Origin of the sequence: Saccharopolyspora griseoalba, from assembly GCF_042665275.1 — a bacterium.
Taxonomy (GTDB): domain Bacteria; phylum Actinomycetota; class Actinomycetes; order Mycobacteriales; family Pseudonocardiaceae; genus Saccharopolyspora; species Saccharopolyspora griseoalba.
Genome location: NZ_JBHTCJ010000001.1, coordinates 455,648 through 510,552, shown reverse-complemented (window position 1 = coordinate 510,552; position 54,905 = coordinate 455,648). Strand labels below are relative to the sequence as shown.

The 54,905-nt window shown below is 71.8% G+C and carries 55 protein-coding genes and 1 pseudogene (2 of these 56 running past the window's edge); 21 read left to right on the top strand and 35 right to left on the bottom strand.

Going from position 1 to position 54,905, the window contains the following annotated elements:
• Both ACFQRI_RS02325 and ACFQRI_RS02320 read left to right on the top strand, forming a co-directional pair.
• Window positions 1–190, top strand: the 3' end of a protein-coding gene (locus ACFQRI_RS02325) for a MarR family winged helix-turn-helix transcriptional regulator (protein WP_380663780.1). The gene continues 248 nt to the left of window position 1, outside the view; the window shows 190 of its 438 coding nt (coding positions 249–438); its start codon lies off the left edge, out of view; its stop codon occupies window positions 188–190.
• A gap of 11 nt (window positions 191–201) precedes the next feature.
• The gene (locus ACFQRI_RS02320) at window positions 202–1,608 is read left to right on the top strand and encodes an MFS transporter (RefSeq protein WP_380663776.1); all 1,407 of its coding nucleotides are present in this window, start codon (window positions 202–204) and stop codon (window positions 1,606–1,608) included.
• Window positions 1,609–1,759: 151 nt separating this feature from the next.
• Here ACFQRI_RS02320 and ACFQRI_RS02315 read toward each other — a convergent pair whose 3' ends face one another.
• Window positions 1,760–1,963 carry a cold-shock protein gene (locus ACFQRI_RS02315; RefSeq protein ID WP_380663772.1) on the bottom strand — a complete coding sequence of 68 codons (204 nt, stop codon included), beginning with the start codon at window positions 1,961–1,963 and terminating at the stop codon, window positions 1,760–1,762.
• 377 nt (window positions 1,964–2,340) lie between these two features.
• Here ACFQRI_RS02315 and ACFQRI_RS02310 point away from each other — a divergent pair, with 377 nt between their 5' ends.
• A complete protein-coding gene (locus ACFQRI_RS02310) occupies window positions 2,341–3,444 on the top strand; it encodes an LLM class flavin-dependent oxidoreductase (RefSeq protein WP_380663769.1) in 1,104 nt (367 codons plus the stop codon).
• Here ACFQRI_RS02310 and ACFQRI_RS02305 read toward each other — a convergent pair whose 3' ends face one another.
• From ACFQRI_RS02305 to ACFQRI_RS02295, 3 genes are all read right to left on the bottom strand, one after another.
• On the bottom strand, window positions 3,445–4,134 hold the full coding sequence (locus tag ACFQRI_RS02305; RefSeq protein WP_380663766.1) for a FadR/GntR family transcriptional regulator: 690 nt from the start codon (window positions 4,132–4,134) through the stop codon (window positions 3,445–3,447).
• A 100-nt stretch (window positions 4,135–4,234) separates the two neighbouring features.
• A complete protein-coding gene (locus ACFQRI_RS02300) occupies window positions 4,235–4,855 on the bottom strand; it encodes an L-threonylcarbamoyladenylate synthase (protein WP_380663762.1) in 621 nt (206 codons plus the stop codon).
• A 78-nt stretch (window positions 4,856–4,933) separates the two neighbouring features.
• Entirely contained in the window at window positions 4,934–5,575 is a 642-nt protein-coding gene (locus tag ACFQRI_RS02295; RefSeq protein ID WP_380663759.1) for an HNH endonuclease family protein, read from the bottom strand.
• Window positions 5,576–5,822: 247 nt separating this feature from the next.
• Between ACFQRI_RS02295 and ACFQRI_RS02290 the strand changes: the two genes are divergently transcribed.
• The 4 genes from ACFQRI_RS02290 (at window position 5,823) to ACFQRI_RS02275 (ending at window position 8,785) form a co-directional block, all read left to right on the top strand.
• Window positions 5,823–6,731, top strand: coding sequence for an alpha/beta fold hydrolase (locus ACFQRI_RS02290; protein WP_380663756.1), 909 nt, complete (start codon window positions 5,823–5,825; stop codon window positions 6,729–6,731).
• 93 nt (window positions 6,732–6,824) lie between these two features.
• Window positions 6,825–7,799 carry an NAD(P)H-dependent flavin oxidoreductase gene (locus tag ACFQRI_RS02285; RefSeq protein ID WP_380663753.1) on the top strand — a complete coding sequence of 325 codons (975 nt, stop codon included), beginning with the start codon at window positions 6,825–6,827 and terminating at the stop codon, window positions 7,797–7,799.
• Window positions 7,800–7,820: 21 nt separating this feature from the next.
• Window positions 7,821–8,375 carry a PadR family transcriptional regulator gene (locus ACFQRI_RS02280; RefSeq protein ID WP_380663751.1) on the top strand — a complete coding sequence of 185 codons (555 nt, stop codon included), beginning with the start codon at window positions 7,821–7,823 and terminating at the stop codon, window positions 8,373–8,375.
• Window positions 8,372–8,785: a nuclear transport factor 2 family protein gene (locus tag ACFQRI_RS02275; protein WP_380663748.1), complete on the top strand. Its 414-nt coding sequence runs from the start codon at window positions 8,372–8,374 to the stop codon at window positions 8,783–8,785. The genes ACFQRI_RS02280 and ACFQRI_RS02275 overlap by 4 nt, the downstream gene beginning before the upstream one ends.
• A gap of 6 nt (window positions 8,786–8,791) precedes the next feature.
• Here ACFQRI_RS02275 and ACFQRI_RS02270 read toward each other — a convergent pair whose 3' ends face one another.
• From ACFQRI_RS02270 to ACFQRI_RS02190, 17 genes and pseudogenes are all read right to left on the bottom strand, one after another.
• Window positions 8,792–9,577, bottom strand: coding sequence for an endonuclease I family protein (locus tag ACFQRI_RS02270; protein WP_380663745.1), 786 nt, complete (start codon window positions 9,575–9,577; stop codon window positions 8,792–8,794).
• Window positions 9,578–9,721: 144 nt separating this feature from the next.
• The gene (locus tag ACFQRI_RS02265; protein ID WP_380663742.1) at window positions 9,722–10,879 is read right to left on the bottom strand and encodes an MFS transporter; all 1,158 of its coding nucleotides are present in this window, start codon (window positions 10,877–10,879) and stop codon (window positions 9,722–9,724) included.
• 129 nt (window positions 10,880–11,008) lie between these two features.
• A complete protein-coding gene (locus ACFQRI_RS02260) occupies window positions 11,009–11,791 on the bottom strand; it encodes a DeoR/GlpR family DNA-binding transcription regulator (protein WP_380663739.1) in 783 nt (260 codons plus the stop codon).
• 30 nt (window positions 11,792–11,821) lie between these two features.
• Window positions 11,822–12,814, bottom strand: a complete 993-nt coding sequence (pdxA, locus tag ACFQRI_RS02255; RefSeq protein ID WP_380663736.1) for a 4-hydroxythreonine-4-phosphate dehydrogenase PdxA — start codon at window positions 12,812–12,814, stop codon at window positions 11,822–11,824.
• The gene (locus tag ACFQRI_RS02250; RefSeq protein WP_380663733.1) at window positions 12,811–14,007 is read right to left on the bottom strand and encodes a four-carbon acid sugar kinase family protein; all 1,197 of its coding nucleotides are present in this window, start codon (window positions 14,005–14,007) and stop codon (window positions 12,811–12,813) included. The genes pdxA and ACFQRI_RS02250 overlap by 4 nt, the downstream gene beginning before the upstream one ends.
• A 139-nt stretch (window positions 14,008–14,146) precedes the next feature.
• Window positions 14,147–17,218 (bottom strand): annotated as a pseudogene (locus ACFQRI_RS02245) (hybrid sensor histidine kinase/response regulator); the annotation flags it as partial.
• A 282-nt stretch (window positions 17,219–17,500) separates the two neighbouring features.
• Complete coding sequence (locus tag ACFQRI_RS02240) at window positions 17,501–18,154, bottom strand: response regulator (protein WP_380663732.1); 654 nt, start codon at window positions 18,152–18,154, stop codon at window positions 17,501–17,503.
• 70 nt (window positions 18,155–18,224) lie between these two features.
• On the bottom strand, window positions 18,225–18,644 hold the full coding sequence (locus tag ACFQRI_RS02235; RefSeq protein ID WP_380663730.1) for a CBS domain-containing protein: 420 nt from the start codon (window positions 18,642–18,644) through the stop codon (window positions 18,225–18,227).
• Window positions 18,645–18,733: 89 nt separating this feature from the next.
• A complete protein-coding gene (locus tag ACFQRI_RS02230) occupies window positions 18,734–18,994 on the bottom strand; it encodes a hypothetical protein (RefSeq protein WP_380663727.1) in 261 nt (86 codons plus the stop codon).
• Window positions 18,995–19,057: 63 nt separating this feature from the next.
• Window positions 19,058–19,780 carry an ABC transporter permease gene (locus tag ACFQRI_RS02225; protein ID WP_380663724.1) on the bottom strand — a complete coding sequence of 241 codons (723 nt, stop codon included), beginning with the start codon at window positions 19,778–19,780 and terminating at the stop codon, window positions 19,058–19,060.
• Window positions 19,777–20,490, bottom strand: coding sequence for a fluoroquinolone export ABC transporter permease subunit (locus tag ACFQRI_RS02220; protein WP_380663721.1), 714 nt, complete (start codon window positions 20,488–20,490; stop codon window positions 19,777–19,779). The genes ACFQRI_RS02225 and ACFQRI_RS02220 overlap by 4 nt, the downstream gene beginning before the upstream one ends.
• Window positions 20,487–21,350, bottom strand: a complete 864-nt coding sequence (locus tag ACFQRI_RS02215) for an ABC transporter ATP-binding protein (RefSeq protein ID WP_380663718.1) — start codon at window positions 21,348–21,350, stop codon at window positions 20,487–20,489. Before ACFQRI_RS02215 ends, ACFQRI_RS02220 begins: the two co-directional genes overlap by 4 nt.
• Window positions 21,347–21,955 carry a TetR/AcrR family transcriptional regulator gene (locus tag ACFQRI_RS02210; protein ID WP_380663715.1) on the bottom strand — a complete coding sequence of 203 codons (609 nt, stop codon included), beginning with the start codon at window positions 21,953–21,955 and terminating at the stop codon, window positions 21,347–21,349. The genes ACFQRI_RS02215 and ACFQRI_RS02210 overlap by 4 nt, the downstream gene beginning before the upstream one ends.
• A gap of 137 nt (window positions 21,956–22,092) precedes the next feature.
• Window positions 22,093–24,342, bottom strand: coding sequence for a heavy metal translocating P-type ATPase (locus ACFQRI_RS02205; protein WP_380663712.1), 2,250 nt, complete (start codon window positions 24,340–24,342; stop codon window positions 22,093–22,095).
• Between the two features lie 142 nt (window positions 24,343–24,484).
• The gene (locus tag ACFQRI_RS02200; protein ID WP_380663709.1) at window positions 24,485–24,691 is read right to left on the bottom strand and encodes a heavy-metal-associated domain-containing protein; all 207 of its coding nucleotides are present in this window, start codon (window positions 24,689–24,691) and stop codon (window positions 24,485–24,487) included.
• Window positions 24,692–24,879: 188 nt separating this feature from the next.
• Window positions 24,880–25,629, bottom strand: coding sequence for a lipoate--protein ligase family protein (locus ACFQRI_RS02195; RefSeq protein ID WP_380663706.1), 750 nt, complete (start codon window positions 25,627–25,629; stop codon window positions 24,880–24,882).
• Window positions 25,630–25,680: 51 nt separating this feature from the next.
• Complete coding sequence (locus ACFQRI_RS02190) at window positions 25,681–26,202, bottom strand: VOC family protein (protein WP_380663703.1); 522 nt, start codon at window positions 26,200–26,202, stop codon at window positions 25,681–25,683.
• Between the two features lie 173 nt (window positions 26,203–26,375).
• Here ACFQRI_RS02190 and ligD point away from each other — a divergent pair, with 173 nt between their 5' ends.
• The 3 genes from ligD (at window position 26,376) to ACFQRI_RS02175 (ending at window position 29,517) form a co-directional block, all read left to right on the top strand.
• Window positions 26,376–27,944, top strand: coding sequence for a non-homologous end-joining DNA ligase (gene ligD, locus ACFQRI_RS02185; protein ID WP_380663701.1), 1,569 nt, complete (start codon window positions 26,376–26,378; stop codon window positions 27,942–27,944).
• 169 nt (window positions 27,945–28,113) lie between these two features.
• A complete protein-coding gene (locus ACFQRI_RS02180) occupies window positions 28,114–28,620 on the top strand; it encodes a YbaK/EbsC family protein (protein ID WP_380663699.1) in 507 nt (168 codons plus the stop codon).
• Window positions 28,621–28,689: 69 nt separating this feature from the next.
• Window positions 28,690–29,517, top strand: a complete 828-nt coding sequence (locus ACFQRI_RS02175; RefSeq protein WP_380663697.1) for a class I SAM-dependent methyltransferase — start codon at window positions 28,690–28,692, stop codon at window positions 29,515–29,517.
• A gap of 98 nt (window positions 29,518–29,615) precedes the next feature.
• On the opposite strand, the gene ACFQRI_RS02170 is transcribed toward ACFQRI_RS02175, so the two are convergent.
• Both ACFQRI_RS02170 and ACFQRI_RS02165 read right to left on the bottom strand, forming a co-directional pair.
• Complete coding sequence (locus ACFQRI_RS02170) at window positions 29,616–30,008, bottom strand: cold-shock protein (protein ID WP_380663695.1); 393 nt, start codon at window positions 30,006–30,008, stop codon at window positions 29,616–29,618.
• Between the two features lie 91 nt (window positions 30,009–30,099).
• The gene (locus ACFQRI_RS02165; RefSeq protein ID WP_380663693.1) at window positions 30,100–30,312 is read right to left on the bottom strand and encodes a hypothetical protein; all 213 of its coding nucleotides are present in this window, start codon (window positions 30,310–30,312) and stop codon (window positions 30,100–30,102) included.
• A gap of 282 nt (window positions 30,313–30,594) precedes the next feature.
• Between ACFQRI_RS02165 and ACFQRI_RS02160 the strand changes: the two genes are divergently transcribed.
• Window positions 30,595–31,737 (top strand): alkaline phosphatase PhoX, encoded by a 1,143-nt coding sequence (locus tag ACFQRI_RS02160; protein WP_380663691.1) that lies wholly within the window; start codon window positions 30,595–30,597, stop codon window positions 31,735–31,737.
• A 19-nt stretch (window positions 31,738–31,756) separates the two neighbouring features.
• Here the strand turns inward: ACFQRI_RS02160 and ACFQRI_RS02155 are convergent, their stop codons facing one another.
• Entirely contained in the window at window positions 31,757–32,218 is a 462-nt protein-coding gene (locus ACFQRI_RS02155) for a MarR family winged helix-turn-helix transcriptional regulator (RefSeq protein WP_380663688.1), read from the bottom strand.
• A 96-nt stretch (window positions 32,219–32,314) separates the two neighbouring features.
• Here ACFQRI_RS02155 and ACFQRI_RS02150 point away from each other — a divergent pair, with 96 nt between their 5' ends.
• Both ACFQRI_RS02150 and ACFQRI_RS02145 read left to right on the top strand, forming a co-directional pair.
• A complete protein-coding gene (locus tag ACFQRI_RS02150) occupies window positions 32,315–32,710 on the top strand; it encodes a DUF5313 family protein (protein ID WP_380663685.1) in 396 nt (131 codons plus the stop codon).
• A gap of 33 nt (window positions 32,711–32,743) precedes the next feature.
• Entirely contained in the window at window positions 32,744–33,328 is a 585-nt protein-coding gene (locus ACFQRI_RS02145) for a helix-turn-helix domain-containing protein (RefSeq protein ID WP_380663682.1), read from the top strand.
• Between the two features lie 64 nt (window positions 33,329–33,392).
• Here ACFQRI_RS02145 and ACFQRI_RS02140 read toward each other — a convergent pair whose 3' ends face one another.
• Complete coding sequence (locus ACFQRI_RS02140) at window positions 33,393–34,355, bottom strand: threonine ammonia-lyase (RefSeq protein WP_380663679.1); 963 nt, start codon at window positions 34,353–34,355, stop codon at window positions 33,393–33,395.
• Between the two features lie 155 nt (window positions 34,356–34,510).
• Here ACFQRI_RS02140 and ACFQRI_RS02135 point away from each other — a divergent pair, with 155 nt between their 5' ends.
• Both ACFQRI_RS02135 and ACFQRI_RS02130 read left to right on the top strand, forming a co-directional pair.
• Window positions 34,511–35,206: a gamma-glutamylcyclotransferase family protein gene (locus tag ACFQRI_RS02135; protein WP_380663676.1), complete on the top strand. Its 696-nt coding sequence runs from the start codon at window positions 34,511–34,513 to the stop codon at window positions 35,204–35,206.
• Between the two features lie 37 nt (window positions 35,207–35,243).
• The gene (locus tag ACFQRI_RS02130) at window positions 35,244–36,221 is read left to right on the top strand and encodes an adenosine deaminase (protein ID WP_380663672.1); all 978 of its coding nucleotides are present in this window, start codon (window positions 35,244–35,246) and stop codon (window positions 36,219–36,221) included.
• On the opposite strand, the gene ACFQRI_RS02125 is transcribed toward ACFQRI_RS02130, so the two are convergent.
• Complete coding sequence (locus tag ACFQRI_RS02125; protein WP_380663669.1) at window positions 36,222–36,845, bottom strand: class I SAM-dependent methyltransferase; 624 nt, start codon at window positions 36,843–36,845, stop codon at window positions 36,222–36,224.
• Between the two features lie 40 nt (window positions 36,846–36,885).
• Window positions 36,886–38,004: a DivIVA domain-containing protein gene (locus tag ACFQRI_RS02120; protein ID WP_380663665.1), complete on the bottom strand. Its 1,119-nt coding sequence runs from the start codon at window positions 38,002–38,004 to the stop codon at window positions 36,886–36,888.
• Window positions 38,005–38,339: 335 nt separating this feature from the next.
• Here ACFQRI_RS02120 and ACFQRI_RS02115 point away from each other — a divergent pair, with 335 nt between their 5' ends.
• Window positions 38,340–39,536: a phosphodiester glycosidase family protein gene (locus tag ACFQRI_RS02115; protein ID WP_380663661.1), complete on the top strand. Its 1,197-nt coding sequence runs from the start codon at window positions 38,340–38,342 to the stop codon at window positions 39,534–39,536.
• On the opposite strand, the gene ACFQRI_RS02110 is transcribed toward ACFQRI_RS02115, so the two are convergent.
• Together ACFQRI_RS02110 and hisD are read right to left on the bottom strand one after the other, a co-directional pair.
• Window positions 39,533–40,855 carry an MFS transporter gene (locus tag ACFQRI_RS02110; protein ID WP_380663657.1) on the bottom strand — a complete coding sequence of 441 codons (1,323 nt, stop codon included), beginning with the start codon at window positions 40,853–40,855 and terminating at the stop codon, window positions 39,533–39,535. The two genes, ACFQRI_RS02115 and ACFQRI_RS02110, sit on opposite strands and share 4 nt — an antisense overlap.
• A 29-nt stretch (window positions 40,856–40,884) precedes the next feature.
• Window positions 40,885–42,204: a histidinol dehydrogenase gene (hisD, locus tag ACFQRI_RS02105; RefSeq protein ID WP_380663654.1), complete on the bottom strand. Its 1,320-nt coding sequence runs from the start codon at window positions 42,202–42,204 to the stop codon at window positions 40,885–40,887.
• Window positions 42,205–42,313: 109 nt separating this feature from the next.
• Here hisD and ACFQRI_RS02100 point away from each other — a divergent pair, with 109 nt between their 5' ends.
• The gene (locus tag ACFQRI_RS02100; RefSeq protein ID WP_380663652.1) at window positions 42,314–43,309 is read left to right on the top strand and encodes a LacI family DNA-binding transcriptional regulator; all 996 of its coding nucleotides are present in this window, start codon (window positions 42,314–42,316) and stop codon (window positions 43,307–43,309) included.
• Between the two features lie 154 nt (window positions 43,310–43,463).
• Here the strand turns inward: ACFQRI_RS02100 and ahcY are convergent, their stop codons facing one another.
• Window positions 43,464–44,924 (bottom strand): adenosylhomocysteinase, encoded by a 1,461-nt coding sequence (gene ahcY, locus ACFQRI_RS02095; RefSeq protein ID WP_380663352.1) that lies wholly within the window; start codon window positions 44,922–44,924, stop codon window positions 43,464–43,466.
• Window positions 44,925–45,417: 493 nt separating this feature from the next.
• On the bottom strand, window positions 45,418–45,885 hold the full coding sequence (locus tag ACFQRI_RS02090) for an SRPBCC family protein (protein WP_380663649.1): 468 nt from the start codon (window positions 45,883–45,885) through the stop codon (window positions 45,418–45,420).
• Window positions 45,886–46,779: 894 nt separating this feature from the next.
• Here ACFQRI_RS02090 and ACFQRI_RS02085 point away from each other — a divergent pair.
• Window positions 46,780–48,873, top strand: coding sequence for a sensor histidine kinase (locus ACFQRI_RS02085; protein WP_380663646.1), 2,094 nt, complete (start codon window positions 46,780–46,782; stop codon window positions 48,871–48,873).
• A gap of 330 nt (window positions 48,874–49,203) precedes the next feature.
• The gene (rpiA, locus tag ACFQRI_RS02080; protein WP_380663644.1) at window positions 49,204–49,956 is read left to right on the top strand and encodes a ribose-5-phosphate isomerase RpiA; all 753 of its coding nucleotides are present in this window, start codon (window positions 49,204–49,206) and stop codon (window positions 49,954–49,956) included.
• 52 nt (window positions 49,957–50,008) lie between these two features.
• Here the strand turns inward: rpiA and ACFQRI_RS02075 are convergent, their stop codons facing one another.
• The 4 genes from ACFQRI_RS02075 to ACFQRI_RS02060 form a co-directional block, all read right to left on the bottom strand.
• Complete coding sequence (locus ACFQRI_RS02075; RefSeq protein ID WP_380663641.1) at window positions 50,009–50,587, bottom strand: DinB family protein; 579 nt, start codon at window positions 50,585–50,587, stop codon at window positions 50,009–50,011.
• Window positions 50,588–50,600: 13 nt separating this feature from the next.
• Window positions 50,601–52,007, bottom strand: coding sequence for a selenium-binding protein SBP56-related protein (locus tag ACFQRI_RS02070; protein WP_380663638.1), 1,407 nt, complete (start codon window positions 52,005–52,007; stop codon window positions 50,601–50,603).
• Between the two features lie 100 nt (window positions 52,008–52,107).
• Entirely contained in the window at window positions 52,108–53,163 is a 1,056-nt protein-coding gene (locus tag ACFQRI_RS02065) for a nucleotide sugar dehydrogenase (RefSeq protein ID WP_380664567.1), read from the bottom strand.
• Window positions 53,160–53,585 carry a hypothetical protein gene (locus ACFQRI_RS02060; protein ID WP_380663635.1) on the bottom strand — a complete coding sequence of 142 codons (426 nt, stop codon included), beginning with the start codon at window positions 53,583–53,585 and terminating at the stop codon, window positions 53,160–53,162. Before ACFQRI_RS02060 ends, ACFQRI_RS02065 begins: the two co-directional genes overlap by 4 nt.
• Before the next feature lie 396 nt (window positions 53,586–53,981).
• Between ACFQRI_RS02060 and ACFQRI_RS02055 the strand changes: the two genes are divergently transcribed.
• Window positions 53,982–54,239, top strand: coding sequence for a WbqC family protein (locus ACFQRI_RS02055; protein ID WP_380663632.1), 258 nt, complete (start codon window positions 53,982–53,984; stop codon window positions 54,237–54,239).
• An 85-nt stretch (window positions 54,240–54,324) separates the two neighbouring features.
• On the top strand, window positions 54,325–54,905 hold the 5' portion of the coding sequence (locus ACFQRI_RS02050; protein ID WP_380663628.1) for a LysR family transcriptional regulator. It continues 388 nt past the right edge of the window; 581 of the gene's 969 nt are visible here — the first part of the coding sequence; it begins with the start codon at window positions 54,325–54,327; the stop codon falls past the right edge of the window.

Below are 54,905 nucleotides of genomic sequence, written 5' to 3'. Positions count from 1 at the left end.
ACCCGACCCGGTGGACCGCCGCGCCACCCTGATCCGGATCACCGAGGCGGGCAGCAGCCGCGTGCTGGCCGACCGCAGCCGGCGCGAGGCCTGGCTGGCGCAGGCGATGGACGAGCTCACCGACGTCGAGCGGGAGCTGCTCGTGCTTGCCGCGCGCCTGCTGGACCGGCTCGCCGACGCGCCGAGCTGACGGACGGCGACATGTCGACAACTCCCGAGCAGAAGGACAGCAATGCTGCCGGATCGACGGGATCGCGAGAGCTCCCGTCGGCCTTCATCACGCCGATCGCCTTCGGCACGATCCTGCAGCCGCTGAACTCCTCGATGATCGCGGTCGCCCTGGTGGGCATCCGCAGCTCCTTCGACGCCGGCTCCTCGGTGACCTGGCTGGTCTCCGCGCTCTACCTGGCCACCGCGGTGTCCGCTCCGGCGATGGGGCGCATCGCCGACGTCTTCGGCGCGCGGCGCGCGAGCCTGGCCGGGTTCGCGCTGGTCGGCCTCGCCTCGGTGGCCGCGCCGTTCGCGCCGGACATCCCGCTGCTGGTGGTCTGCCGCGTGCTGATCGGCATCGGCACCGCGGCGCAGTACCCGTGCGGGGTGGCGATGGTGCGCCGGGCGGCCGACGAGCTGCGCGCCAAGCCCGGCAACGCGTTGGCCACCCTGGCGGTGTGCTCGCAGGTCAGCGTGGCGCTCGGCCCGACGCTGGGCGGCCTGCTGGTCGGCGGGCTGGGCTGGCCGGGGGTGTTCTGGATCAACGTGCCGCTGGCGCTGGTCGGCGCCGCCGTGATGCTGCGGTGGGGCCCGGCCGATCCTCCGCTGGAGCGCACCGGGCGGGCTGCGGCGCTGCTGCGGGTCGACCCGGTCGGGATGCTGCTGTTCACCGTCGCGCTGACCGCGCTGATGTTCTGGTTGCTGTCGCTGGCCGGGAGCGTCCGGTGGTGGTGGCTGGTGATCGCGGTGCCCGCGGGTGCGGCCACCGCGTGGTGGAGCCTGCGCCGCGAGGAGCCCTTCCTGGACATGCGCCTGCTCGGGCACCGCTCGCTGTCGCTGACCTACCTGCGCACGATCGTGACCTACACGGCGTTCTACTGCGTGTTCTACGGGATCCCGCAGTGGCTGGAGGAGGCGCGCGACCTGGGACCGGTGGGCGCCGGGCTGGTCATGCTCCCGATCCCGCTGGTCGGCGTGCTCTCCACGATCCTGTCGAACCGGTTGCACCGCACCCGCAGCCCGTGGGCCTCGCTGGTGATCGGCAGCGCCGCGCTGTGCGCGGGAGGCCTGCTGCTGCTGGTGCCCGACGCCGACACGCCGATCCCGCTGCTGCTGGTCATCGCCGGGGTACTCGGACTGCCCAACGGCTTCAACAACATGGGCAACCAGCGGGCGATGTACGCGGTGGCCCCGGCCGAGCACGTGGGCGCGGCATCGGGGCTCTACCGCACGTCGCAGTACGTCGGCGCGAACCTGGCCGCGGCGGTGCTGGTGCTGTCGCTGGGCGCCACCCCGACCGACCCCGGACTGCACCTGATGGGCCTGGCGGTGACCGCCATCGCGGCGTTCTTGCTGGTCACGGCTCTCTTGGGCGGTGCGCGCGCCCGCAGGGGCTGACGACCGAGCACCCGCGCACGCGGAAGGGCCCCGCATCCTCGGATGCGGGGCCCTCCATCGAGGCGAATCGGGTCCGCCTCGCGATCTACTGCTTGTCCTCGAGCTCGCGCCTACCGGCAGGAGTCCCTCAGACAGGAGTGGACGCCGTGTCTCAGATGACGCGAACCTCGGCAGCCTGCGGGCCCTTCGGGCCCTGGCTGACCTCGTAGGTCACCTTCTGGTCCTCGTCGAGGCTGCGGAAGCCGCGGGCGTCGATGGCGGAGTAGTGGACGAACACGTCCGGACCACCGTCATCCGGGGCGATGAAGCCGAAGCCCTTTTCCGAGTTGAACCACTTCACGGTTCCCTGTGCCATTCTTGCTCTCTCCTTCTGGGAGCCGGTACTACATCGAGCGGTCACACTGCGTAACCACTCGGGCCGCTGATCGAACGGCTACTTGTCCAGCTACAACCAGAAAAGCGCACGCCCGCATCAACATCCTGCGAGTGTGCGCGAACACGACCCCAGAAAAATACGACCACCACGAACACTACACGCCCCCACGGCCCGCTGTCCCCGAGCATCACCCGGGAGTGTTGTGATCGGCGTCACATTTCGTGCCGCGGTCGCTGGTCGGCGCCGGCTGGCCCCCGGCTCCACTGTGGAATTGATCTTGGCCTGGTTGCGCCAGGGATCTTGTCGACTCCCACCCGCGGCGGTGAACTGTTCTCACGAGCTCAGATGGGAGGCCCATGTCCAGCACCTCGCTCGACGGTCACGACTTCAAGCTCGGTCTGTTCTCCCCCAACTGCTCCGGCGGTCTCGCGATGACCACCGTCGCCGAGAGGTGGGACGCGAGCTGGTCCGCCAACCTCCGGCTGGCGCGACTCGCCGACGACGCCGGGATCGACTTCGTCCTGCCGATCGCGCGCTGGATCGGCTACGACGGCGCGTCAGACTTCCACCGCAACGTCCTCGAACCGATCCCCTGGGCCGCCGCGCTGCTGGCGGCGACCAGGCGGATCACGATCTTCGCCACCGTGCACACCGCGTTCAACCACCCGGTGGTCAGCGCCAAGCAGCTGGCCACCCTCGACCAGGTCGGTGGTGGCCGCGCGGGCCTGAACATCGTGGCGGGCTGGAACGAGCCGGAGTACCGGGCCATGGGGCTGCGGTTGCCCGAATCCCACGACGAGCGCTACGCCCTGGCCCAGGAGTGGTGGGACCACGTGCACGCGCTGTGGACCCGCGAGGGCACCTTCGACCTGCCCGGGCGGTTCTTCGACCTCGAAGGGGTGGAATCCGCGCCGAAACCCGTCCGCGGAACGCTGCCGGTGATCAACGCCGGATCCAGCCCGCAGGGCCGCGCGTTCGCCGCGCGCAACGCCGATTTCGTGTTCACCGGCCTGCGAGACCCCGACGACGGGGCCGACGTGGTCGAGCAGATCCGCACCGCCGCGAAGCGGGAGCACGGCCGCGACGTCGGCGTGATGACCCCGGCGTTCGCGGTCTGCCGGCCCACGCGCCGGGAGGCCGAGGAGTACCTGCGCCACTACGCCGAGGACAACGCCGACTGGGCAGCGGTCGACCAGTTGATGAAGCTGCAGGGCGCCCACACCGAGTCCTTCGCCACCGAAGCGCTGCGCACCTTCCGTCCCCGCTTCGCCGCCGGGCACGGGGCCTGTCCCCTGATCGGATCCCCCGACGACGTGGCCGAGCAGATCGCCCGCTACGCGGACGCGGGGTTGGCGGGCATGACGCTGTCGTTCGTGGACTACCTCGGCGAGCTGGAGCACTTCGCCGCCGAGGTGCTCCCGCGGTTGCAGCGCAGGGGGATTCGGCTGCCGCGCGCCTGATCAGGCCAGCCGGGTGGCCGCGTAGCGCAGGTGCGCGCTCATCGCGTCCGCCGCCGCGTCGTGATCGCCCTGCTCGATGGCCTGCAGGACGTCGCGGTGTCCGGCCTGCGAGCGCCTGCGGGTCGCGACCTTGCGGTGCGCCCGGCCGCGCGCCTCCCGGATGCGCTCCGCGCTGGCGGTCACCAGCCCGGCCAGCAGCGGATTGCGCGCGGCGCGGGCGACCCCGGCGTGGAAGCGCTCGTCGAGCTCGGCCGCGCGCCGGCCGGTTCGGCCCTCGGCCTCGTCGACGATGTCGCGCAGCAGCTCGACGTCGGCGCGCGTCGCGCGCAGGGCCGCGCGGGAGGCGATCGCGGGTTCCACGGTGGCGCGCAGGTCCTGCACGTCGTGCAGCTCGCCCAGTTCGGTCTCCTGCGCGCCGAGCAGCCCGGTGGCCCCGGCGTCCGGGGTGATCACGGTTCCGCGACCGCGGCGGCGGTCCACCACGCCCTTGAGCTCCAGCTCGTGGATCGCCTCGCGCACCGTGGCGCGGCTGGTTCCGAGCAGCTCGGCGAAGTCGCGCTCGGAGGGAAGCCGGTCACCGGCGCGCAGCTCACCGCGCACGAGCAGACCGCTGATCAGCGCGGCCAGCCCGGCAGGGCCGGAACGCGCATCGGCGGCCAGCGCCGTCCAGTCGATCACCCGAAGTGCCATCAGGGCTCCTTGGCTAGACCTCGCAGGTCCGCCAAGCTAGACCCTCGGTTGCCCGCCGCGCGGGGGTTTTCGGCGAGTTTTTGCAAACGTGCACGCGCGCTCATTCGAAGCGGGCGGTGTCCCCGGCGCCGTGGCGCACGATCTCCGGTTCGGAGCCGGAGAAGTCGATGACGGTGGTCGGTTCCACCCCGCAGTCGCCGGAGTCGATCACCGCGTCCAGGGAGTGGTCGAGCTCGTCCTTGATCTGCCAGCCCTGGGTCAGCGGCTCCTCCTCCCCGGGCAGCAGCAGCGTGCTCGACAGCATCGGCTCGCCGAGCTCGGCGAGCAGCGCCTGCGCGGCCACGTGGTCGGGGATGCGCACGCCGACGGTCTTCTTCTTCGGGTGCATCAGCCGCCGCGGGACCTCCTTGGTGGCAGGCAGGATGAAGGTGTACTTGCCCGGGGTGGCGGCCTTGATCGCGCGGAACACGGCGTTGTTGATGATCACGAACTGGCCGAGCTGCGCGAAGTTCTGGCACACCAGCGTGAAGTGGTGCCGGTCGTCGAGCTCCCGGATGGTGCGGATGCGCTCCATGCCGTCCTTGTTGCCCAGCTGGGTGCCGAGCGCGAAGCACGAGTCGGTCGGGTAGGCGATCAGCCCGTCGTTGCGCACGATGTCGACGACCTTGCCGATCAACCGGGGCTGCGGGTTGTCCGGGTGCACGTCGAAGTACTTCGCCATACCGGCAGCATAGGAGTCCTGGCCACCCCCGCCCGGCACGACCGCGCCCGGCGAGTCGCCGGGCGCGTGACCGCCGGTTCAGCCGCAGGTCGCCAACATCCGGCCCAGCGCCTTCTTCTCGGCGTCGGTGACGGTGAGCCGGTAGGTGCTCTTCACCTGGATCCAGTCGCCGGCGTACTCGCACCAGCGGTCCTGGGCCGAGGGCTTCCAGGTCGACGGGTCCTGGTCGCCCTTGCTGCGGTTGGAGCTGGAGTCCACCGCGACCAGCTGCGGGTTGGTCATGTCGTTGGCGAACTTCTCGCGCTCGGCGTCGGTCCACGCGGCGGCCCCGCTGCGCCAGGCGTTGGCCAGCGGAACCATGTGATCGATGTCGATGTCCGAATCGTCGGTGATCTTCTCGCCGGTGTAGGCGCTGGTCCAGGTCCCGGAGGTGGCCTCGCAGCGGTTGTCCCTCCTGGTCCCGGACCCGTCGCGCAGCAGCACCGCCTCCCGGGTGTTGCAGTTCTTGCCCGCCGAGGGCTGCGCGACCCAGTGCTCGAAGCGGTCGCGCGAGTAGCCGTCCATCGACCCGGCGGGCGCGACCTGCAGCTGCTCCAGCTGCTCGGCGGCCGGCCCGCTGGCCGAGCTGACGTTGTCGTCGAAAAGCCCGGATTCGAACACCAGCCACATCGCGCCGAGCAGCACCGCGGCCACCAGCGACGACCAGGTCTTCTTTCCCATCGCCCGAAATCCCCTTCCTGCCTTGCACTCGAGACGAGTCGATCATCTGGTCGAACCGGGATCACGCGACACGCGGGTGTGTGGTGCGAGCAACACCGCAGGCGCCCGAGCGCGATCCCGAGCGTGATTCGCCGCTCGGCGGGAACTCGGCCGCTCCACCGGTTTCCCGCCCGCGCTGGTGCGATGTTCGGGTGACGGTCGCTGTTTCCGCTGGTCGCGCGGATTCGCCTTCGAGCACGCTCGGGCGATGGAGATCGGCACCGCGGACTACGCGCACTTCCTGCCCGCTGAGCACCGGGAGAGGTGCACCGAACCGCGATCGGACTGGTGGGATTGGCGCGGCAGGCGCGTCCACCTGCTGCGCTCGGCACCGTCGGACGCACCGGTCCGCCTGCTGGGCGTGCACGGCGCGGGCGGCCGGGCAGCAGCGTTGTGGCCCGCGATCTCGGCTGTGGCGGGCGAGCTCGCCGAGATCGTCGTCCCGGACCTGCCGCTCTTCGGCGACACGGTCGAGCCGGATCCGACCGGGGTCCGCTACTCGACGTGGATCGAGATGCTCGCCGACCTGGTGCTCGCGGAGTCCGGCGATCGGCGCCCGTTGGTGCTCTTCGGCGCCAGCATGGGTGGCCTGCTGGCCTACCAGACGGCCGCGCGCACGCGGCTGGCCGCCGCGGTGGTGGCCACCTGCCTGCTCGATCCGAGCGATCCCGAGGCGATGCGCAGCGCGGCCCGCATCGGCGCGCTGGGCGCGCACGCCCGCGCCCTGCTCGCGCCGCTCGCGCGGGTGGCCGGTCGCGCGCGGCTGCCGCTCTCCTGGGTGGACGACCTGGGCAGCATGAGTCGCGATCCGCGGTTGTCCCGGCTGTGCGCGCGGGACCGCAAGGGCGGAGCGACGCGGGTGCCGATCGCCTTCCTGTCGGACTTCGCGCACTTCGAGCACACCCGACCCGAGCAGTTCGACGCCGCGCCGCTCACGCTCGCGCACCCGGCCGAGGACGGCTGGACCCCGCCCGCCAACAGCATCCGGTTCCTCGAGCGGGTGGCCGCACCCGCGCGGTTGGTGCTCCTGGAGGGGTGCGGCCACTTCCCGATCGAGGAGCCCGGTCTCGGCCAGCTCCGCAGCACCGCGCGCCGAGTCCTGCGCGAGGCGACCTGAACGCCCACTATGCAACCAGTTGCATTGCAACTTGGTGCATAGTAGCGTTCCGCGGCGTCGGAACCGCGTTCGTCGAGGAAGGTTGTGAGCAGCGTGCTGCGAACCAGGTTCACCGAGGAATTCGGCGTCGAGCACCCGATCGTGCAGGGCGGGATGCAGTGGGTCGGGCGGGCCGAGCTGGTCGCCGCGGTGGCCAACTCCGGAGCCCTGGGCATGCTCACCGCGCTGACCCAGCCCACGCCCGAGGACCTGGTCAAGGAGATCGCGCGCTGCCGCGACCTGACCGACAAGCCCTTCGGGGTCAACCTGACGATCCTGCCGACGATCACTCCCCCGCCCTACGCGGAGTACCGGCAGGCGATCGTCGAATCCGGCATCCGGGTGGTCGAGACCGCCGGTTCCAACCCCGCCGAGCAGCTGGCCGCCTTCCAGCCCGCCGGGGTCAAGGTCATCCACAAGTGCACCAGCGTCCGGCACGCGCTCAAGGCGCAGCAGCTCGGCGTGGACGCGGTCAGCATCGACGGCTTCGAGTGCGCGGGGCACCCCGGCGAGGACGACATCCCCGGGCTGGTGCTCATCCCCCGCGCCGCCGACGAGCTGGACATCCCGATCATCGCCTCGGGCGGTATCGCCGACGCCCGGGGCCTGGTCGCCGCGCTCGCGCTCGGCGCCGACGGCGTGAACATGGGCACCCGGTTCATGTGCACCGCCGAATCGCCGATCCACGACGCGGTCAAGCAGCGCCTCACCGAGGCCGACGAGCGCGAGACCGAGCTGATCTTCCGGCCGCTGCGCAACACCGCGCGGGTGGCCAGCAACTCGGTGAGCCGCGAGGTCGTCGAGAAGCTCGACGCGGGCGCCGGTTTCGAGGACGTGCGCGAGCTGGTCGCCGGCGCGCGGGGCCGCGAGGTCTACGAGCGGGGAGACACCGAACTGGGCATCTGGAGCGCGGGTATGGTCCAGGGGCTGATCGACGACGTGCCCACCGTCGACGAGCTGGTCACCCGCATCGTCGGGCAGGCGCGCGAGCTCATCGAGGGCAGGCTGGCGCGGACCATCGGCGGCTGAGCCGGGAAGGGGATCGGGACGGTGTCGCTGGAGTACGCGATCCTGGTGTCGCTGCGCGAGCGCGCGGGCTCGGGCTACGAGCTGGCGCGGCGCTTCGACAAGTCCATCGGGTACTTCTGGGCGGCCAGCCACCAGCAGATCTACCGAAGCCTCAAGCGGATGGTCGACGCGGGCTGGATCGACTGCGACCAGATCGCGCAGGACAAGCGGCCGGACAAGAAGGTCTACCGCGTCAGCGAGGACGGCGCGGCCGAGCTGGCCCGCTGGATCGGGGAACCCGCCGCGCCCTCGTCGACCACGCGCAACGACCTGTCGGTCAAGCTGCGCGGCGCCTCCTTCGGCGACACCGCCTCGGTCATCGCCGAGCTGACCCGGCACCGCGACATGCACGCGGAGCGGCTGGAGCTCTACCGCAGCATCCAGCGCCGAGACTTCCCCGATCCGTCCGCGCTCACCGGCCGGGAGCTGCACCAGCACCTGGTGCTGCTCGGCGGGATCCGGGTCGAGGAGGCGTTCCTGGCCTGGTGCCAGGAGTCCATCGAGGCATTGCAGAGCGACCGAGGAGGTCGGAGATGAACGCTGCCGCGCGGTTCCGGGAAGCCGTCGAGGCGGGTGATTTCGAGGCGGCCGTCGAGCTGTTCAGCCAGGACGTCCGCTTCTACAGCCCGGTGAAGTTCACCCCGTTCGAGGGCATCGACGCGGTGCGCGCGCTGTTCCGCGTGCTGCAGCGCACCTTCACCGATTTCCGCTACGTCGGCGACTTCCCCGGCCGGGGGCAGGATTCCGGTGGCGCGGAGCGCGGGGCGCACGTGCTGCACTTCCGCGCGGTCGTCGACGGCAAGCAGGTGGAGGGCATCGACCTGCTGCACCTCGACGACGAGGACCGGATCGCGACCTTCACCGTGATGCTCCGCCCGATGTCGGCGGTGCAGGTCGTCAGCGACGCGGTCTACGCGGGCCTGACCGCCGACGGCGCGCTCGGCTGACGCCTGTCACCAGATGTCTTCGACCCACTCCGGGTGGTCGATGAACGGGTTCCGGTTGTGCTGGAAGTCGGTGTGGATGACCTCGTTGCGGTGCTGCTCGAAGGCGTCCGGCGGGTCCTGCTCGTGCCACTGCTTGAGCACCGAGAGCTTGCCGATGTTCGGCGCGCTGCCGTTGCCCACCCGGTCGTTGACCTCCAGGTCGGCGAAGCCGTCGTCGCCCTCGTAGCGCACCGACATGTAGAAGATCATCCGGGCGACGTCGCCCTTGACCTCGTCGCGCGGCTCCCAGGAGTCGTCGTCGGTGAAGTTGCCCGGGGCCTCGGCGTTCTCGGTTCCGCCCGCGTCGAAGTCCTTGCTGCCGCGGTCGGCGTTGACCGTGACGTCGGTGGGCCGCAGGTGGTGCACGTCGGTGCCCGGCCCGGGGACGGTGTCGAAGTCGCCGTGCGACTTGGCCCAGACGTGCTCGCGGTTCCACTGGTCGGCGTCGCCGCCGTGGTCGTCCTTGCTCTGCGAGCGGCCCGAGTACAGCAGCACGACGTTGCCGGTGTCGTTCGGGTCCTCGTCGGTGACCTGCAGCGCGTCCCAGACCTGGGAGTAGCTCAGCGTCGTGACGTCGCGGCTGATGATGCCGTGCAGCGCGGCTTCCAGCTCCGGCCCGGTCTTGCCGATCGCGTCCTGGTAGTAGTCCTCGGCGCTGGGCTGCGCCGGCGCCCCCACCGCGACCGCGGTCGGCGCGGCCACCAGCACGGCGCCGCACAACAGCGCCACGGGCTTCCATCGGGTGATGCGCATGGGCTCGTCCTCTCCCCTCGTGCGGACGGGGAAAGACTGCCACAGAATCGTTCACCAGTTGGTTAATCAATTCTGTTGAGGCGATGAACGGATCGGCGGAATTCGACCCGGCAACGACGTCGAATTCACCACCCGCACAGGCCTTCACCTGCGCTGACGTCCCGCCTGCGCGGGTTCTGACCTTTTCCCGCGGGGCCAGAAAACGGCAACAACGGGAATGGTGAGCACCAGCAGCGACGCGGGAATGCCGAATCCCAGCGCCGCGTCGTGCCGGTAGGCCGCGGTGAACGCCGCCGGCGCGGCGGCCATGCCGAGGAAGCGCCACGCGGTCACCACCGAGATGGCCCCACCGCCGCCCCCGGCGCCACCGAGCACCGTGGAGTTGATGCCCACCAGGATCAGCTGCCCGCACACCCCGGCGATCGCCCACGCCACCAGCACCAGCGGGAGGTGGGGCAGCACGCCGATCGAGCCCACCACGACCGCGGCCAGCAGCAGTCCGGTGATGAGCACGGCGCGCTCGCCGAGCCGGTCGACGGCGCTGCCGGTCAGCCGGGCGGCCAACGCCCCCGCGATCCCGTAACCGGTGAGCACGAGCCCCCTGGCACCCGAGGACAGCTCGAAGGCGTCGCCCAGGCGCAACGACACCAGGAACGGCAGCCCGGCCGAGGACATCCAGGCCACGAAGCACACCCCGCCGGCCAGCAGCACCACGGGTCGCCAGGCGTCGCCCAGCGCCGAGGGCCGTCGCGAGCTCTCCGCCGCGGTCCCGGGGTCGGCGGGCAGCGGGCTCAGCGCGAGCGCCGCGGCCACGGCGGCCAGCCCGACGAAGGCCAGCTGCCAGGCGCTCTCCGCGGCGAGACCGCCGACCAGCGGCGCCGTGGTCTGCCCGATGGCCTGCATCGAGCCCATCGTGCCCAGCGCGCGGCCGAGGCGTTCCCTCGGCGTGCTGGCGGCGACCTTGGCCAGCAGCAGCGGCGTGGTGAAGGCGTTGGCCACGCCCTGCAGCGCGCGGGCGCCCTGGAACGCCCAGAAGGTCGGCGCCAGGGCCCCCAGCAGCGCGGCCAGGGCGTAGCCGACGTAGGCCCACCGGATGCTGCGGCTGACGCCCCACCGCTCGCCGAGGTTGCCCGACACCAGCATGACCACCGCGAACGGCAGCAGGTAGGCGGTCATCGAGCCGGCGGCGAGGCCGGGCGAGATCCCGTAGGTGCCACCGAGCTCGGGCAGCATGGCCGCGACGACGCCCCCGCCGAAGGGGCCGAGCAGGCCCCCGACGTAGAGCGCGATCCGCGCCGTCATCGCCGCACCGACCGCACCGGCCACCTCCGAACGCGGCTGTGGTTAGCCGCGCGAACGGTATCAACCGCGATCTCGCCCCGGGCCGCGAAGTGGCCGAGATCGCGGGACCCGGAACCGCAGCGCCACCGGCTAGACCGCGACGACCTCGGCGCCCGCGAGCTCCCGGAACGGGGCGAGCGCCGCCTCCGGTGCTCCATCGTCGGTCACCAGGGTCCAGTTCGCAGGCAGCGGCGCCCACGCCTTGAACGGCGCCGCGCCCAGCTTGCTCCGGTCCGCCAGCACGTAGACCTCGCGGGCGCGGGCGATCATCTGCTCCTTGAGCCGGGTTTGCAGCAGGCTGGCCTCGCAGATGCCCATCCGCGCGTCCAGCCCGTCGGCCCCGACGAAGACCTTGTCCGCCGAGATCCGCGAGAGCGTCAGCTCGGCCAGCGGGCCGACGAAGCCCTGACTGATGTGGCGCATCTCCCCGCCCAGCCCGATGACCTGCACCGCGTCGGCGTCGACGAGCTCGGTGAGCGCGGTGAAGCCGTTGGTGACCACCGTCAGCCCCGCGTGGTCGCGGAGGTGGTGCGCCAGGCGGCCGGTCGTGGTGCCCGCGTCGAGCACGACGGTCTCGCCGGCGAGGACCTGCTTGGCCGCCCAGCGCGCGATGCGGTCCTTCTCGGCGTTGGCCAGCGTGGTGCGCTGCCCCAGCGAGGGCTCGCCCGCCGTGGCGGGCATCGCGCCGCCGTAGGTGCGGGCGAGCTTTCCCTGGTCGGTCAGCAGCGACAGGTCGCGGCGGATCGTCGACGGGGTCACCGACAGCGCGTCGGCGAGCTCCTCGACCTGCACCGCTCCCTGCTCGGTGACCAGCCGCTCGATGAGGGCGCGGCGCTTGCCCGCCGTCATCCGCTGTCCGATCTCGGTGCCCACGGCGTGATCCTCCCAGAACCGATCGCGGAATCAGGGCCGGGTGGCCAGGTTCGCGGCCTGCCGCAGCGCCTCGATCATGCTCCCGGCCTCGGCGGTGCCGGTGCCCGCGATGTCGAAGGCGGTGCCGTGGTCGACCGAGGTGCGGATGACCGGCAGGCCCACGGTGATGTTCACCCCGGCCTCCAGGCCGAGGATCTTCACCGGCCCGTGGCCCTGGTCGTGGTACATGGCCACCACCAGGTCGAAGTCGCCGCGCCCCGCGCGGAAGAACACCGTGTCGGCGGGAAGCGGGCCCTGCGCGTCGATGCCGTCGGCCCGGCAGGCCGCCAGCGCCGGTTCGATCTTGGCCTCCTCCTCGCCGCGGCCGAACAGCCCGTTCTCCCCGGCGTGCGGGTTGATCCCGCACACCGCGATGCGCGGCTCGGCGATGCCGGAGTCGACCATGGTGCGGTGGCCGCGGCGCACGGTGCGCTCGACCAGCCCCGCGTCGATCCGCTCGATGGCGTCGAGCAGGCCGACGTGCGTGGTGACGTGGATGACCCGCACCTGCCCGGTGGACAGCATCATCGAGACCTCGGGCACCCCGCACAGCTCGGCCAGCAGCTCGGTGTGCCCGGGGTAGGCGTGGCCGGCGGCGTGCAGCGCCGCCTTGTTCAGCGGCGCGGTGCAGATCGCCTGCACCCGTCCGGCCAGGGCCAGCTCGGCGGCCTCGGCCACGTAGCGGTAGGCGCCCTCGCCGGCGGTCTCGGACAACTCGCCGAAGGGCAGATCGGCCGGCACCAACCCGAGGTCGATCACCGCCACGACCCCTGGCTCGCCGGTGGCCTGCGCCGGGTCGGTGATCGGTTCGATCCGCAGCTCGAGCCCGCACAGCTCGGCGGCGCGGGCCAGCCTGCCCGCGTCGCCGATCACCACGCAGCTCGCCGAGGCCGACACCTCGGGCTCGGCGAGCGCGCGCACGACGACCTCGGGACCGACCCCGGCGGCATCGCCCATCGTCACCGCGATGGTCGGCGGGCTCATGCGGCCAGCACCCTTCCGCGGACCGCGTTCACGGCTCGGTGCAACGAGTCCGGTGCGCCGAAACCGCCGGCCTTGGTGATGATGTAGCCGGGCTGGGCCTCCACGGTGCGCGAGAGCACCACGCCGGGTTCGAGCTCGTTGAGCAGCCGCAGCCCGCTCACGCCGCGGCGACCGAGCACCGCGCGGGCCGTTTCGCCGCCGGTGAGCACCAGCAGCCCGGCGCGCTCGGCGGCCGGGGCGCAGACCTCGGCCAGCGCCGCGTTGAGCCGACGGGCCAGACCGGCTTCGACCGGTCCGTCCACCGTCACCAGCACGTCGCCGGTGGCCAGCTCCTCGCGCAGCGACTCGGCCTGGCGGGCCAGCGCCGCGGCGTCGGCGTGCACCAGGTTGCGGGCGGCCAGCCGCCTGGTGTGGGTGAAGTGCTCGGCCAGGTGCTCGGCCTGCTGCCGGGAGACGTGGTGGGCGCTTCCCACCACCGCCAGCGCCGGACCGTCGACCGGCGGCGGCGGTTCGACGTCCCCGCCGGGCCGCAACTCCTCGGCCAGCGCGTCGGCGAGGCCCGCGGATCCCGCCCAGATCGGCGGCGTCGGCGCGGCCGATCCCGCGGCGACCACGGCGCGCAGGTCGGCCTCGGAAACCGCGTCGCAGACCACGACGTCGGCCTCGCCGAGCAGGTCGGCCACGCGGGCGCGCAGCTGCGCGGGCTTGCCGCGCATCGAGGCCAGCGCCACGTGGCGCACCCGCAGCCCGTCGAGCACCGAGGCGATGTCCTCGGGAGCGGGATCGGGCTCCAGCGCCCAGGAATCGGTCTGGTTCAGCGGGATGCCGTCGATGTGCACGACCCCGCCGAGCACGGTGCGGCCGGTCGCCGGCGAGGCCGGGCACAGCAGCACCGCCGCCCCCGGCGAGCACTCCAGGACCGCGCGGAGCTCGGCGGCCACGTTGCCGCGCAACGTGGAATCGATCTTCTTGAACAGCACCCGACCTGCGCCGTGGCCGTGCAGCGCCTCCTGCACGCGCTTGGCCGCCAGGTCGGAGTCGAGATGCCGGCTGTCGGTGTCGGCGACGAACACCTCCGCATCACCGGTGTCGTCCAGAGCCAACAGGGTGCGCATTTCGCGCAGTGCAAATGGAACTCCGGAATCACCGGCACCGCTGAGGTCGTCGGCCACGACCAGGACTCGCGATCCCATGATCACCTGCTCTTCTGTTCGCCGGGCCACCCGACGAACCACCCTCCGTCGGGCCTGTTCACACATTAGTGATCGTTGCGCGAATCACGCAATACTCGGTTCGGGTGCGTGCACAACGCGCACCTCGTCGCGCGTTCGATCACCCGTCGGTGCTCAGGCCCGCGGGCAGGTAGCGGGACAGCAGGTCGAGCAGCTCGTCGGCGTCGACCGGTTTGGCCAGGTGCGCGGTCGCGCCCGCGGCGAGGCTGCGGTCCCGGTCGCCCCTCATCGCCTTGGCCGTGACGGCGATGACCGTCAGGTCCCGGTAGCGCGGCATCTCGCGGATCAGCCGGATCGTCTCGTTGCCGTCCATGTTCGGCATCATCACGTCCATCAGCACCACGAGGATGTCGCCGTGCTCGCGCAGCGCCTTGAGCCCGTCGAGGGCGTTGGCGGCGGTCACCACCTGCAGCCCGTGCTGCTCCAGCAGGGTGCGCATCGCGCGCAGCCCGCGCTCGTCGTCGTCGACCACCAGCACCCGCTCGCCGTTGAAGCGCACGCTACCCGACAGCTGCGCGCGCTCCTCGCCCGACCGGTCCTCCCGCGGCTGCGGCGCGGTGGAGCGCTGCGGCGGATCGATGCCCTCGCCCGCGACGTCCATGCTGCTCTCGGCGTCGGTGGGCGCGCGCGGCAGCGGCGGGTGCTCGACCTCGGGAGCCTCCGGCTCCGGCTCGTCCTGCCCGGCCACCGGTTCGACCGGCAGGTAGAGGCTGAACGTGCTGCCCTGGCCCGGTTCGCTGCGCACCTGCAGCTCCCCGCCGAGCAGGGTGGTCAGCTCCCGGCTGATGGACAGGCCCAGCCCCGTGCCGCCGTACTTGCGCACGGTGGTGCCGTCGGCCTGCTGGAACGCCTCGAAGATGAGGTCCAGCTTCTCGGCGGGGATGCCGATGCCGGTGTCGCGCACGGTGAACACCACCAGCTGCCGCGCCCGGCGCAGCCGCGGGAGCTCCACCTCGGTGGGTTGGGCCGGCCGGACCCGCAGCTCCACCGCCCCGCTGTCGGTGAACTTCACGGCGTTGGACAGCAGGTTGCGCAGGATCTGCTCCAACCGGTTGCGGTCGGTGCGCACGCGCGGCGGAACCGAGGACGAGGCCACGACCCGGAACTCCAGCTCCTTGTCGGTCAGCTGCGGTTCGTAGAGGGATTCCAGGTGCCGGGTCAGCTCGGCGATCTCGATCTCCTCGGCGAGCAGGTGCATCTGGCCGGCTTCCACCTTGGAGAGGTCGAGCACGTCGTTGATGAGCTGCAGCAGGTCGCTGCCCGCCTGGTGCACCGTCCGGGCCAGGTCGGCCTGCTGCTCGGTGAGGTTGCCCTCGGCGTTGTCGGCCAGCAGTTTGGCCAGGATCAGGATGCTGTTGAGCGGGGTGCGCAGCTCGTGGGACATGTTGGCCAGGAACTCGGTCTTGTAGGCCGAGGCCTGCGAGAGCTGCCGGGCCCGTTCTTCGAGCTCCTGGCGGGCCTGCTCGATCTCCAGGTTCTTCAGCTCGATGTCGCGGTTGCGACTGGCCAGCTCGGCGGCCTTCTCCTCCAGCTCGGAGTTGGAGTGCTGCAGCTCGGTGCTCTGCTGCTGGAGCTGCTCGGAACGCGCCTGCAGCTCGCCGGTCAGCCGCTGGGACTCGGCCAGCAGCGCCTGCGTGCGGGAGTTGACCACGATGGTGTTGGCCTCCACGCCGATGGTCTCGCGGATGCGTTCGAGCAGGTCCAGGTGCACCGGGGCGAAGCGCCCGACGGTGGCCAGCTCGATGACCCCCAGCACCTCGCCCTCGAAGACCACCGGGAGCACCACCAGGTGGTTCGCGCTCGCCGAGCCGAGCCCCGACTCGAAACCGGCGTAGTCGGGCGGCGCCTGCTCGACCAGCACGGTGCGCCGGTCGGCGGCCGCCTGGCCGACCAGGGACTCGCCGAACCGGAAGCGGTGCGGCTCGTCGTCGCCGACCACCCGGCCGTACCCCGCGGCGAACTCGAGCACGGTGCGCTCGTCCTCGCCGGTGCGCGCCAGGAAGAACGCGCCGATCTGCGCCGTGACCAGCGGCGCGAGCTCGGACATGATCAGCTGCGCCAGCTCGGTGAGGTCGTGCCTGCCCTTCATCAGCGCCGACAGCCGCGCGAGGTTGGTCTTGAGCCAGTCCTGCTCGCGGTTGGTCCGGGTGGTCTCGCGCAGGTTGCCGATCATGGCGTTGATGTTGTCCTTGAGCTCGGCGACCTCCCCCGAGGCGTCCACGGTGATCTGCCTGCTCAGGTCGCCCGCGGTGACCGCGGTGGCGACCTGGGCGATCGCGCGCACCTGGGTGGTGAGGTTGCCCGCCAGGCGGTTGACGCTCTCGGTCAGCCGCCGCCAGGTGCCCGACACATCGGCGACCTCGGCCTGCCCGCCGAGCTTGCCCTCGGTGCCGACCTCCCGGGCCACCCTGGTCACCTCGGCGGCGAACGCCGAGAGCTGATCGACCATCGTGTTGATCGTGTTCTTCAGCTCCAGGATCTCGCCGCGCGCGTCGACGTCGATCTTCTTCGACAGATCCCCGCCGGCGACCGCGGTGGTCACCTGGGCGATGTTGCGCACCTGACCGGTGAGGTTGTCGGCCATGATGTTGACGTTGTCGGTGAGGTCCTGCCACGTCCCGGCCACCCCGAGCACCCGCGCCCGGCCGCCGAGCTTGCCCTCGGTGCCGACCTCCCGGGCCACCCTGGTCACCTCGGCGGCGAACGCCGAGAGCTGATCGACCATCGTGTTGATCGTGTTCTTCAGCTCGAACAGCTCGCCCCGGGCGTCCACCTCGACCTTCTGGGTGAGGTCGCCGCGCGCCACGGCGGTGGCGACCTGGGCGATGCTGCGCACCTGAACGGTCAGGTTGTCGGCCATGTAGTTCACCGAGTCCACGAGCCCGCTCCAGACCCCCTCGGCACCGGGCACGTGGGCCTGGCCACCCAACCGGCCCTCGCTGGCCACCTCGCGCGAGACCCGGTGGACCTCGCCGACGAAGGCCGACAGCCGGTCGACCATGCCGTTGATGGTGTCCTTGAGCGCGCGCATCTCGCCGACCGCGTCGATGGTGATCTTCTTGGTCAGGTCGCCGTCGGCCACCGCCTTGGCGACCTCGGAGATCTCGCGGAGCTGACCGGCCAGGTCCACACCCATCCGGTTGATCGCGTCGGCGGCCCGGCCCCACTCGCCGCGGTGCGCGTCCCCGAGGTCGAGCGCGGCGATCGGCCACTCGCCGCGCTCGGCGGCGGTGCCGACGCGGTGGAGCTCGCCGAGCAGCCGCTGGTTGCGCTCGGCGATCTCGTTGAACACCGCCGCGGCCTCCGCCCCGGGACCGGTGACCACCAAGCGGCGCCGGACGTTGCCGTCGCGCAGGTCGCGCAGCGCGGGCAGCAACCGCGCCAGCACCTGCGCCGCCTCGTCCCGCGCCGGCGGTTGTGACGACATCCGACCCCTCCCGCCGCGCGCACCCGATCAGCGGTTGCGCGAATCCTTGTCCAAACGGAGCTCGGTGGCCAGCACCGCGGCTTCGCTGCGGTGCCGCATCGACAGCTTGGCCAGGACCTGCGAGACGTGGTTCTTCACGGTCTTCTCGGCCAGGTGCATCTCGCCCGCGATCTCGCGGTTGGTCATGCCCTGACCCACGAGCTCGAAGACCTCGCGCTCGCGGTCGGTGAGCTCGCGCAGCGGATCGGCCTGCTCCTGCTGCTTTCGCAACCAGTCCAGCATCGCCTGGGTCTTCTGCTTGCTCAGCAGCGAGCGGCCGGATCCGACCGTGCGGATGGCGCCGACCAGCTCCTCGCCGACCACTCCCTTGAGCACGAACCCCGCGGCGCCGGCCAGGATCGCGTCCATCAGCGCCTCGTGGTCGTCGAAGGAGGTCAGCATCAGGCAGCGCAGCTCGGGCATCCGGGAGCGCAGCTCGCGGCACAGCTCCACGCCGTTGCCGTCGGGCATGCGCACGTCGAGCACGGCCACCTCGGGTTCCTGCCTGGGGATGCGGGCGAGCGCTTCGGCGACGGTGCCGGCCTCACCGACCAGTTCGAGGTCTCCCTCGGCACCGATCAGCGCGGCGACACCGCGCCGAATCACCTCGTGGTCGTCGACCACGAACACCCGTGTGGTCATGCCCAGCCCCCGCGCGCTCGGCCCTGTTCGCACTGAGCAGCATAAGTAGCCGGAGTCCGGGACGCCGGATCTAGCCGCGGGCGTAGATGCTCTCGACGAAGTGCGCGAGCTGGTCGTCGGTGAGCGCCCGGGCCAGATCGGCCTCGCTGATCATGCCGATGAGGCGGTGGTCGGCGATCACCGGCACCCGGCGCACCTGGTGGCTCTCCATCGTGTCGAGCACCTGGCCGACGTCCGCTCGGGCGTCGACCCAGTGCGGCGTCCCCTGGGCGAGCTCGGAGGCCTTCACACCGGCCGGGTCGCGCCCCTCGGCGCAGCAGCGAAGCACGATGTCGCGGTCGGTGATGATGCCGTGCAGCCGGTCGTCGCGGCCGCAGATCGGCAGCGAGCCGACGTTGAGGTCGCGCATCATCCGCGCGGCCTTGTCCAGGGTCTCGTCCTCGCCGATGCATTCGGCACCGGCGTGCATGATGTCGCGTGCGGTGGTCATCGTCGCCCCTCGTCATCGGTCGATCGCGGACGTCTCCGCACTACCCGGCGGCGGGTGCGGCGAAACCGCGACGTCGCGCCGCCGTGGGGTCAGTACTCGCGCATGAGCCGACCGAAGGCGGCGTTGGCCGCGGCCCACTCGTGGGTGAGCAGTTCGGCGGGCACGTCCTCGCGCGGTTCGGCGTCGACGGTGACCACGAACCCCGGCTCGGACTTGCGACGGCGCAGCTGCACCAGGTGTCCGCCCCGCGAGCGGCCGAACCGCTCGCCGTTGTCCGAGGACTCGACCTGCCCCGGCTGCAAACTCGCTACGTTGGTCATGCCCTCGTTGTAACCCACAGCACCAACCATGGCAGCCTCCCGCGCGCCCCGATTCCGCGGCGAGCCGCCGGCTGCGGGCGACCCCGGCGGGCCTCAGAGGCGGGTTCGGACCCTGCGGTACAGGACCGGGACCAGCAGCGCGTTGTAGGCCAGACCGATCAGGAGGTAGGGCCACCAGGTTCCACCGTCGTAGACCACCCAGAACATCTTCGACGGCCAGTAGGTGGGCACGATCCCGAACGGCCACTGCCACTGCGGCGCGAGGAAGTAGGGCACCAGCGGCACACCGGCCAGCAGCAGGCCCAGCGCGCGGATGATCGCCACGCCCTCGACCTTGTTGCCCGCGAAGGCCAGCAGCACCAGCGCGATCAGCAGCGCGCTGGTGCCGCCGAGCACCCCGACCAGCAGCGTCCCGGGCACCGCCGCGCTCGGCAGCAGCCCGGTGCCCCAGGTGGTGGCCAACGTGATCACCGCGGTCAGCACCAGCGCGCTTCCCGCCCGGTAGCCAACGTAGACCGACATGGGAACCGGGCTGACCCGCAGCGCCTGCAAGGTTCCCTCGTCGCGCTCGTCGAGCGCCATCAACCCGGCCAGCCCGCCGGTGACGATCGGCGCGGTGAGCACCAGGAACCCGGTCAGGATCACCGCGTGGTGATCGGCGAGGTCGACCCCGTAGCGCTGCCGCAGCACCGCGGAGACGGCGGGCAACGGCAACCGAACCATCAGCGTCCACAGCAGCGGGGCCAGCAGCAGCCCGATCAGCAGCGGCTCGCGCAGCACGCCGCGCAGGTCCTTGCGCACCAGGACGCCGGTCATGCCGCGGCCCCTTCCCCGGACAGCGCGTACCGCGCGAACATCCGCCGCGCCACGGGCAGCGCCACCGCGACGAACAGCACCGGGTAGCCCACGGGGTAGGCGAACTGCCAGCCGGTCAGGTCGACCTGGCCGAAGGCCGCACCGATGAGCTGCAGCGGTCCCTGCGTGGGAAGCAGGTAGAACACCGGCCAGCCGAAGGCGCCGGAGTAGTGGAACACCGGCGCCGTCAGCACCGCCAGCGGCACGATGCCCAGCAGGAACCAGTCGCCCGCCGAGGTGAACGGCAGCGCCGAGCAGAACCCGCCCAGCAGCATCGGCAGGGCTCCCAGCGCCGCGCCGAGCACCAGCAGCGGCAGGTCGTAGTGCACTCCTCGGGTCGCGGTGGCCACCAGCGCGGAGAGCACCACCGACAGGCCGGTGAGCACGATGAGCTTGGCCCCCAGGTACTCCCCGAACCGCAGCGGGCTGTTGGCCACCGCGTCGAGGGTGCGCTCGTCCTTCTCGAAGAACACCGCGGCGGCGATGAAGAAGTAGCCCACGATCCCCAGGTCGCCGAAGACGACGTAGGGCTCGAGCACCCCGCGCGCGCCGGTCGGCACCGGCAGCAGCACGGCGATCCACAGCAGCCCGGAGAACACCGCGGCGTGCAGGAACTTGTACCGGCGCTGCAGCAGCAGCTCCATCCGCACGGCGGCGCGCAGGCGGTTCATCGCAGGCTCCTGCCGGTGGTCTCCAGGAACACGTCGGAGAGGTCGGCCTCCTGGGAGTGCAGGGTCTGCACCGCCTCCTCGCGCAGCACCCGGTGGAACTCCGCGTCCTCGGCCAGCCCGTCGAACCCGAAGTCGACCTCGCGCAGACCATCCCCGTCCCGGTAGGCCACCCGCACCAGCCGCCTGCTGCGCGCGATCTTGAGCTCGGTGGGGCTGCCCAGCACCGCGATGCTCCCGTCGACGACGAAGGCCACGCGGTCGCAGAGCTCCTCGGCGGTGGCCATGTCGTGCGTGGTGAGGAAGACCGCGCACCCGCGCGCCTTCCGCTCGAGCACGATGTCCTTGATCACCCGGGCGTTGCGCGGATCCAGCCCCGAGGTGGCTTCGTCGAGGAACAACAACCCGGGTTCGTGCAGCAGCGCGCGCACGAAGCCCAGCCGCATCTGCATCCCCTTGGAGAACTCCCCCACCCGGGTATCCGCGGCGTCGGCGAGCCCGACGGAGTCGAGCAGCTTGTGCGGGTCCTGGGTCGGGCCTTCGTGCAGCGAGGCGAAGAACCGGAGGTTCTCCAGCGCGGTCAGCTTGCGGTAGTGGTTGGGCAGTTCGAAGGACACGCCGATGTGCCGGTAGAGCTCATCGCCCCATTCCCGCGGCGTTCGCCCCCACAGCGCCGCCCGGCCGGTGTGGCCGCCGAGCAGCCCGGTGAGGATCTTCTGGGTGGTGGACTTGCCCGCGCCGCTGGGACCGAGGAACCCGAAGATCTCGCCCTCCCCGACCGAGAAGTCCATGCCGCGCACCGCGAGCGGTTTGCCCCGCCCGTAGCGGAAGTCGAGGTCGGCCACCTCGATCACGTCGCTCATCTCGGATCCTTCTGGGTCAGCCCCTCGGCGATGCTGCTGGTCAGCAGTTCGAGGATCTGCGGGTAGTCGGGACCGAGCTCGTCGGCGTGCACGACGGTGTAGGACACCGCCTGGATCACCCCGACGATCACCATCGGGTCCGCCGCGACGATCTCGCCGCGCTGCTGGCCGGCGCGGATGAACTCCAGCATCGGTTCCAGGACGTAGGGCCTGGAGCGCTCCGCCGCCTCCGGACCGACCTTGCGGGTGACCGCGGCCAGCTCCTCGGGGTGGGTGAGCAGCCTGCGGTACAGCGGGTCGTCGGTCGCGGTGCGCACCCCCTCGCGGATGGTGATCTCGATGCCCTCCCTGGCATCGGCCGCGGAGGCGAGCGCTTCCCGGAACGCCCTGGTCACCTCCGGTGCCTGCCGGATCAGCAGCTCCAGGTACAGCGCCTCCTTGGAGTCGAAGAACGCGTAGAAGCTGGTCTTGGCGATCCCGGCGGGCTCCACGAGGTCGGCCAGCGAGGTCTTGCCGAGGCCGCGCGCGGCGAAGAGCTCCCTGCCCCGCTGCAGGAGCAGCTCGGTGATCCGCTCCCGGTCCCGGTCGTCGAACGCGGCGGGCATGGCCACCCCCATGAACCAATGAACGATTTGTTCGTCCGTTCATAGCAACGGTACACGCGACGTCGGCCGGAACCAAGGGCCGACGAGAATCGCCCCGGCCGCTGCTGCGGCCGGGGCGATTCTCGTCGGGCGAGCGGTTACTCCGCAGCGGCTCGGAACCCGCGCAGCCGCAGGCTGTTGCCCACCACGAACAGCGAGCTAAACGCCATCGCCGCGCCGGCGATCATCGGGTTCAGCAGCCCGGCCGCCGCCAGCGGCAGAGCCGCGACGTTGTAGGCGAAGGCCCAGAACAGGTTGCCCTTGATCGTCGTCAGCGTTCGCCGGGACAACCGGATCGCGTCGACCACCGCGCGCAGATCACCGCGCACCAGCGTCAGGTCACCGGCTTCCATGGCGATGTCGGTACCGGTGCCCATCGCCATGCCCAGGTCGGCCTGGGCCAGCGCGGCGGCGTCGTTGATCCCGTCGCCGACCATGGCCACGGCCTTGCCCTCGCGCTGCAGCCGGGTGACCACGGCGACCTTGTCCTCCGGCAGCACCTCGGCGATGACCTCGTCGATGCCCACCTGCGCGGCCACCGAGCGCGCCGCGGTCTCGTTGTCACCGGTGAGCAGCACCGGCGACAGGCCCAGCTCGCGCAGCTGGGCGACCGCCCGCGCCGAGGAGTCCTTCACCGCGTCGGCCACGACCAGCACCGCCAGCACGGCGCCGTCGGCGGCCAGCGCGATCGCGGTCCGGCCCTCGGCCTCCGCGGCCGCCTTGGCCTCGACCAGCCGCGCGGGCAGGGTCAGCTCGTGCTTCTCGAGCAATGCGGGCCTTCCGGCGAGCACCTCGCGGCCCTCGACCGCACCCCGCACGCCGAGTCCTTCCAGGTTGGCGAAGCCCTCCACCGCGGGCAGCTCCCCCAGCTCCTGCTCGGCGCCGCTGGCGACGGCGCGGGCGATGGGGTGCTCGGAGGCCTTCTCCACCGCCCCGGCCAGCCGCAGCGCCTCGGAGCGCTCGACGCCCTCGGCGGGGATCACCTCGGCCAGCTGCATCCGGCCGGTGGTCACCGTGCCGGTCTTGTCGAGCACCACGGTGTCGATGCGGCGGGTGGACTCCAGCACCTGCGGACCCTTGATCAGCACGCCCAGCTGCGCGCCGCGCCCGGTGCCGACCAGCAGGGCGGTGGGCGTGGCCAGGCCCATCGCGCACGGGCAGGCGATGATCAGCACCGCCACGGCCGCGGTGAACGCGGCGGCCACCGGCTGGCCGGCCAACATCCAGCCCGCCAGGGTCAGCAGCGCGATGACGATCACGATCGGCACGAACACCGCCGACACCCGGTCTGCCAGTCGCTGGATCTGCGCCTTGCCCGCCTGGGCCTCCTCGACCAGCCGCGCCATCTGCGCCAGCTGGGTGTCCGCGCCGACCTGCTCGGCCCGCACCACCAGCCGGCCGCCGGCGTTGACCGTCGCGCCGACCACCGCATCGCCCGGGCCGACCTCGACCGGGACCGATTCGCCGGTGAGCATGCTGGCGTCGACCGCCGAGCTGCCCTCCTGCACGACGCCGTCGGTGGCGACCTTCTCGCCGGGCCGGACCACGAACAGGTCGCCCACGGCCAGCTGATCGGTCGGGATGCGGGTCTCCCGGCCGTCGCGCAGCACCGCGACGTCCTTGGCGCCGAGCTCCAGCAGCGCGCGCAGCGCGTCACCGGCGCGGCGCTTGGCGCGCACCTCGAAGTAGCGACCGGCGAGGATGAACGTGGTGACCGCGGCGGCGACCTCGAGGTAGATCGAGTTGGCCGCCTCCCCGCGGGAGACGATCAGCGAGAACGAGTGCGTCATCCCGGGCATCCCGGCCTCGCCGAACAGCAGCGCGTACAGCGACCAGGCGAACGCGGCCAGCGTGCCCATCGACACCAGCGTGTCCATGGTGGCCGCGCCGTGGCGCAGGTTCGTCCACGCCGCGCGGTGGAAGGGCAGGCCTCCCCAGACCACCACCGGCGCGGCCAGCACCAGCGAGATCCACTGCCAGTAGGTGAACTGCGCGATCGGGATCATCGCCAGCACGACCACCGGCACCGTCAGCGCCAGCGACACCAGCAGCCGCTGCCGCAGCTCGTCGGCCGGTTCGGCCTCGGCCTCCTGCCCCGGTTCCGCGGCGTGCAGCGCCGCGCCGTACCCGGCCTTCTCCACGACCTCGATCAGCTGCTGCGGATCGACGTCATCGGACGCGTTGACCTGCGCCTTCTCCATGGCGTAGTTGACGCTGGCGGAGACCCCGTCGAGCTTGTTGAGCTTGCGCTCGATCCGGTTGGCGCACGAGGCGCAGGTCATGCCGGTGATGTCCAGTTCGACGGGTTGCCCGGCAGCAACCCTCTCCGGGCCGTGCACAGATGTCATGACCTGCGTCCTTCCTCACGCGGATGATTTCCTGGTCCTACCCCCCGGGGGGGTACCTCCTCGCGTCGAAGGTCCCGGCTCCACCGCCGGGCCGCTGCGCGAGAAGGCGATCGCCCCTCCCCCGGTGCGAGGGGCAGCTCGATCAAGCCACGAGCTCGTAGCCGGCTTCCTCCACGGCCGCCCGGACCTGATCCCTGGCGACCTCGGCGTCGCTGACGACGGTGACCGCGCCGGTGGGCAGATCCACCTTCACCTCGGTCACGCCCTCGATCTCGCCGACCTCCTCGGTCACCGAGGCCACGCAGTGCTGGCAGGTCATGCCGGTCACCTGGTAGGTCGTCTCACTCATCACCGCACCTCTCCCTCGATCTCCCGACCGCCCACCCGGCGGCCGAACACCAGTGAATATATACCCCCAGGGGGTATATGGGCAACCGATTCGCCCTCTGGATCGTATTACCCCCAGGGGGTAAGCAGATCAGGGGCGCAAGAGGGTTGCCCACCACCGCGGTGAGCGCGGGAGAACGGGGAACCGGATCAGGCCACCCGGTGGTCGTCGACCAGCACCTTCGCCCGGGTCCGCAGCTCCTCGGACAGCGCGGCGGGAACCAGCTCCTCGCGCTCGGCGTAGGCCGCCACCAGCTCGCGCTCGAAGTCCTCGATCGCCAACCCCGGGGCCTCCTCGACCACCGATCCGACCGAGTCCTCCTCGAACGGCAGCCCGAGAGCGCCGTAGACCTCGGCCAGCAGCGGGCGCAGCACCTCGGCGTCGTCGAAGATCGCCACCGCGCTGAACAACCACGCGCCGCGGATCATCCGCTGCGCGGTCCCCACGAGCTTGACCCGCCCGCGGGCGTTCACGCTGTGCGCGCCCGGGCAGTACTCCCCCGGCACCGCGCCGACCTCGGCGGCCACCCCGTGCCGGGCCAGCACCGCCGACCACAGCTGCGCGTATCCCACGAAGCGCTCGTCGAGCCCGGACAGCCTCCCCGGATCCGGCGCGGCGTGATCGACCACCACGGAGCGCTCGGTGTAGGCCACGGCCCTCCCCCCGGGAGCGCGCAGCACCGGGGTGAAGCCGGCATCGCGCGCGGCCGCGACCGCATCCGGGAACCCGGGCAGCAAGCTGTCCCGCCGCCCGAAGGCCACCACCGGGGCGCTCGGGCGGTAGACCCGCAGCACCGGGCCGGTCTCGCCCTCGCCGACGCGGCGCAGCATCGCGTGCGCGGTCGCGACTTCCAGCGCCTGATCCTCACCGACGCCCAGCGCGCCGCGCAGCAACTCCACGGCGCCAGTCTAACGAGCCACCGGACCGGGAACGCCGCGCGCGGCGCCAGGTCACTCCTCCAGCAGCCGGTGGCCCTCGAAGACCGCCAGCTCCTCGCGGTAGAACTCCAGCCCGACCCCGTTGGGATCGCGGATGTAGAGGCTGTTGTCCACCCCGCGGTCCGGGCCGAGGTACTCGATCCCGTTGGCGTCGAGCCGCTCGCGGGCTGCCTCGAAGTTCTCGGGCGTGGTCGACAGCGCGATGTGCTGGACCGCCCCGATCGTCTCGGCGAAGTCCGGGTGCGGGTGACCGGGGAAGTCGAAGAAGCCCAGCAGGTTCCGGTTCCCGACGTCGAAGAAGAAGTGACTGGACCCCGCGTAGTCCCGGTTCTCCACCAGCTCCACCAGCGGGAAGCCCAGGACCTCCTGGTAGAAGCGGATCGTCTCCTCGACGTCCTTGCAGATCAGCGCGACGTGGTGGAACCCACCGACGGTCGGCGCCGGGCGCTCGGCGGCGGAGGTCAGGTACTGCTCGCGCAGCCGGTCGCGGCGGGCCCGGATCGCTTCCAGTTCGGCACCCTCTGGCTGTGGCATCGGCCAACTCCTTTCGTCTTCAACTAATTCTGCCCCACGGCGACCCGATCGCAGGGCAACCCGCGGCCCGAACTTCTGCGTCGATCGTCACGCACCCCGCGCGCCACCGCCGCGCGAAGCCATGACCTGCGGGTCCCCCGAACGTCGTGCCAGGCTGTGACCGGAGGTGGCGCATGGCCGAGACCCGCACCGATCGACTCGAGCAGTACCGCCGGATGCGCGACTTCGACCGCACCGCCGAACCGCGCGGCTCCGAGCAGGCAGCCGGAGCGGGCAACCGCTTCGTCGTGCAGCGCCACCGCGCGCGCCGCCGCCACTACGACCTCCGCCTGGAGCACGACGGCGTGCTGCTGAGCTGGGCGGTGCCCAAGGGCCCGACGCTGGACCCCTCGGTCCGGCGGATGGCCGTGCGCGTGGAGGACCACCCGCTGGAGTACGCCGACTTCGAGGGCACCATCCCGGCGGGCGAGTACGGCGGCGGCGACGTCATCGTGTGGGACCGGGGCACCTGGACCCCCGGCGAGGACGACCCCGCTGCCGCGCTGGAGAGCGGCACCCTGCACTTCGACCTGCGCGGCAGCAAGCTGCGCGGCCGGTTCGTGCTGGTCCGGCGCGGCGAGCAGCAGTGGTTGCTGCTGCACAAGAAGGACGAGCACGCGGTCGCCGGGTGGGACCCCGAGCAGCATCTCGAATCGGTGCGCAGCGGCCGCACCAACGAGGAGGTCGCCGCGAACCCCGAGGCCGAGTGGCACTCCGAGCTGCCCGCCGATCGCGCCGAGGTCCGGCTGCGCTGGGACCCGCCGAGCGAGACCGAGCTGGCCGCGCTCGACGAGCTCGGCGCCAAGGGCACCTGGCACCTCAACGGCCGCGACCTCAAGCTGACCAACCTGGACAAGACCCTCTTCGAGGGCTGCGACGACCGGGAGCCGGTGACCAAGCGGGACCTGATCCGCTACCACGCGCTGATCGCCCCGGTGATGCTCCCCTACCTCGTCGACCGGCCGCTGAACTCGCACCGCTTCCCCAACGGCGTCGGCGAGCCTGGCTTCTGGCACAAGGAGTACCCGAGCCACGCCCCCGATTGGCTGCGCAGCTGGCACCACCCGAACGCCGGCACCCGCGACGCCCAGGACTACGTCGTGCCCGACAGCCCGGAGGCCCTGGTCTGGCTGGCCAACTACGCGGCCCTCGAGCTGCACGCGTGGACCTCGAAGGTCGACGACATCGAGCACCCGACCTGGGCGCTGTTCGACATCGACCCCGGCGAGCAGACCTCCTTCGACGACCTGCTCACGCTGGCCCGGCTGCACCGCAGCGCGCTGGAGCACCTGGGCGTGACCGCCCGCCCGAAGGTCACCGGCAAGCGCGGCATCCAGATCTGGGTGCCGATCGAGCGCCGCTACACCTACGCCGAGACCCGCGACTGGGTGGAACGGGTGTCCCGCGCGGTCGGCGACGTGGTGCCCGAGCTGGTCTCCTGGAAGTGGACCAAGAAGGAGCGCCGCGGCCTCGCTCGCCTGGACTACACCCAGAACGTCCAGAGCAAGACCCTGGTCGCGCCCTACAGCGCGCGCCCCGCCCCCGGCGCTCCGGTCTCGGTCCCGCTCGAGTGGGACGAGCTCGACGACCCGGACCTGACCCCGGACCGGTGGACCATCCGCACCGTCCTCGATCGCGTCGAGACCGTCGGCGACCCGTTCGCCGCGCTGCTGGGCGTCGAGCAACGCCTGCCGCCGGTCTAGCAGCTCGATCAGCGCACCTTCCCCGCCGTCGGGCCGGCACAGCACCCGGAGGATTGATTTCACTCACCACTGAAATAACAGATGATTTCTAATCGCGGTGCGCGGTCCGTTCGACCGGCTCGCGAGCGCTAGCATCGATGCGTTCCACGACCAGAACGCAGGAGGGGCGATGACCACTTCCCTGCCCGAGCGGAGCCGGCACGTGGCCGCCGTGCTCGCCGAAGCCGGAGCGCGCGGCCGAGTTCGCCAGCTCGCCGACTCCACCCGGACCGCCGCCGAAGCCGCCGCGGCCCTCGGCTGCGAGGTCGGCGCCATCGCCAACAGCCTGATCTTCATCTCCGACGGCGAACCGGTGCTGGTGCTCACCAGCGGCGCCCACCGGGTCGACACCGAGGCGCTGGCGCAGCGCTGGGGCCGCGGCGAGCTCGCCCGCGCCACCCCCGAGCAGGTCCGCGCGGCCACCGGCCAGGTCATCGGCGGCGTCGCCCCGGTGGGCCACCCGCGCCCGCTGCCCACCGCGGTCGACGCGGCGCTGGCCGATCACCCCCAGATCTGGGCGGTGGCCGGAACCCCGCGCACGGTCTTCCCCACCACCGCCGAGGAGCTGCGCGAGCTGACCGCGGCCGCGGTGCTCGACGTGACATCAACATTGCCCGCGCAACGACCGCGCCCGTAGGGTCGAGCTCCCCTGAGCGCGCGTCGCAGATGCGCACCGGGGGACCAGGCACCGAGCGGAGGGGGACGCATGACCGCCAGCCGGGTCGACTTCTCGGGCGTGCCCGCCACGATGCTCAAGACGCTGCACCTGAGAGCGCTGGACGCCGGCTCGGCGAATCCCGTCCTGGGGGATCACCACGCCGCGCAGGCGGTTCGGCGCATCGACCACGACTGGCGACGCCTCGACAAGCGCGGTGCCGCCAACGCGGCCTACGCCGTCGCGCTGCGCGGCAGGATCTTCGACGACCTGGTGGCCGAGTTCCTGCGCCAACACCCCACCGCCGTGGTGCTCAACCTCGCGTGCGGCCTGGACAGCCGGGCGTTCCGCCTCCAGCGCCCCGCCGGATCGGACTGGTTCGACGTCGACCTCCCCGAGGTCGTCGAGCTCCGCCGCGACCTCTACGCCGAGGAAGCCCGCTACCGGATGCTCGCGGGTTCGGTCACCGACCCGCGCTGGCTGGGCGAACTCCCCGCCCACCGCCCGGCGCTGGTCGTCGCCGAAGGCCTGATGATGTACCTGACCCCGGAGCGCAACTGGGAACTGCTGCGGCGGCTCACCGAGCACTTCGACACCGGCGAGGTCCTCTTCGACGGCGTCGCCCCGTGGGTGGCCACCACGACCCAGGTCCTCAAGGGCTACTTCCACCGCTGGTACCGGTCACCGGCCTACCTGACCTCGCACCGCCACTACCCCGGGATCATCGCCGAAACGCCGCGGCTTCGGCACATCGCCGACGTGGGAGTCCTGTCCGACACCGACGCGGCCCCGGATCCCTCGGTCCGCCGCTACTACCGGATCGTGCGCAAGCTCGTCGACGTCGAGGACTCGGTCCGGGTCTTCCGAACCGGCTTCTGACACCCGCTCGGCAGCGGCCGAGCAGCGCCTTCCCGCGCGAGGGAACCCGGTGCACCTCACTCCGGGAAATCCCCGCGCGGAAGGGGCGCGCGCAGCTCTCAGGCGTCGACCCAGCCGTGCCGGACCGCGATCTGGGTCAGCTTCTGGCGGACCTGCAGCACCTGCTCGGCGGTCATCGTCGGAGCCGAGGTCAGGAGGGCTTCGGTGACGACCTCGTGGAACTCCTTGGCCGACAGGACGTCGAAGAGCTCGTCCTCGGTGGGGGACTCGCCTCCCGAAGCGGGCGCCGAGCGGACGATGCTGACGTTGGAGGCCTTCGGGCCGCGATCGGAGTCCTCGGGATCGAACTCGACCACCACGCCCGGGGCGATCAGGCGCTTGTCGAAGGTCAGGTCGTTCACGTGGATGAACACGTCCTCGCCACCGGAATCAGGTGCCACGAAGCCGTATCCGCGCACCTCGTCGAACCGGATGACCTTGCCGGTGACCATCGACCGCACCCCGCATTCGCCCCGAACCCGCTCCACCGCAGGGCCAGCACTCTACCCCCGGCCGGTGGCGCCGGGCCAACCCCGACGCGTCTCAGTGCCGGGGCATCGGGATGTCGGTGCGGGGACGGTTGCGCTCCTTGGGTCCGTGCTCGATGAAGTCCGCGGCGAATTTGATCCCCGCCTGGTACGCCTCGACGCGGGCTCGCCCGATCTCGGCCTCGATGCTCTCCGGGTGCAGCTCGTCGGCCAGCAGCCGGACCTCGTTCAACCGGCTGCGGGTCTCGTCGTCCATCCTGATTGCCATCCCTTCGGCTCCGCTCCCCTTCAGATCTTCACCGGTTTCCCGGTAACTCGCACGGTCGACGGCAAGGCTAGTCCCGCCCCGAGACCGCTCCCTTTCAGGTGAGGGGTCTTGCCAGCCGTGACCAGCGCTGATCTCGATCTTGAACGCGAACGGGAAAACGGGATCAGGTTCGCCGATCGGACAGGCACTGTTCACCGGTTCCGCGGTGATCGGACACCCGTGATCGCCATACCGTCGGCGCGCTCATCCCGAACGACGCCCATCCAGCACCGGAGGAAAGTCGTGGAACGTCGCAGCTTCCTGCGCGCCGCAGTCACCGGTGGCGCGGCCGTGGCCTTCGGCTTCAGCGTCACCCGCGAAGCGATCGCCTACCCCGCCCAGACCGGCCCCAGCCCCTACGGCCCGCTGCTGGCGGCCGACGCCAACGGCCTGCGCCTGCCCGAGGGCTTCACCAGCCGGATCATCGCCCGCACCGGCAGCGAGGTGGCCAGCACCGGCCACGTCTGGCACGGCGCACCGGATGGCGGCGCCTGCTTCGCCGACGGCGAGGGCTGGATCTACGTGTCCAACTCCGAGCTCGGCGCGGGCACCGGCGGGGTCAGCGCGGTGCGCTTCGACTCCCGCGGCGAGATCACCGACTCCTACCCCGTCCTGTCCGGCACCACCGACAACTGCTCGGGCGGGGCCACCCCGTGGAACACCTGGCTGTCCTGCGAGGAGACCGACCGCGGCTACGTCTTCGAGACCGACCCGTGGGGCGGCGAGGCCGTGCGCCGCGACGCCATGGGGCGCTTCAAGCACGAGGCGGCGGCGGCCGACCCGGATCGCCGGGTCGTCTACCTCACCGAGGACGAACCCGACGGCAACTTCTACCGCTTCGTGCCAACCACCTGGGAGGACATGTCGGAAGGCGCCCTGCAGGTGCTCACCGAGAGCGGCGGCGCGCTGGCCTGGGCGGACGTGCCGGACCCGACCGGGGCGCTGACCCGCACCCGCCACCAGGTCCCCGAGGCGAAGTCCTTCGACGGCGGCGAGGGCGCCTACTACCGCAACGGCACCTGCTTCTTCACCACCAAGGGCGACAACCGGGTGTGGGCCTACGACGCGGCGGCCAACGCCCTGCAGGTCGCCTACGACGACGACCTGACCGCCGACGCCCCGCTGACCGGGGTGGACAACATCACCGGGGCGCCAGCCGGCGACCTCTACGTCGCCGAGGACGGCGGCAACATGGAGATCTGCCTGATCACCCCGGAGGACGTCGTGGCTCCCTTCCTGCAGGTGGAGGGCCAGTCCGAGTCCGAGCTCTGCGGGGTGGCCTTCGACCCCTCCGGGCAGCGGCTGTACTTCTCCTCGCAGCGCGGCCCCTCCGGCAACAGCTCCGACGGCATCACCTACGAGGTCAGCGGCCCGTTCCGCTCCTGATCCCCGCGCGGCGGGCCGGTCAGCCCTCGTCGAGCGCCGCCCGGCTCGCCGCGATCACCCGGCTCAAGCCGGCGTTGAGCTGTTCGAGCTCGGCGACCTCCATGCCCAGCAGCTCGACCACGCGGTAGGGGATCTTCTCCGCCTCCGCCCGCAGCCGCCTGCCCTCGGCGGTGAGGTCGACCTCCAGCCGCCGCTCGTCGGCGCGGCTGCGGTCGCGCACCACGTACCCGATCGCCTCCAAGCGCTTGAGCAGCGGCGAGAGCGTGGCGGCCTCGGCGTGCAGCGCCTCGCAGAGGTCCTTCACCGAGCGCGGCGCGGTCTCCCACAGCGCGAGCATCACCAGGTACTGCGGGTGCGTGAGCCCCATCGGCGCCAGCAGCCGCCGGTAGAGGGCGATGACGTTGCGCGAGGCCACCGACAGCCCGAAGCAGACCTGGCGGTCCAGGGCCAGCGGATCCTCGCCGAGGTCGATGTCGGTCACGCCCGACAGCCTAGCGAACTACCGACGTGCGCTAATCGTTAGTGCGTTAAGTATTATGTCCTCGCGCCTGCCCCGACCCGAGCGGAGGACTCGATCGTGCCCGGAAACCGCCCCGTTCGACCTGGTCCGCTGCGCTGGGTGTGGTACGCGTTCGGGGGTCGCCTCCCCGAGCGCTACCGAGAGTGGGTGCTGCACGACATCACCTGCCGCACCTGGCCGCTGCGGCACACCGCCCGCAGCCTGGTGCAGATCTCGCCGGGACTGCTGTTCCTGCTGCTGCCGGGACCGCTGTGGATCCGCGCGATGGCGATCCTGGGCGGGGTGATCCTGGCGCTGTGGTACTCGCTGTCCTACATGGAGCACACCTGCGAGTACCGGCTCTACAAGCACGGCTATCCGCTGGGCACCGGCCGCGCGACCCGCGAGGCGGCGCACGCCGACGAGCGCGCCCGCCGAGCCTCCCGGTACAACGAGATCTACCGGAATCCCTGAGCGGCGGTTCGGCGCGGACCGCGAGGTGATGAGATGAGCGACGAGCACGTCCAGGCCCTGCAGGACGTCGGCCCCCGGCTGCGGGCCCTGCGCGCGCAGCGGGAGACGACGCTGGCCGACCTCTCGGCCGAGACCGGGATCTCGGTGAGCACGCTCTCCCGCCTGGAGTCCGGGGCCCGCAAGCCGACGCTGGAGCTGCTGCTGCCGCTGGCGAAGGCCTACGGCGTCACCCTCGACGAACTGGTCGACGCGCCGCCGACCGGCGACCCGCGCGTGCACCTGCGGCCGGTGCAGCGCCACGGCATGACGATGCTGCCGCTGACCCGTCGCGCCGGCGGGATCCAGGCCTACAAGCTGATCATCCCCGGCGGGCAGCACCGCGGCGAACCGGACCCGCAGACCCACGAGGGCTACGAGTGGCTCTACGTGCTCAACGGGCGGTTGCGGCTGGTGCTCGGCGAGCACGACCTGGTGCTCGCACCCGGCGAGGCCGCGGAGTTCGACACCCGCGTCCCGCACTGGTTCGGCTCCGCCGACGCCGAGCCGGTGGAGTTCCTGAGCCTGTTCGGCAAGCAGGGCGAGCGCGCGCACCTGCGCGCCAAGCCCAAGAACGCCTAGGCCCGTCCGGGCAGCGCGGCGCTGCCCGTTGAGGTCGCGCCGCGAGCCCGATCCCGAAGAGCTCCTAGCCCAACCCGAAGCGCTGCGCCCAGTCCCGCACGTCGGCCGGCGCTGCGTTGCCGCCGCAGATCACCAGCCCGAGCCGCGCGTCCGGGCCCACTCGCTCGACGACCCGCCGAGCGGCCGGGAGCAGGCAGCCGGCCGCCGGTTCGGCCCACAGCTTGGCGTGCTCGGCGAGGTCCAGGACTCCGCGCACCGCCTCCGAGTCCTGGACCACCAGCACGTCCTCGACCAATGTGGACACGTGCTCGTGGGTGATCTCCGAGACCGCGGGGGCGCTGAGCGTGGACACGATCGACGACAGCTCCACCGGGACCGGCCTCCCGGCCCGCAGCGCGCGCGACATCGCCTCGGCGCCTTCGGTTTCCACTCCCCACACCCGCACACCGGGGCGCAGGTGGTGCAGCGCGGCGGCCACGCCGGAGATCAGCCCGCCGCCTCCGACCGAGACCAGCACATCGGTGATCTCGCCCGCGTCGGCGGCGAATTCGGCGCCGACGGTGCCCTGACCGGCGATCACGACCGGGTCGTCGAACGGGTGCACCAGGGTGCTGCCCTCGTCGCGCAGCCGCTCGGTGAGCGAGAACGCCTCGGCCATGTCGTCGGCCACCCGGACCGCGGCCCCGGCTTCCTCGGCGATGCGCACGGCGCGCGCCGGCGCCGAGCGCGGCATCACCACGGTGGCCTTGACGTGCAGCGCTCCGGCCATGACCGCCAGCGCGATGCCGTGGTTGCCACCGCTGACCGCGACCACGCCCGCGGCCCGCTCGGCCTCGGTGAGCGCTTCCAGCTTCGCGACCGCGCCGCGGGCCTTGAACGAACCCGTGCGCTGCAGCAGCTCGAGCTTCGCCGTCACCGGCGCGCCCAGCAGCCCGGACAACCCGGGGCTGTCGACCGCGGGAGTGCGCACCACGTGCCCGGCGACGCGCCGCGCGGCCGCCTCGATCTCGTCGATACCGATCAACATTCCTCCAACCCAGCCACCCCGACCCTAATCCCCCGGACCCCGGCGCACCGCGCTGATCCGAACCACCGGCGCCGCCGGGCTTTCCGACTGCTCGGCCCGGCGTCGCGGCGGAGGCCGTTGCGCGGAGCGGCGTCGCTCGGCATGCTCGGTCGGCGATGCCGATACCCGCGGACTTCACCGACGCCGACTTCCCCGCCGATCCGTACCCGGGCGCGCGACCCGGGTATTCGTACGTCGAGCTCGGCGGCTCCGGGTGGCGCCTGTCCCCCGGCCCGACCACGTCCGGCTGGTGCGTCGGGACCGAGTGCCTCGACGACTGGCTCGCCGCGCGCGGTGCCGCGCCGCTGGCCCGGCGGCTCCCGGTGCTGGCCTACGGCTCCAACGCCTCCCCGGGCAAGATCACCTGGTTGCGCGAGGAGCTCGGGCTGCTCGGGCCGGCGGTGGTGCTCGGCGCGCGCTGCACCGGCCTGTCGGCGGTGTGGGCCTCGGGAGTGCGCGCCCGCGACGGCCAGCGCCCGGCCGTGCTCGTGGCCGCGCCCGGGGTGGTCGAGCGGCACGCGATCTGGCTGGTCACGCCGGAGCAGCGCCGCGTGCTCGACGCCTGCGAGGGACGCGGCGAGCGCTACCGGCTCGTGCGGCTGCACGGACCCGAGCGCGTCGAGCTCGACGACGGCAGCCGCGCCACCGGCGTGCTCGCCTACGCGGCCAAGGGCGAGATCCGCCGCCCGCTGCTGGTCGACGGCGCGCCGGTCCGCTGCGCCGAGCTCGACCAGGCCGGTGCGCTGGGGCTCGTCGGCGAGTCCGCGGTCGGCGACGGGCTGGATTGCACCGAGGTGACCGGCGAGCCCTGATCCCGGGTCGCGATCTCGGCCAGGTAGGTTCGAGCGCATGGTTAGGGGAGGAACCGCTCTGCCAACAGCGGAGCTGCACATTCACATCGAGGGCACGCTCGAACCGGAGATGCTGGTCGAGCTGGCCGCGCGCAACGGGGTCGCGCTGCCCACGACCGACCTCGACGAGCTGCGCGCGAAGTACTCCTTCGCCGACCTGCAGTCGTTCCTGGATCTCTACTACGACAACCTGCCGGTGCTGCGCACCGACCAGGACTTCTACGACCTCACCAGCTCCTACCTCGCGCGCGCCGCGCGGGCCGGGGTGCGGCGCGCCGAGATCTTCTTCGACCCGCAGGTGCACCTGCGCAACGACGTCCCGCTCGCCGCGATCTTCGACGGCATCACCGGCGCGCTCGGCGACTCGGAGATCTCGTCGGACCTGATCCTGTGCTTCCTGCGCGATCTGGGCCCGGAGGCCGCGATGGAGACGCTGCGCACGGCGCTGCCGTTCCGCGAGCGGTTCATCGGCGTCGGACTGGACTCGGCCGAGGTCGGGTTCCCGCCCGCCCCGTTCAAGGAGGTCTACGAGCTGGCCGCGGCCGAGGGCCTGCACCGGGTCGCGCACGCCGGCGAGGAGGGCGGTCCGGACTACGTCCGGCAGGCGCTGGACGTCCTCGGGGTCGAGCGCATCGACCACGGCATCCGCGCGATGGAGGATCCCGAGCTGGTGGCGCGGCTGCGCGACGAGCAGGTGCCGCTGACGGTGTGCCCGCTGTCGAACGTGGCGCTGCGCACCATCGACCGGCTGTCCGACCACGTGCTGCCGCGGATGCTCGACGAGGGCCTGCTGGCCTGCGTCAACAGCGACGATCCCGCGTACTTCGGCGGTTACGTGGACGACAACTTCGCGGCGCTGCGCAGCGAGCTCGGCCTGACCGAGCAGCAGCTGGCGACGCTGGCGCGCAACTCGTTCACGGCCGCGTTCGCCACCGAGGAGCAGAAGGCGGCCTGGAAGGCCGAGATCCCGGGCTGATCAGCCCGCCTTGCGGGCCGTCAGGCGTTCGATGATGCCGAGCTTGAAGCGCTCCTGCTCGACGATGTCGAACCCGGCGGCCCGCAGGAGCGCCGCGGGACGGCGCCGGAAGTGCTCGCCGCCCATCGGGACGGTGATCAGCTCGGCGGCGCGCTGCACCAGGCGCGCGGGCCAGGCGGTGCTGACCACGTGGTCGGCCAGCAGAAGCGTCCCGCCGGGCCGGAGCACGCGGTGCATCTCGGCGACGGCCCTGTCGTGCTCGGGGATCGCGCACAGCGAGAACGTGCACACCGCGGTGTCGAAGGAGGCCTCGTCGAACGGGAGTTCGCGGGCGTCGCCCTCCAGCAGCTCCGCGGGCGTGCCGAGCTCGGCGGCCCGCAGCCGGGCCAGCTGCAGCATCTGCGGGCTCCACTCGATGCCCGTCAGCTGCACCTCGGCCGGGTAGCTCGGCAGGTTCAACCCGGTGCCGATGGCCACTTCCAGCACCGCACCGCGCGCCCGCGAGCACACCCACGAACGGCTGTCGCCCGCCATGAACCGCTCGAAGTAGCCCATCGCGCGGTCGTAGGAGGGCGCCGACCGGTCCCAGTAGCGCCGGAGCTTGCCATCTCGCGCACCGTCCACGGCCGCCACGCTACCGCGCCGCGGCCGCGGATGTCGGCCGTCAACCGGGTTGCGAGGCGTTCTGACCCGTTTGCAGGTCGCCGCTCAGCCGCGCGGGGAACGCCCCCGCCGGTGGCGAGCCGTCCGGAGCGATCGGGCGCACGTTCGTCGTGGTGGGCCGCTGATCTCCCGCGGGCTGCGGGATCGGACCGGTCCCCCGCCCGCTGCCGTCGGGCGAGGCGGCCGACGGGGCGACCGGCCGCAGGTTGCGCGCGGTGAGGTTCTGGATGCTCACCGCGACGACCTTGAGGAAGGCCAGCACGCCCTCCTCGTCGTAGCCGGGCATGCCGGGCCCCGGCGGGTTGAAGCGCGCGTTGAGCACGTCCTTGGAGCTGACCGCGTCGGCGCCGCGCAGGGTGGCCTGCACGCGGTCCATGAACGCGTCGACCTCGGCCTTGTCCAGCGCGCTGCTCAGCGACTTGGCCGGTTCCAGCGCGCCGAAGCGCGCGGGATCCCGGACCATCTCGCTGGCCGAGGCCGTGGCCTGCGCCGCTCGCGGCACCTGCGGGGGCGGCGGGGCCGGCGCGGGGGCCTGCACCGTCTCCGGCGCCTCGGCGGCGACCGCGGCAGGCGGCAGCACCGGCCGAGGGGTCGCGCGCGGCGGTTGGGCGGGCTGGGCGGGCCGCGGCCGCTGCGGCAGCTGTCCGCGGGTGGCCTCCGGGTCCGGCCGTTCCGGCCTGCGGGGCCGCGCGGGCTGCTGGGACGTGGGCTGCTCGGCCGGGTGCTGGCCCGCTGCGTGCTGCTCCGGGGCGGGCTGCTCGGGCGCGTCGTCCTGCGGTTCGGCCCACCTGCGGCGTCCGCCGGAGGTCTTGGCCCCCGCGCCGGAGCGCAGCCGGTGCTTGCGCGGCAGTTCCTCCTCGTCGCGCACCTCGAGCTTCATCAGCGTGAGCGCGACCTGGTCCAGGAAGCGGTCGACCTGGGACTTCTTGTAGGCGCGGGCGCCCTTCTTGCGCGGGCTGAACCGAGCGGTCACCACGTCGCGCGCCGTGACCAGCCGCTTGCCGCGCAGGGTCGCCTCGACCCGCGCCAGGAACCGGTCCACCTCGGCCTCGTCGTAGCCGCGCTCCTTGCGCCACGCCCCGCTGAAGACGACGTTGCGCACGTCATCAGGGGTGAGCATCTTCTAACGGCCTCCAGGACGTCCGCGTCTTTCCTTCGGACGCCTTGCCCAGCATGTTCGTACGCCGGACCCCCGACCCGTCCGTTTTGCACGCCAAGCTTGCCGGACCGGTACCGCGCAGATCAAGCCCGTCGCGGGCCACGTCACCGGCGCGACCCCGGGTCGCGTTCGCACGCGGCCGGTTTCAGCTCCGGACGGTCATCGCCCCGTCGCCTGGCGTGTTCGCGGCCAGCACGCCCCATTCGCCGGACGCACACCGCGCGTTCATCGCCGGGTGATCGCATGTGATCGCTCGATCACGCACCGCCATCCCACCGGAAGGGGCGCCTCCCGCGATGCGTTCGGCTCGACTTCGCGCGCTCGCCGCGGCACTGGCCGCGGGTTTCGCGCTGACCCCGGTACCCGTGGCCGCGGCAGGCGGCGACGCGCAGCTCGCCCCCGGCGTCACCTACCGGCCCTTCGAACTGTCCACTTCGCACGGACCGGTGCGCGGGCACGTGGTGCGCGTGGACCTGACCGATCCGCGCGCGGACCTGGGCCTGCTGCACCCCGGATCGGTGGCGGCCAAGGACGAGATCGCCGACCTGACCAACGCCGACGGCGCCGTAGCCGGCGTCAACGGGGACTTCTTCAACATCGCCGAGGAGCACCCCGGCGTCGTGCCGACCAGCTCGGCCACCGGCCCGGCCATCGCCGACGGCCGGGAGCTCAAGGGCGCGGTGCCCGACGGCCAGCGGTTCGGTCCCGCGCTGCCCGCTGGAACGTCCAATGAGGACGTGCTGGCGCTCGGCACCGATCGCCGCGCCCGCATCGCGCACCTGGACCTCACCGGGACGGCCTCCGGCCCGCACGGGCGCATCCGGCTCTCCGGCCTCAACCAGTACGCGCTGCCCGTCGGCGGGGTCGGGGTGTTCACCGACGAGTGGGGCTCGGTCTCCCGCGCCCGCGCGGTCTGCGGCACCGACGAGGACCGCTCGGCGCCGTGCAGCGAGCGCACCGAGGAGGTCGTGGTCCGCCGCGGCGTGGTCAGCTCCGAGGCCGATGATCCCGGAGCCGGCGAGATCCCCTCCGACGCCGTGGTCCTGGTGGGCCGCGAGCGGGGCGCCGAGCAGCTCGAAGCCCTCGATCCGGGCGACCCGGTGGCGGTGCGCACCGCGCTGCTCCCCGCCGAGGCGCCTCCGCTGGAGTTCGCCGTGGGCGCCACCCCGATCCTCCGCGGCGGTGCCGCGCTGCCCGATCTGGACACCACCGAGCTCGCCCCGCGCACGGCGGCCGGCATCAGCCCCGACGGTTCGGTGGTGCACCTGGCGGTCGTCGACGGCCGATCGGCGATCAGCAGCGGGCTGAACCTGCGCGAGACCGCCGAGCTGCTGGCCTCCTTCGGCGCCACCGAGGGGGTCAACCTCGACGGCGGCGGCTCGACCACCATGGCCGTGCGCGAGCCCGGAGACGACCTGGCCACCGTCCGCAACGTCCCCTCGGACGGCCGACCGCGCCAGGTCGCCAACGGGATCGGCGTGTTCCGCCGCTAGCCGCTCCGCTCGCGCAGCGTCACCAGGTCGCGGTCGCGGGTCTCGGGAGCCGCCGCCATCGACAGCGCGGCGATCAGCGCCCCCGCGGCCACCAGCGCGGCCACGCTCCACGACGCGCCGCCGGACCACAGGATCAGGCTGGTGGCCAGCAGCGGGGTGAACCCGCCCAGCAGCACGCTGCCCGCCTGGTAGCCGATGGACACGCCGCTGTAGCGCACACGAGGCTCGAACAGCTCGGTGTAGAACGCCGCGATCGGGGCGAACACCGCGCCGTGCGGCACGGCCAGGGCGATCGCCAGCGCCAGCGCGATCAGCACCGGCGAGCGGGTGTCGACGAGCCAGAAGAACGGCCAGGCGTAGGCGGCCAGGAACAGCGCGCCGCCGAGGAACACCGGCTTGCGCCCCACCCGGTCGGACAGCGCGCCCCACAGCGGAAGCACCGCGATGTTGAGCGCCGCGGCCAGCATCACCCCGGTCAGCCCGGCCTGCCGCGGCAGGTCCAGCTGCTGGGTGATGTAGGTGAGGATGAAAACGGTGAACACGTAGTAGTTCCCGCCCTCGGCGAAGCGCACGCCGATCGAGATCAGGATCTCCTTGGGGTGGGTGCGCAGGACCTCCACCAGCGGGCGCTCGGACCGGCCGCGGGATTCCGCGGCCGCCACGAACGACTCCGGTTCGCTGATCCGGAACCGGATGTAGAGCCCGACCAGGGCCAGCGCGATGCTCAGCAGGAACGGGATCCGCCAGCCCCAGGCGATCAGCTGGGGCTCGGGCAGCAGCGAGACCGCGCTGAACGCACCGGTTCCCAGCAGCAGACCGGCCGACACGCCCGTCTGCGGCCAGGCGCCGTAGCGACCGCGCCGCTCGTCCGGTGCGTGCTCGACGGCCATCAGGACCGCGCCGCCCCACTCCCCGCCGACCGCGAAGCCCTGCACCAGGCGCAGCAGCACCAGCAGCAGAGGCGCGGCGATGCCGACCTGCCCGTAGGTGGGCAGCAGGCCGATCAGCGTGGTCGCCGCGCCCATCAGCGTCAACGTCATCACCAGCGTGGCCTTGCGCCCCAACCGGTCGCCGTAGTGCCCGGCCACGAATCCGCCGACCGGCCGGGCGATGAACCCCGCAGCGAACGTGCCGAACGCCGCGATGGTGCCCGCTGCTGGGCTGATGTCGCTGAAGAACAGCTGGTTGAAGATCAGCGCCGCAGCGGTGCCGTAGATGGTGAAGTCGTACCACTCGATGACGCTGCCGATGGTGCTCGAGGTCAGGGTGCGCGCGGAGGACGGCGGGGCCGCGGCACGCGTCGTTGCGTTGACCGACATTGCGGGTTGTGCCTTCCGGTGTGCGGTGATCAGGAGCTGGTCAGGGCGTGCGGGGCCCACGGCAGTTCGGCGTCGCCGTGCTTGGCCGCGCGCACGTCGCCGGAGCGGGCGTGGCCCTCGAAGAGCTCCACGCGGGCCGCCCGTCCGCAGACCTCGCCGAGCCGCGCGCTGGCGGCCGGATCGGTGACCTCCTGGTAGGTGACCGTCTTGAGGTACTTGCCGACCCACAGGCCGCCGGTGTAGCGGGCCGCGCCGCGGGTGGGCAGCACGTGGTTGGTGCCGATCACCTTGTCGCCGTAGGACACGCAGGTGCCCTCGCCGAGGAACAGCGCGCCGTAGTCGCGCATCTTCTCCAGCGCCTCGCGCGGCCGCTCGGTGAGGATCTGCACGTGCTCGCTGGCGTAGCTGTCGGCCAGCCGGTAGGCCTCGTCGAGGTCGGCCACCACGTGCACCTCGCCGTGATCGCGCCAGGCGGGCTCTGCGCTGTCCCTGGTCGGCATGTCCGGCAGCAGCGCATCGACGTGCTCGATAACCTTCCTGCCGAGCTCCTCCGAGGTGGTGACCAGCACCGCGGGCGAGTCCGGGCCGTGCTCGGCCTGGCTGAGCAGGTCCACGGCCACCACGAACGGGTCGGCGTGCTCGTCGGCGACGACCAGGATCTCGGTGGGCCCGGCGAACAGGTCGATGCCGATCTCGCCGTAGAGCTGGCGCTTGGCCTCGGCGACGAACGCGTTGCCCGGGCCGGCGAGCATGTCCACCGGTTCGATCGTCTCGGTGCCCAGCGCCATGCCGGCGACCGCCTGCACCCCGCCGAGCAGGTAGATCTCGTCGGCCCCCGCCAGGTGCATGGCCGCAACGGTGGCGTCCGGGACCTCCCCGCGGATCGGCGGCGTGCAGCCCACCACGCGCGGCACGCCCGCGGCCTTGGCGGTCAGGATCGTCATGTGCGCCGAGGCCAGCAGCGGGTACCGCCCGCCGGGCACGTAGGCACCCGCGGCGGCCACCGGGACGTGCTTGTGCCCCAGCACGACCCCGGGCAACGTCTCGACCTCGATCTCGCGCATCGATTCCAGCTGCCGCTCGGCGAACCCGCGCACCTGCTGCTGGACGAACCGGATGTCGTCGATGACCTGCTCGGGCACGCGCGCGAGGATCTCGGCGATCTGCTCGTCGGAGAGCCGGAAGGACTCCGGTTCCCAGTTGTCGAACCGGGCCGAGTGCTCGCGCACGGCCCGATCACCGCGGGCGCGAACGTCTTCGAGGATGGTCGCGACCTTCTGCTGGACGTCGGACGACGAGGCGGTGGTCGCCGCGGAACTGGCCGCAGCGGTCTTGAGCGCGAGCGCCATGCTGGAACCTCCGTGATGTTTACGTACACATGGACGGTAGATCGGGTAGCATGTTTACGTAAACCCGCGGATCGCTCTCCCTCGATCCAGAACCCGTTGGAGGTCGCCGGTGGTCACCAGCCGGGACGTCGCGCGGCTGGCCGGCGTGTCGCAGATGACGGTCTCCCGCGTGCTGCGGGACAGCGACAAGGTCGCCGCGCCGACCCGCGAGAAGGTGCTGGCGGCGATGCGCGAGGCCGGCTACCGGCCGCACGCCGCGGCGCGCACCATGCGCACCCGGCGCACGGCGACGATCGGCGTGGTCGTCGCCGACATCACCAACCCGTTCTACCCGCAGCTGCTGGAGGCGGTCTCGACCGCGCTGGAGGAGTCCGGGCAGCGCATGGTCCTGTGGAACGGCCCGGACGGCACGGGCGCGCTGGAGTCCCTCGACGAGGGAACGGTGGACGGGCTGATCTTCACCACCGCGACCGGGGCCTCACCGCGGCTGGCCGAGGCGGTCGGCCGCGGCGAGCCGGTCGCGCTGCTGCACCGGGGGCTCGACGAGCTCGACTGCGACCAGGTGACCACCGACAACGTCGAGGGCGGACGCGCGGTGGCCGACTACCTGGTGGGCACCGGGCACCGCCGGATCGGCTTCCTCGCGGGACCGGAGCAACCGACCACCGCCCGCCACCGCGAGCGCGGCTTCCGCGAGCGGCTGGCCGAACTGGGGCACCCGCTGGACGAGGCGCTGGTCGCCCCGGGAGGTTTCGCGCACGACGTGGCGCGCTCGGCGATGCGCGGCCTGCTCGATCGCGACGACCCCCCGACCGCGGTGTTCTGCGCCAACGACCTCACCGCGCTGGGAGCCGTGGACGGCGCCGTATCGCTGGGCCGGAACGTGCCGGGGAACGTCTGGGTCGTCGGCTACGACGACATCGCGCTGACCGCGTGGGACTCCTACGACCTCACCACGGTCCGCCAGCCGATCGCGGAGATGGCGCACGCGGCGGTGGCGCTGCTGCTCGAGCGGGTCGAGGACCGCGAGCTGAGCCCCCGCAAGCGGGTCTTCCCCAGCGAGCTGGTGGTGCGCGGCTCCACCGACCGCGCGCCCGCGCCCTGACGCGCGGCGGCACCCCGGCCCCATTGCCGGGGTGCCTACTACCGCCTACCTTGCGTGGAGCCTCGCGCCGTTTCGCAGCCGGCGCGATCATGGCCGGCCGTGCGCCTTCCCGGGAGTGGTGGGGAGACCGGGGAGGCCCACGGCCGGCCGCAACTCAGTAGCGGTAGTGCTCGGGCTTGTACGGCCCGTCCACGTCCACGCCGATGTAGGCGGCCTGCTCCTTGGTGAGCTTGGTCAGCTTCACGCCCAGGGCGTCGAGGTGCAGACGCGCGACCTTCTCGTCGAGGTGCTTGGGCAGCACGTAGACGTCCGTCTTGTACTCACCGGGCCTGGTGAACAGCTCGATCTGCGCGATCGTCTGGTTGGTGAAGGAGTTGGACATCACGAAGCTCGGGTGACCGGTCGCATTGCCCAGGTTCAACAAGCGCCCCTCGGAGAGCACGATGATCGAGTGCCCGTCCGAGAAGGTGTACTCGTGAACCTGCGGCTTGATCTCCTGCTTCTTGACACCCGGGGTCTTCTCCAGACCGGCCATGTCGATCTCGTTGTCGAAGTGGCCGATGTTGCCCACGATCGCCTGGTGCTTCATCTTGGCCATGTGCTCGGCCTTGATGATGTCGTAGTTACCCGTCGTGGTGATGAAGATGTCGGCGTACTCGACGACCTCTTCCAAGGTCTTGACCTCGTAGCCCTCCATGGCCGCCTGCAGAGCGCAGATCGGGTCGATCTCGGTGACGATCACCCGAGCGCCCTGACCCCGCAGCGACTCGGCCGAACCCTTGCCCACATCACCGAAACCGGCCACCACGGCCACCTTGCCGCCGATGAGCACATCGGTCGCGCGGTTGATGCCGTCGACCAGCGAGTGCCGGCAGCCGTACTTGTTGTCGAACTTCGACTTCGTCACCGAGTCGTTGACGTTGATCGCCGGGAACAGCAGGTCCCCCGACTTCACCAGCTCGACGAGCTTGTGCACACCGGTCGTGGTCTCCTCGGTGACGCCCTTGATCTCCTTGGACAACCTGGTGAACCGCTGCTTGTCGTTGGCCAGCGACGTGCGCAGGGTCTCCAGGACGACCTTGAACTCCTCCGGGTCGTCATCAGTCGGCTGCGGCACCGCACCCGCGGCCTCGAACTCGACACCCTTGTGCACCAGCAGCGTCGCATCCCCACCGTCGTCGAGGATCATGTTGGCGACCTTGCCGTCACCGAACTCCCACAGCTGATTGGTGCACCACCAGTACTCCTCCAGCGTCTCGCCCTTCCAAGCGAACACCGGAACACCGGCCGGCTTGTCCGGGGTGCCGTTGGGACCCACGACCACGGCCGCAGCCGCCTCGTCCTGGGTGGAGAAGATGTTGCAGGAAACCCAACGCACCTCAGCACCGAGCTCGACCAACGTCTCGATCAGCACAGCGGTCTGCACGGTCATGTGCAGCGAACCCGCGATCCGCGCACCCTTGAGCGGCTTCGAAGCCGAGTACTCCTCACGCGTGGCCATCAGACCCGGCATCTCGTGCTCGGCCAACCGAATCTGATGCCGACCGGACTCCGCCAGCGCAAGGTCCCTCACGGCGAACTCGATACCGTTGACCTTCTGCAGCTCTACGCTCATGACTTCCTCTCAAGCAAGGACGCTCAGCAAGATGGATGTCCACTCAGGACAAGACGTCGCGGCTTCGCGGAGCCGCTCTCGATCGGCTCAACACGACGTCGGCTCCCCCGACGGCCGCGAACCCCCTGGAAACAACAAAATGGGCACCTCCCGACAGGAGGCGCCCTTACCGTGGATGTCCCTTTACCCCGCCGGCCAAGCGTGGCGGACGCGAAGTCCGTTGCAGCGCCTCTCAGCCAGCGGTCGCGCTCCATCGGAGCGCATCGAGTCGGTCGAACCCGGCGTGAGCAAAATTTTGGGAGCGCTCCGCACTTTTGTCAACCGGCCGTCCCGCCGACCGGGAGCACCCCCGCGATCGCCGGCCGAAACCCGCCCCCGAGCACCGCGCGAGCTGCCGGAGTGAAACCGGCCACACCCCGGAACTCGGGAACCACCGCCGGAGGCGCCGCCCCGATCCGCGATCGAACGCGCGGACCGGGGCGTCCGCACCGGCTCACCGCAGGACCGTGCTGGACTGGACCACGACCTCGGCGGTGCGCTCCAGCGCCTGCTTGATGGCGGCGACCAGGTCGTGGTTCGGCGTCGAACAGGCGAACGCGGCGCGGGCGTGCTCGCTGACCGCGGCGTTGTCCGGGACCGCGATCTCCATGTGCCGCAGGAAGTGGGTCATGCCCTCCATCTCGGCGAGGCTGTAGGTCACCGTCACCGACGAACCGCCGCCGAAACCGCGCGACCGCACGATCCACCGCCTTCCCGGCTCGGCGGCCAGCACCGTCCAGCCGCGCGCCGTCGGCGGCTCACCCGCCTGGCGCTGCGGCCAGGAACCCCGCGCGACCTGGACCTGCGCCGGCACCACCGTCCACCCGGGATCGTCGACCGGACGGCCGTCCGACCAATTCGCCGGATCGGTTATGTAGTGGTACACGTCCAGCGCCGGGCGCTCTATCTCGGTTTCCGCCATCGTCGAATAGAAGGGCATGGCGCAGCGACCTCCCACTCGTTCCCCCCTGGGCGCCGGCAGCGCGACCGGATTACCCCCTGCTCGCACCATTGTTGCCCCTGGCGGCGAAACAGCAACTCGATCGTGGCGCCGCCGGTCGAAGGACGAGTGGATCCCGAGCGTGACGGCATATGCCACCGGCCGCGGGCCGAACGTGAAAGACCTTGCTCGAAAGCGAGTTTCAACCGCGAGCGCAGAGTCCGGCCGCCCTCGCGCCGCCGACCCGTCCACTGTGGAGGGGAACGCCCGATCACGAAGTCATCACGGAACGTCGAAATCGTCGCGAATTGAACGACTCGTGGTTGCCCCTGCAAACAGTTTTTGACCCGGACAGCACCGCCGGACATTTCACCCCGAACGCTATATCGTTTTCCGCGTCAACCCCGTTACACCTGGCCGCGAGAAGTGCGTCCGACCTCGGTGATTGACTCTCCGAGCACTCCCGATCACGGAAGTGAATTCTTGTCGAGCAGTGTTGTCGATCTTCACCCGAATGTGTAGTGTCTCGGCAAACGTTTGCGGCCGGTCGGGGGCCAACCAGGGGCTGAACACTGCCAACTGACGCCTACAGGTTCGCGGGAAATCATGGTTCGAATCGGGATATCCGTTCCGCTGCACGACGCTCGGCGCGTTCTCACCGAACGTGTCCGCCGCTAACGCGCAGCAGCCGAACAATCCGCTGATAACGCGAACCTCGCGGCGCTGAACTGCCGCGCCGACACCCATTCCCGGGAACCGTTCTTCCGGGGCGGAGGACACATGTCTGAACGCGGTCGACCCCGCTCGAAATACCACCTCGTGCCACGCGCGCTGCGGCCGAAAACGATTCGCGCGAGAACCGCGGCGCTGCTGGTCGTGCCGATCGTATCGCTGGTCGCGCTGTGGGCGCTTGCCACCGCGAACACCTCGCAGAACGCCTGGTCGGCGCACCGCGCCTCGGACGTGAACTCCGCGCTCGCCGGCCCGGTGGACGGCCTGATCGACGCGTTGCAGAGCGAACGCGACGCCGTTTCGCTGCACCTGGCCGCACCGGGCACCGGGCGCGGGGACGTCGACGCCACCCGCGCCGACACCGCAGCGGCCGAGTCGGAGCTGCGCACCGCCCTGCGGCAGGCCGAACCCGGCTCCCAGGTGCGCCACCGCACCGAGGCGCTGCTGGCCGACCTGCGTGAGCTGCCGCGGCGCGACACCGAGTGGCACGAGGCGTACAGCGCCTACGGGGACACCATCGACGCCGCGCTGGCCCTCTCGCAGTCCCTGGCCGACGTCCAGGAGGGCGAGGCCGCCTCGCACGCCCGCGTGGCCACCCGCCTGGCCCGCATCGACGAGTCGCTGCAGCGGCAGGCGTCGGTGGTCGGCGGGGCGCTGACCACCGGCCGGTTCACCGCCGAGGAGCACGAGGCCTTCGCCCGGGCGCTGGGCGGCCAGCGCACCCTGACCGCCGCGCTGCTGCCCGACCTCTCCCCCGAGCAGGCCGCGGCGTACCAGCAGCTGGTCGACTCGGTGCCCTTCCGCACGCTGACCGGGATGCAGGACTCGATGCTCGACCGCGGCACCGACCCGGCGACCACCGCCCGCATCTCGCCCGACCTGTGGCGGGACTCCATGGAGCAGCTGATCTCGGTCGTCGACGAGGCGCGCAGCACCGCGCGCTCGGCCGCCGCCTCGGCCTCAGACGCGCAGGCGGGTGCGGCACTCGAACGTGCGATGTGGACGGCCGCGCTCGGATTACTCGCCGTGACCCTGGCGCTGGTGGTCTCGATCCGGATCGCCCGCGGCATGGTGCGCGACCTCGTCGAGCTGCGCGACTCCGCGCAGCAGCTGGCCGACGAACGGCTCCCGCACGCCATGCAGCGCGCCCGCGCCGGCGAGCGGATCGACGAGGACCCGGCCATCGCGCCCGGCGAGGGCGAGATCGGCGAGGTCGGCGCGGCGCTCAACGACGTGCAGCGCTCGGCGCTGGCAGCCGCCGCCGAGCGCGCCGAGCTGCTCACCGACGTCTCGGGCGTGTTCGTCAACCTGGCGCGGCGCAGCCAGTCCCTGGTCCACCGGCAGTTGGAGCTGCTCGACACCATGAAGAAGCACGCCGAGGACCCCGCCGACCAGGGCGACCTGCTGCGGCTCGGGCACCTGGCCACCCGCATGCGCAGGCACGCCGAGGGGCTGATCGTGATGTCCGGCGCCACGCCGGGGCGGACCTGGCGACAGCCGGTCCCGCTGACCTCGGTGCTGCGCTCGGCCGCCGGTGACATGGAGGACCACGCTCGCGTGGACTTGGGACGGGTGCCCGACGTCTCCGCGCTGGGCCCGTCGGTGGCCGATCTGACCAGGCTGTTCACCGAGCTGACCGAGAACGCCACGGCGTTCTCCCCGCCGGACAGCACCGTGCGGGTGCGCGGCGGCGCCGTCGGCGAGGGCGTCGTGGTCGAGATCGAGGACGACGGCCTGGGCATGCCCGAGGACAAGCTGGCCGAGGCGAACCACACGCTCTCCGAGGGGCACCGGTTGGAGCTGTTCGACAGCGAGCGGATCGGGTTGTTCGTGGTCAGCCGCTTGGCGCAGCGCCAGGGGGTCGAGGTCTCGCTGCACTCCTCCCCCGCCGGGGGCACCACGGCCCGGGTCCGCCTGCCGGCTTCGGTCCTCGCCGCGCCCGCGCGGTCGGCCGAGCCCGAGCCGCCCGAACCCGACCAGCCGGAGCCGCAGCGCGCGGTCGCGACCCGGCCGTCCGAGACCGAGCAGGTCTGGACCGAGCCCGAGACCACCGAGGAACCGGTCGAGGCCGAGCTCGTCGAGGACGAGCTGCCCAGGCGCACCCGACGCGCCAACCTCGCCCAACCGCTCAAGACCAGCGCGGCCGAGGACGAGCAGTTCGCCGACGAGCTGTCCCCGGAGACGGCGCGAGCGCTGATCTCGGCGCTGCAGCGGCACCGCGACGGCGAGGACCGCTGAACCGGGCCCGGGACGAGCCGCAGCCCACCGGTCCTGCCCCCGAGCGCCGGCGCGGAGTCCCAGGTCCGCCAGGTGGTGCCCCGGCAGCCCCGAAGCCGGGGCACCACCTGGCGTCCTGCCGCCGAAGATCGCCGGGACGGACCGCGGAGGTTCGCGGCGATCGGGCACGGCTGATCGATTCAGGTCGTGGCGTGGCGGTGGCGGCGGACGAGGGCGGGGCGCTTTCCCAGGGCAGCGCGTGCGGTGCGCGCGGGGGCTACTAACGTTCCCCACGGCACCACCGGTTCCCGCCGGTGATCAGGTAGATCTTCCACAGGAGTCGCAGGATCGATGCAACCGAGTAACGAGCAGGACCGGGCCAAGTGGGCCGCCGGCACCGCCGCGATCGACGCCTACATCCAAGACGGCATGAAGCTCGGCCTTGGCTCGGGCAGCACCTCGCACTGGTTCGTCCGCGCGCTGGGTGAGGCCGTCGAGAACGGGCTCGACGTGGTGGGCGTGCCCACCTCGACCGGCACCCGCGACCTCGCCGTCGAGGTCGGCGTGCCGCTGACCACCCTGGCCGAGGCCGGTCGGCTGGACCTGACCGTCGACGGCGCGGACGAGATCGACGCCGACGGGGTGATGATCAAGGGCGGCGGCGCCTGCCTGCTGTGGGAGCGCATCATCGCCGAGACCTCGGAGAAGATGGTCTGCGTGGTCGACGAGAGCAAGGTCGTCGACCAGCTGGGCGCCTTCCCGCTGCCCATCGAGGTGGTCCAGTTCGAGTGGGAGGCCACCCGCAACGCCATCGGCGACCTGCTGGGCGGGCTCGGCTACGGCGAGGTCGAGCTGACCCGCCGGATGCAGGGCGACCAGCCGCTGGTCACCGACAGCGGGAACTTCATCGTCGACGCGCACCTGCGGGCGATCACCGACCCGCTGGCCATCGACGGCAAGCTGAACTGGATCCCCGGCGTGGTGGAGAACGGTCTGTTCGGCGGAATCGCCGCTGAGATGATCATCGGCCGCACCGACGGCAGCCACGAGGTCCGCGACGTCTCCAAGTCCCCCTCGGCCCGCCCGGACACCCGCGGCCGCTGAGCCGTTCGCGCGGACGAGGGGAACCCCGGTGGGGCTCTCCTCGTCCGCGCGATCAGCGGAACAGCTGCGCGGTGCGCTCGACGCGCTCCCGGTGCTCGGCCCAGAAGTCCGCGCCGCCTTCCGGGAGGTTGTCGCCCGGCTCGTTGAGCCCGACCGCCCCGTCCAGCGACTCCCGCAGGATGTCGGCGTGACCGGCGTGCCGGTTGGTCTCGGCGATCATGTGCACCAGGATCTGGTGCAGCGCGACCTCCCGCTTCTCCTCGGGCCACCACGGCACCACCCCGCGCCCCTCGAGCGGCAGGCCGCCGATCGTGGCGTCGGCGTGCGCGGCGAGCCCGACGACGTCCTCATGCGACTCGTCGGCGGTGACCCACATGTCGACGTGCGGGTCGTCGCCGAGGTCGCGCAACCACTCCGGGGTGTCCGGGAAGGGCCGGTCGAAGGTCGCGCCGAAGTAGCCGATCTCGCAGGCGGCGAGGTGCTTGACCATGCCGAGGAGGTTCGTCCCGGTGGGGGTCAGCGGCCTGCTCGCTCGCGCCGTCGAGCTTCCACAGCATCGAGACGCGGGCCGCTCGCAGGTACCGTTGCAGCACGTCCTTGGGATCCGGTGGCATGGCTCGGATTCTGGCACCGGAGACCGACGATCATCGGGCGTGGCAGTAGGAGTCCGACGAGGCGTCGCCGCCCTGCAGCCGGACCTGGTGCACCCGCCTGCCGCGGAACTCCTCGCCGCTGGGGAAGAAGCCCTCGTCGACCCGCAGCCCGCCCCGCTGGTCGGCGTCGAGCTTGGCGAACCACGCCCCCACCCCGTCCGGGTAGAACTGGTCGTCCCACGACCCGTACAGCGAGTTGGTCACGTACACCCGGCTGCCGTCCCTGCTGACCTCGACCATCTGCGGACCGCCCGCCAGCGGTTCCTCCGGTGCCGAGGGGTGCGGCGCGCGCCGGACGATCCCGCCGAGCCGCACCGACCCGGTCTCGCGCGGGTCGGCCGGGTCCGAGACGTCGTACTGCTTGAGCTCACCGGTGCCCCAGCAGGACACGTACAGGAAGCGGTCGTCGACCGACAGGTTGATGTCGGTGACCAGCGGCGGGACCGCGCCGAACGGCTGCAGCGCGGGCGGCAGCTCCTCGGCCGGGGCCGGTTCGGCCGGGATGCTGATCACCTTCTCGGCGGTCCACTCCCCGTCCTCGCGGTGCCAGCGCCACACGGAGGCCGACAGGTCCTCGGTGCTGATCACCACGCCGGCGAAGCCCCACGTGGCGTTCGGGTCGTGCGAGGGCCGCAGCTCGAGCACCATCTGGTGCTGCGGGCCGAGGTCCACGCGTTGCTCGTGCCTGCCCTCGGCCAGGTCCCAGAAGTGCAGCGCGTGCCCGTACTCGTTGCCCAGCAGCAGCTCCGGGACGACGCCGTCCTCGATCATCGACGGCGTGCCCCACTCGCTGGTGATCAGCGTGTTCTGGTTGAGGTGCCACCAGGCGTCGTAGGCCAGGCGCTGCGGCCCGCGATCGGTCTCCCAGGCGCGCAGCACGTCGAAGGTGTCGTGGTCGAGCACGGCGATGCCACCGGGGCCCTCGTCGCCGTCGACCCCGCCCAGGCAGGACAGGTAGATGCCGTCCGGCCCGCAGTGCAGCGTGTGCGGGCGGGAGTAGCCGGCGTTCGCGGCCAGCTCCTCGGCACCGATGGTGCGCACCAGGCGCGGCTGCCGGGGATCCGGCTGCGTGTCGTAGACGTGCACGTTCGACGAGCGCAGGCCGGGCAGCAGCAGATAGCGGCGCTGGAGGCCGTCGGTGTGGTGCCCGGCGTGGGCGAAGGCGCTGCTGCACGCGTTCCAGCCGAAGTGGTGCAGCTCGTCGCCCCTGGTCGGCAGCTCGGACCAGCCGACGACGCGCCCGTGGTCGGCCGATTCCGGATCGGTGTCGACCACGGCCAGCGCATCGGGCGACGCGCCGGAGCGGTCGAACACCACCAGGTAGGCCAGCCGTTCGGGCGGGGCGGCGATCGCCTCGACCGGGCTGCGGTAGAAGGTGGGATCGGTGGTCACGCTCATCGGGGCCCCCTCGAGGCAGATGGCAGTCCTCCCCCAGGATGCGCGGCCGGCGCCGGAGCGGCGACCGGCGTCCGCATCGCAGGACGTCGGCCGCCGCGGCCTACAACCCGGTGCAGCCCGGGCGCGACTCGATCCGGTAGGTGGTGTCCAGGACCGCCTCCTGGTCCTGCAACCAGGCCACGTCTTCGCCCGGGTGCACGGTGTGCACGACGACCAGGGCCCACCGCTCGCTGCCGGGGGCCGACCGGGACACCAGCTCGAACTCACCCAGCTCGAGGGAGGGCACCCGCGGGTCGGCGTAGTGCACCTGGGCGCTGCGGGCCGCCAGTTCCGCCAGGATCTCCGGCGCCGGGGATTCGCGGACGTCGGCGACGCCCGGTTTGTGGGCGACGCCGAGCACCAGCACTCGAGCTCCCGAGAGCGGTTTGCCGCCGTCGGCGAGCAGCTGACGGGCCCGCTCGACGACCATCCGCGGCCGGGTCGCGATCGCCCCCATCGCGACGTCCATCAGCGGTGCGGGTTGGCGCTGGGCCCGCGGCTGCCAGAGCAAGTAGTGCGTGTCGCAGGGGATGCAGTGGCCCCCGACTCCCGCGCCCGGCCGGAAGGTCATGAACCCGTAGGGCTCGGTCGACGCCGCCTCGACGATCTCCATCGGGTCAATCCCCAGCGAACGGCCCGCGTCGGCCAACTCGTTGATCACCGCGATGTTGACCGCCCGGAAGGCGTTCTCCAGCAGCTTGGTCATCTCGGCGGCCTCCGGGGAGGACACGGCATGGGTCTCCGCAGCGGTGCGCGCCAGCGCGGCCGCGGCGCGGCGGGCGCCCTCGGGCGTCACGCCCCCGACCACCCGCGGCGTGCCGCGCGGATCGTGCCGCGCGGACCCGGGGTCGATCCGCTCGGGGCTGTAGGCCACGAGCACCTCGCGCCCGACCTCCCAGCCGCGCCGCCGCAGCGGCTGGTCCAGCAGGTCGCGGGTGCATCCCACGTACGTGGTCGAGGTCAGCACGATCGTCTGCCCGCGACGGGAGTTGGCCACCGCCGACGCGCACACCGCGGTCAGCGCGCGCACCTCGGGCACGAGGTGCGCGTCGACCGGGGTCGGCACCGATATCAGCACGACCTCGGCTCCGCCGGTCGCAGCCGCGTTGGTGGTCAGGAACAGCAGGCCTGCCGCGAGTGCTCGGTCGAGCGCGCGCGGTCGGTTTCCGAGAGGTCGACCTGCTGCGAATTGATCGCCAGCAGGCGGGACTCGTCGGTGTCCGCACCGGTCACGGGGATGCCGGCGGCGGCGAGCGAAAGCGCGGTCGGCAGGCCGACGTAGCCGAGGCCGATGACCGCGGCGCTGGCGGGATCGCACCGCCGCCGCTCGACGGGTCGTGCCTCGGATGCCGAATTGAAGGGTTTTCCACGGAGTTTCGCAGTGCTCATCGCGAACGACTCCTCGATGCGAGATCGCTGCGCGCTCAGATCGCGCCTGGTGTTGGTGGATTCGCAAGATCCGCCCTGCGGGTTCCGGCAGCTGCACCGGACGGGGTGTTCGCCGGCGTGCGGGGCGCGCCGTCCGAACGTGTTGTCCACACTGCACCACCGTGGTGCTGCGAAATAGGGCACAAAGACCCGCAGCCCACCGCACCGGGACCTAGGGCTCGGGGTCGGGTTGCGGTGCGCGGCGCACAATCGCGGTGTCGACGCCGGTCGCCGTCGTCGGTGGGCGATCTCGTCCGCAGCAGCTGCCGGTCACCCGCGAGGAGCCCCCACGGGCGCACAGCGGCGGGACCGCCACGACATCGCCGCCTACCTCGGAATTCCCGTCGGTTCGGTGAACGCCTGGCTGGCCAGGCACCGCATCGCGCCCGTCGCCACGCGCACCCGAGGCCGGTCGCCGACAGCGGGGTTGATCGGCGACCGCCCGGCGCCGGAGCTCCCGCATTCCGGGGAGCGACAGGAGCGCTTGGTCGAGCTGGTTCGCGCCGTGTGGAGGGCCGTGCACCTGACCAGCAGCGGGGCACCTACCCGGTCGACTGGCTGTCCTTCCGGGAAGCGGGGCTCGCGGTGCGGGTCCAGCGCTTCGAGCACCCGACCTACGAGCAACCGCACGGCGCGTTCCTCGCCGGGCTTTCCGCGCTGGACCTGCTGTTCGCGCGGGGCCGCTCGGCACTCGCCGCGATCCGCGCCTCGAACCGCTTCGACGAACCCGCGCCGCCCGCAGGCGCGCCGGTTTTGTCCGTCTGAGCTGGGCGTTCGGCGTGCTAGGTTGATCCGGTCGGATCCTTTCCTTCATGCGGACGAGTGAAGGCGGTTCGCCGGGGAGGTGTGCGTGCAGCTCAAGGACGCGAACAGGTACCGCGTCGACTGGCTGGTCAGCTTCGCCGCGGTGATCCGGCACGGCGGCTTCTCCGCCGCGGCCAAGGCGCTCTACCGCTCGCAGTCGCGGGTGAGCACGCACGTGGCCGAGCTGGAGCAGGCGATCGGCGCCCAGCTGTTCGACCGCTCCGCGCACCCGCCGCAGCTCACCCCGGAAGGCCGCCTGCTGCAACGGCATTGCGACGAGATCCTGCGCCGCCTGGAGGCGCTCTCGGACCTGTCGTCGGCTTCCGGGCCCGCGTGCGGCGAGGTGCGGGTGGGCCTCTACCCCAGCGCGGCCGCCTACCTGTTCCCGCGCGCGGTGCTGCGGCTGCGGCGCAGCCACCCGGACGTGTCAGTGGTGCTGCACGAGTCCGACGCGCGCAGCCTCGAGAAAGCGCTGCAGCACGGGGAGATCGACCTGCTGGTGCGGCACACCCTGCCGGTGGTGCGGGCCAGCGGCTTCGCCAGCACGGTGCTGTGGCGCGAACCGCTGGTCGCGGTGCTGCCGGAGGCGCACCCGCTGGCCGGCGCGGGCTCCGTGCGGCTCCGCCA

What these genes read in the sequence shown, in the direction of transcription:
- ACFQRI_RS02320 (WP_380663776.1), top strand. Translation starts at nt 202, where the DNA reads ATGTCGACAACTCCCGAGCAGAAGGACAGCAATGCTGCCGGATCGACG.
- ACFQRI_RS02315 (WP_380663772.1), bottom strand. Translation starts at nt 1,963, where the DNA reads ATGGCACAGGGAACCGTGAAGTGGTTCAACTCGGAAAAGGGCTTCGGC.
- ACFQRI_RS02310 (WP_380663769.1), top strand. Translation starts at nt 2,341, where the DNA reads ATGTCCAGCACCTCGCTCGACGGTCACGACTTCAAGCTCGGTCTGTTC.
- ACFQRI_RS02305 (WP_380663766.1), bottom strand. Translation starts at nt 4,134, where the DNA reads ATGGCACTTCGGGTGATCGACTGGACGGCGCTGGCCGCCGATGCGCGT.
- ACFQRI_RS02300 (WP_380663762.1), bottom strand. Translation starts at nt 4,855, where the DNA reads ATGGCGAAGTACTTCGACGTGCACCCGGACAACCCGCAGCCCCGGTTG.
- ACFQRI_RS02295 (WP_380663759.1), bottom strand. Translation starts at nt 5,575, where the DNA reads ATGGGAAAGAAGACCTGGTCGTCGCTGGTGGCCGCGGTGCTGCTCGGC.
- ACFQRI_RS02290 (WP_380663756.1), top strand. Translation starts at nt 5,823, where the DNA reads ATGGAGATCGGCACCGCGGACTACGCGCACTTCCTGCCCGCTGAGCAC.
- ACFQRI_RS02275 (WP_380663748.1), top strand. Translation starts at nt 8,372, where the DNA reads ATGAACGCTGCCGCGCGGTTCCGGGAAGCCGTCGAGGCGGGTGATTTC.
- ACFQRI_RS02270 (WP_380663745.1), bottom strand. Translation starts at nt 9,577, where the DNA reads ATGCGCATCACCCGATGGAAGCCCGTGGCGCTGTTGTGCGGCGCCGTG.
- ACFQRI_RS02265 (WP_380663742.1), bottom strand. Translation starts at nt 10,879, where the DNA reads ATGACGGCGCGGATCGCGCTCTACGTCGGGGGCCTGCTCGGCCCCTTC.
- pdxA (WP_380663736.1), bottom strand. Translation starts at nt 12,814, where the DNA reads ATGAGCCCGCCGACCATCGCGGTGACGATGGGCGATGCCGCCGGGGTC.
- ACFQRI_RS02250 (WP_380663733.1), bottom strand. Translation starts at nt 14,007, where the DNA reads ATGGGATCGCGAGTCCTGGTCGTGGCCGACGACCTCAGCGGTGCCGGT.
- ACFQRI_RS02240 (WP_380663732.1), bottom strand. Translation starts at nt 18,154, where the DNA reads ATGACCACACGGGTGTTCGTGGTCGACGACCACGAGGTGATTCGGCGC.
- ACFQRI_RS02235 (WP_380663730.1), bottom strand. Translation starts at nt 18,644, where the DNA reads ATGACCACCGCACGCGACATCATGCACGCCGGTGCCGAATGCATCGGC.
- ACFQRI_RS02230 (WP_380663727.1), bottom strand. Translation starts at nt 18,994, where the DNA reads ATGGTTGGTGCTGTGGGTTACAACGAGGGCATGACCAACGTAGCGAGT.
- ACFQRI_RS02225 (WP_380663724.1), bottom strand. Translation starts at nt 19,780, where the DNA reads ATGACCGGCGTCCTGGTGCGCAAGGACCTGCGCGGCGTGCTGCGCGAG.
- ACFQRI_RS02220 (WP_380663721.1), bottom strand. Translation starts at nt 20,490, where the DNA reads ATGAACCGCCTGCGCGCCGCCGTGCGGATGGAGCTGCTGCTGCAGCGC.
- ACFQRI_RS02215 (WP_380663718.1), bottom strand. Translation starts at nt 21,350, where the DNA reads ATGAGCGACGTGATCGAGGTGGCCGACCTCGACTTCCGCTACGGGCGG.
- ACFQRI_RS02210 (WP_380663715.1), bottom strand. Translation starts at nt 21,955, where the DNA reads ATGCCCGCCGCGTTCGACGACCGGGACCGGGAGCGGATCACCGAGCTG.
- ACFQRI_RS02205 (WP_380663712.1), bottom strand. Translation starts at nt 24,342, where the DNA reads ATGACATCTGTGCACGGCCCGGAGAGGGTTGCTGCCGGGCAACCCGTC.
- ACFQRI_RS02200 (WP_380663709.1), bottom strand. Translation starts at nt 24,691, where the DNA reads ATGAGTGAGACGACCTACCAGGTGACCGGCATGACCTGCCAGCACTGC.
- ACFQRI_RS02190 (WP_380663703.1), bottom strand. Translation starts at nt 26,202, where the DNA reads ATGCCACAGCCAGAGGGTGCCGAACTGGAAGCGATCCGGGCCCGCCGC.
- ligD (WP_380663701.1), top strand. Translation starts at nt 26,376, where the DNA reads ATGGCCGAGACCCGCACCGATCGACTCGAGCAGTACCGCCGGATGCGC.
- ACFQRI_RS02180 (WP_380663699.1), top strand. Translation starts at nt 28,114, where the DNA reads ATGACCACTTCCCTGCCCGAGCGGAGCCGGCACGTGGCCGCCGTGCTC.
- ACFQRI_RS02175 (WP_380663697.1), top strand. Translation starts at nt 28,690, where the DNA reads ATGACCGCCAGCCGGGTCGACTTCTCGGGCGTGCCCGCCACGATGCTC.
- ACFQRI_RS02170 (WP_380663695.1), bottom strand. Translation starts at nt 30,008, where the DNA reads ATGGTCACCGGCAAGGTCATCCGGTTCGACGAGGTGCGCGGATACGGC.
- ACFQRI_RS02165 (WP_380663693.1), bottom strand. Translation starts at nt 30,312, where the DNA reads ATGGCAATCAGGATGGACGACGAGACCCGCAGCCGGTTGAACGAGGTC.
- ACFQRI_RS02145 (WP_380663682.1), top strand. Translation starts at nt 32,744, where the DNA reads ATGAGCGACGAGCACGTCCAGGCCCTGCAGGACGTCGGCCCCCGGCTG.
- ACFQRI_RS02140 (WP_380663679.1), bottom strand. Translation starts at nt 34,355, where the DNA reads ATGTTGATCGGTATCGACGAGATCGAGGCGGCCGCGCGGCGCGTCGCC.
- ACFQRI_RS02135 (WP_380663676.1), top strand. Translation starts at nt 34,511, where the DNA reads ATGCCGATACCCGCGGACTTCACCGACGCCGACTTCCCCGCCGATCCG.
- ACFQRI_RS02130 (WP_380663672.1), top strand. Translation starts at nt 35,244, where the DNA reads ATGGTTAGGGGAGGAACCGCTCTGCCAACAGCGGAGCTGCACATTCAC.
- ACFQRI_RS02120 (WP_380663665.1), bottom strand. Translation starts at nt 38,004, where the DNA reads ATGCTCACCCCTGATGACGTGCGCAACGTCGTCTTCAGCGGGGCGTGG.
- ACFQRI_RS02115 (WP_380663661.1), top strand. Translation starts at nt 38,340, where the DNA reads ATGCGTTCGGCTCGACTTCGCGCGCTCGCCGCGGCACTGGCCGCGGGT.
- ACFQRI_RS02110 (WP_380663657.1), bottom strand. Translation starts at nt 40,855, where the DNA reads ATGTCGGTCAACGCAACGACGCGTGCCGCGGCCCCGCCGTCCTCCGCG.
- hisD (WP_380663654.1), bottom strand. Translation starts at nt 42,204, where the DNA reads ATGGCGCTCGCGCTCAAGACCGCTGCGGCCAGTTCCGCGGCGACCACC.
- ahcY (WP_380663352.1), bottom strand. Translation starts at nt 44,924, where the DNA reads ATGAGCGTAGAGCTGCAGAAGGTCAACGGTATCGAGTTCGCCGTGAGG.
- ACFQRI_RS02090 (WP_380663649.1), bottom strand. Translation starts at nt 45,885, where the DNA reads ATGGCGGAAACCGAGATAGAGCGCCCGGCGCTGGACGTGTACCACTAC.
- rpiA (WP_380663644.1), top strand. Translation starts at nt 49,204, where the DNA reads ATGCAACCGAGTAACGAGCAGGACCGGGCCAAGTGGGCCGCCGGCACC.
- ACFQRI_RS02070 (WP_380663638.1), bottom strand. Translation starts at nt 52,007, where the DNA reads ATGAGCGTGACCACCGATCCCACCTTCTACCGCAGCCCGGTCGAGGCG.